Origin of the sequence: Vreelandella arcis, from assembly GCF_900103865.1 — a bacterium.
Taxonomy (GTDB): Bacteria; Pseudomonadota; Gammaproteobacteria; order Pseudomonadales; family Halomonadaceae; genus Vreelandella; species Vreelandella arcis.
Map to the genome: position 1 here is coordinate 283,786 of NZ_FNII01000001.1, position 57,553 is coordinate 341,338.

53 protein-coding genes and 1 tRNA gene (2 of these 54 running past the window's edge) are annotated in these 57,553 nt (G+C 54.8%); 35 read left to right on the top strand and 19 right to left on the bottom strand.

Features of this window, described 5'->3' with window-relative positions:
- On the top strand, window positions 1-678 hold the 3' portion of the coding sequence (gene serA, locus BLR97_RS01385) for a phosphoglycerate dehydrogenase (RefSeq protein WP_089701949.1). It extends 567 nt beyond the left edge of the window; the window shows 678 of its 1,245 coding nt (coding positions 568-1,245); its start codon lies off the left edge, out of view; its stop codon occupies window positions 676-678.
- 81 nt (window positions 679-759) lie between these two features.
- Here serA and BLR97_RS01390 read toward each other — a convergent pair whose 3' ends face one another.
- A complete protein-coding gene (locus BLR97_RS01390) occupies window positions 760-1,449 on the bottom strand; it encodes a pirin family protein (RefSeq protein WP_089701722.1) in 690 nt (229 codons plus the stop codon).
- A gap of 258 nt (window positions 1,450-1,707) precedes the next feature.
- Here BLR97_RS01390 and trhO point away from each other — a divergent pair, with 258 nt between their 5' ends.
- From trhO to ybiO, 4 genes are all read left to right on the top strand, one after another.
- Complete coding sequence (trhO, locus tag BLR97_RS01395) at window positions 1,708-2,661, top strand: oxygen-dependent tRNA uridine(34) hydroxylase TrhO (RefSeq protein WP_089701951.1); 954 nt, start codon at window positions 1,708-1,710, stop codon at window positions 2,659-2,661.
- 157 nt (window positions 2,662-2,818) lie between these two features.
- Window positions 2,819-3,643: an IclR family transcriptional regulator domain-containing protein gene (locus BLR97_RS01400; RefSeq protein ID WP_089701724.1), complete on the top strand. Its 825-nt coding sequence runs from the start codon at window positions 2,819-2,821 to the stop codon at window positions 3,641-3,643.
- The gene (locus tag BLR97_RS01405; RefSeq protein WP_089701726.1) at window positions 3,643-4,071 is read left to right on the top strand and encodes a YqaA family protein; all 429 of its coding nucleotides are present in this window, start codon (window positions 3,643-3,645) and stop codon (window positions 4,069-4,071) included. Before BLR97_RS01400 ends, BLR97_RS01405 begins: the two co-directional genes overlap by 1 nt.
- 230 nt (window positions 4,072-4,301) lie before the next feature.
- Window positions 4,302-6,698, top strand: a complete 2,397-nt coding sequence (gene ybiO / locus BLR97_RS01410) for a mechanosensitive channel protein (protein ID WP_089701728.1) — start codon at window positions 4,302-4,304, stop codon at window positions 6,696-6,698.
- A 76-nt stretch (window positions 6,699-6,774) separates the two neighbouring features.
- On the opposite strand, the gene BLR97_RS01415 is transcribed toward ybiO, so the two are convergent.
- Window positions 6,775-7,521 (bottom strand): SDR family oxidoreductase, encoded by a 747-nt coding sequence (locus BLR97_RS01415; RefSeq protein ID WP_089701730.1) that lies wholly within the window; start codon window positions 7,519-7,521, stop codon window positions 6,775-6,777.
- Between the two features lie 160 nt (window positions 7,522-7,681).
- Here BLR97_RS01415 and folK point away from each other — a divergent pair, with 160 nt between their 5' ends.
- Together folK and BLR97_RS01425 are read left to right on the top strand one after the other, a co-directional pair.
- The gene (folK, locus tag BLR97_RS01420) at window positions 7,682-8,113 is read left to right on the top strand and encodes a 2-amino-4-hydroxy-6-hydroxymethyldihydropteridine diphosphokinase (RefSeq protein ID WP_089701732.1); all 432 of its coding nucleotides are present in this window, start codon (window positions 7,682-7,684) and stop codon (window positions 8,111-8,113) included.
- A gap of 148 nt (window positions 8,114-8,261) precedes the next feature.
- Window positions 8,262-9,083, top strand: coding sequence for a flagellin N-terminal helical domain-containing protein (locus BLR97_RS01425; RefSeq protein WP_089701734.1), 822 nt, complete (start codon window positions 8,262-8,264; stop codon window positions 9,081-9,083).
- 4 nt (window positions 9,084-9,087) lie between these two features.
- Here the strand turns inward: BLR97_RS01425 and BLR97_RS01430 are convergent, their stop codons facing one another.
- Both BLR97_RS01430 and BLR97_RS01435 read right to left on the bottom strand, forming a co-directional pair.
- Window positions 9,088-10,647 (bottom strand): BCCT family transporter, encoded by a 1,560-nt coding sequence (locus BLR97_RS01430; RefSeq protein ID WP_089701736.1) that lies wholly within the window; start codon window positions 10,645-10,647, stop codon window positions 9,088-9,090.
- A gap of 209 nt (window positions 10,648-10,856) precedes the next feature.
- Window positions 10,857-11,609, bottom strand: a complete 753-nt coding sequence (locus BLR97_RS01435; RefSeq protein WP_089701738.1) for a DUF481 domain-containing protein — start codon at window positions 11,607-11,609, stop codon at window positions 10,857-10,859.
- A 122-nt stretch (window positions 11,610-11,731) separates the two neighbouring features.
- Here BLR97_RS01435 and BLR97_RS01440 point away from each other — a divergent pair, with 122 nt between their 5' ends.
- The 10 genes from BLR97_RS01440 to urtE all read left to right on the top strand — a co-directional run bounded on the left by BLR97_RS01440 (window position 11,732) and on the right by urtE (window position 23,544).
- The gene (locus tag BLR97_RS01440; protein ID WP_089701740.1) at window positions 11,732-13,426 is read left to right on the top strand and encodes an ATP-binding protein; all 1,695 of its coding nucleotides are present in this window, start codon (window positions 11,732-11,734) and stop codon (window positions 13,424-13,426) included.
- 57 nt (window positions 13,427-13,483) lie between these two features.
- The gene (locus tag BLR97_RS01445) at window positions 13,484-14,215 is read left to right on the top strand and encodes a response regulator (RefSeq protein ID WP_089701744.1); all 732 of its coding nucleotides are present in this window, start codon (window positions 13,484-13,486) and stop codon (window positions 14,213-14,215) included.
- A gap of 237 nt (window positions 14,216-14,452) precedes the next feature.
- Window positions 14,453-15,454, top strand: a complete 1,002-nt coding sequence (locus BLR97_RS01450; protein ID WP_089701746.1) for a Bug family tripartite tricarboxylate transporter substrate binding protein — start codon at window positions 14,453-14,455, stop codon at window positions 15,452-15,454.
- Entirely contained in the window at window positions 15,454-15,906 is a 453-nt protein-coding gene (locus BLR97_RS01455) for a tripartite tricarboxylate transporter TctB family protein (protein ID WP_089701749.1), read from the top strand. Before BLR97_RS01450 ends, BLR97_RS01455 begins: the two co-directional genes overlap by 1 nt.
- Window positions 15,906-17,432 carry a tripartite tricarboxylate transporter permease gene (locus BLR97_RS01460; RefSeq protein ID WP_089701752.1) on the top strand — a complete coding sequence of 509 codons (1,527 nt, stop codon included), beginning with the start codon at window positions 15,906-15,908 and terminating at the stop codon, window positions 17,430-17,432. The genes BLR97_RS01455 and BLR97_RS01460 overlap by 1 nt, the downstream gene beginning before the upstream one ends.
- A gap of 355 nt (window positions 17,433-17,787) precedes the next feature.
- The gene (gene urtA / locus BLR97_RS01465) at window positions 17,788-19,140 is read left to right on the top strand and encodes an urea ABC transporter substrate-binding protein (protein ID WP_089701754.1); all 1,353 of its coding nucleotides are present in this window, start codon (window positions 17,788-17,790) and stop codon (window positions 19,138-19,140) included.
- An 83-nt stretch (window positions 19,141-19,223) separates the two neighbouring features.
- A complete protein-coding gene (gene urtB, locus BLR97_RS01470; RefSeq protein WP_089701756.1) occupies window positions 19,224-20,840 on the top strand; it encodes an urea ABC transporter permease subunit UrtB in 1,617 nt (538 codons plus the stop codon).
- Between the two features lie 3 nt (window positions 20,841-20,843).
- Window positions 20,844-21,998: an urea ABC transporter permease subunit UrtC gene (urtC, locus tag BLR97_RS01475; RefSeq protein WP_089701758.1), complete on the top strand. Its 1,155-nt coding sequence runs from the start codon at window positions 20,844-20,846 to the stop codon at window positions 21,996-21,998.
- Window positions 21,995-22,831: an urea ABC transporter ATP-binding protein UrtD gene (urtD, locus tag BLR97_RS01480; RefSeq protein WP_089701760.1), complete on the top strand. Its 837-nt coding sequence runs from the start codon at window positions 21,995-21,997 to the stop codon at window positions 22,829-22,831. Before urtC ends, urtD begins: the two co-directional genes overlap by 4 nt.
- Window positions 22,831-23,544: an urea ABC transporter ATP-binding subunit UrtE gene (gene urtE, locus BLR97_RS01485; RefSeq protein ID WP_089701762.1), complete on the top strand. Its 714-nt coding sequence runs from the start codon at window positions 22,831-22,833 to the stop codon at window positions 23,542-23,544. The genes urtD and urtE overlap by 1 nt, the downstream gene beginning before the upstream one ends.
- A 93-nt stretch (window positions 23,545-23,637) precedes the next feature.
- Here the strand turns inward: urtE and BLR97_RS01490 are convergent, their stop codons facing one another.
- The 6 genes from BLR97_RS01490 to parS all read right to left on the bottom strand — a co-directional run bounded on the left by BLR97_RS01490 (window position 23,638) and on the right by parS (window position 28,583).
- Window positions 23,638-24,558, bottom strand: a complete 921-nt coding sequence (locus BLR97_RS01490; protein ID WP_089701764.1) for a metal ABC transporter permease — start codon at window positions 24,556-24,558, stop codon at window positions 23,638-23,640.
- A complete protein-coding gene (locus BLR97_RS01495; RefSeq protein WP_089701766.1) occupies window positions 24,555-25,661 on the bottom strand; it encodes a metal ABC transporter permease in 1,107 nt (368 codons plus the stop codon). The genes BLR97_RS01490 and BLR97_RS01495 overlap by 4 nt, the downstream gene beginning before the upstream one ends.
- A gap of 3 nt (window positions 25,662-25,664) precedes the next feature.
- A complete protein-coding gene (locus BLR97_RS01500; protein ID WP_089701768.1) occupies window positions 25,665-26,447 on the bottom strand; it encodes a metal ABC transporter ATP-binding protein in 783 nt (260 codons plus the stop codon).
- Between the two features lie 23 nt (window positions 26,448-26,470).
- On the bottom strand, window positions 26,471-27,439 hold the full coding sequence (locus BLR97_RS01505) for a metal ABC transporter solute-binding protein, Zn/Mn family (protein WP_089701770.1): 969 nt from the start codon (window positions 27,437-27,439) through the stop codon (window positions 26,471-26,473).
- Between the two features lie 242 nt (window positions 27,440-27,681).
- Window positions 27,682-28,137: an RES family NAD+ phosphorylase gene (locus tag BLR97_RS01510; protein WP_089701772.1), complete on the bottom strand. Its 456-nt coding sequence runs from the start codon at window positions 28,135-28,137 to the stop codon at window positions 27,682-27,684.
- Window positions 28,134-28,583, bottom strand: a complete 450-nt coding sequence (gene parS / locus BLR97_RS01515) for a type II RES/Xre toxin-antitoxin system antitoxin (protein WP_089701774.1) — start codon at window positions 28,581-28,583, stop codon at window positions 28,134-28,136. The genes BLR97_RS01510 and parS overlap by 4 nt, the downstream gene beginning before the upstream one ends.
- A 352-nt stretch (window positions 28,584-28,935) precedes the next feature.
- On the opposite strand from parS, the gene BLR97_RS01520 reads away from it, so the two are divergent.
- The 8 genes from BLR97_RS01520 to BLR97_RS01555 all read left to right on the top strand — a co-directional run bounded on the left by BLR97_RS01520 (window position 28,936) and on the right by BLR97_RS01555 (window position 36,387).
- Entirely contained in the window at window positions 28,936-29,820 is an 885-nt protein-coding gene (locus BLR97_RS01520) for an urease accessory protein UreD (RefSeq protein WP_089701776.1), read from the top strand.
- 15 nt (window positions 29,821-29,835) lie between these two features.
- Window positions 29,836-30,138 (top strand): urease subunit gamma, encoded by a 303-nt coding sequence (ureA, locus tag BLR97_RS01525; RefSeq protein WP_027337131.1) that lies wholly within the window; start codon window positions 29,836-29,838, stop codon window positions 30,136-30,138.
- Between the two features lie 23 nt (window positions 30,139-30,161).
- Window positions 30,162-30,482, top strand: coding sequence for an urease subunit beta (locus BLR97_RS01530; RefSeq protein ID WP_089701778.1), 321 nt, complete (start codon window positions 30,162-30,164; stop codon window positions 30,480-30,482).
- Window positions 30,479-32,182, top strand: a complete 1,704-nt coding sequence (gene ureC, locus BLR97_RS01535) for an urease subunit alpha (RefSeq protein WP_089701780.1) — start codon at window positions 30,479-30,481, stop codon at window positions 32,180-32,182. Before BLR97_RS01530 ends, ureC begins: the two co-directional genes overlap by 4 nt.
- A 207-nt stretch (window positions 32,183-32,389) precedes the next feature.
- Window positions 32,390-32,923 carry an urease accessory protein UreE gene (ureE, locus tag BLR97_RS01540; protein WP_089701782.1) on the top strand — a complete coding sequence of 178 codons (534 nt, stop codon included), beginning with the start codon at window positions 32,390-32,392 and terminating at the stop codon, window positions 32,921-32,923.
- Complete coding sequence (locus tag BLR97_RS01545) at window positions 32,913-33,656, top strand: urease accessory protein UreF (RefSeq protein WP_089701784.1); 744 nt, start codon at window positions 32,913-32,915, stop codon at window positions 33,654-33,656. The genes ureE and BLR97_RS01545 overlap by 11 nt, the downstream gene beginning before the upstream one ends.
- Before the next feature lie 42 nt (window positions 33,657-33,698).
- Entirely contained in the window at window positions 33,699-34,328 is a 630-nt protein-coding gene (gene ureG, locus BLR97_RS01550; RefSeq protein WP_089701786.1) for an urease accessory protein UreG, read from the top strand.
- 298 nt (window positions 34,329-34,626) lie between these two features.
- On the top strand, window positions 34,627-36,387 hold the full coding sequence (locus tag BLR97_RS01555) for a methyl-accepting chemotaxis protein (protein ID WP_089701788.1): 1,761 nt from the start codon (window positions 34,627-34,629) through the stop codon (window positions 36,385-36,387).
- A gap of 104 nt (window positions 36,388-36,491) precedes the next feature.
- Here the strand turns inward: BLR97_RS01555 and BLR97_RS01560 are convergent, their stop codons facing one another.
- Genes BLR97_RS01560 through BLR97_RS01570 form a run of 3 tightly spaced genes read right to left on the bottom strand, consistent with a single transcriptional unit; the run spans window position 36,492 to window position 39,271 of the window.
- Window positions 36,492-37,754 (bottom strand): TRAP transporter large permease, encoded by a 1,263-nt coding sequence (locus BLR97_RS01560; RefSeq protein WP_089701790.1) that lies wholly within the window; start codon window positions 37,752-37,754, stop codon window positions 36,492-36,494.
- Complete coding sequence (locus BLR97_RS01565; RefSeq protein WP_089701792.1) at window positions 37,751-38,275, bottom strand: TRAP transporter small permease; 525 nt, start codon at window positions 38,273-38,275, stop codon at window positions 37,751-37,753. The genes BLR97_RS01560 and BLR97_RS01565 overlap by 4 nt, the downstream gene beginning before the upstream one ends.
- Complete coding sequence (locus BLR97_RS01570) at window positions 38,276-39,271, bottom strand: TRAP transporter substrate-binding protein (protein WP_089701795.1); 996 nt, start codon at window positions 39,269-39,271, stop codon at window positions 38,276-38,278.
- 157 nt (window positions 39,272-39,428) lie between these two features.
- Between BLR97_RS01570 and BLR97_RS01575 the strand changes: the two genes are divergently transcribed.
- Window positions 39,429-39,505 (top strand) — tRNA-Arg (locus tag BLR97_RS01575).
- A 974-nt stretch (window positions 39,506-40,479) separates the two neighbouring features.
- Here the strand turns inward: BLR97_RS01575 and BLR97_RS01585 are convergent.
- Window positions 40,480-41,958 (bottom strand): LA2681 family HEPN domain-containing protein, encoded by a 1,479-nt coding sequence (locus tag BLR97_RS01585; RefSeq protein ID WP_139172871.1) that lies wholly within the window; start codon window positions 41,956-41,958, stop codon window positions 40,480-40,482.
- 116 nt (window positions 41,959-42,074) lie between these two features.
- Window positions 42,075-42,563: a hypothetical protein gene (locus BLR97_RS01590; protein WP_089701801.1), complete on the bottom strand. Its 489-nt coding sequence runs from the start codon at window positions 42,561-42,563 to the stop codon at window positions 42,075-42,077.
- 493 nt (window positions 42,564-43,056) lie between these two features.
- Here BLR97_RS01590 and BLR97_RS19685 point away from each other — a divergent pair, with 493 nt between their 5' ends.
- Window positions 43,057-43,398, top strand: a complete 342-nt coding sequence (locus BLR97_RS19685) for a tyrosine-type recombinase/integrase (RefSeq protein ID WP_244511100.1) — start codon at window positions 43,057-43,059, stop codon at window positions 43,396-43,398.
- 383 nt (window positions 43,399-43,781) lie between these two features.
- Here BLR97_RS19685 and BLR97_RS01600 read toward each other — a convergent pair whose 3' ends face one another.
- Both BLR97_RS01600 and BLR97_RS01605 read right to left on the bottom strand, forming a co-directional pair.
- Window positions 43,782-46,721, bottom strand: coding sequence for a DEAD/DEAH box helicase (locus BLR97_RS01600; protein ID WP_089701803.1), 2,940 nt, complete (start codon window positions 46,719-46,721; stop codon window positions 43,782-43,784).
- Between the two features lie 192 nt (window positions 46,722-46,913).
- Window positions 46,914-47,249 (bottom strand): hypothetical protein, encoded by a 336-nt coding sequence (locus BLR97_RS01605; RefSeq protein WP_089701805.1) that lies wholly within the window; start codon window positions 47,247-47,249, stop codon window positions 46,914-46,916.
- A gap of 49 nt (window positions 47,250-47,298) precedes the next feature.
- On the opposite strand from BLR97_RS01605, the gene BLR97_RS01610 reads away from it, so the two are divergent.
- Together BLR97_RS01610 and BLR97_RS01615 are read left to right on the top strand one after the other, a co-directional pair.
- Entirely contained in the window at window positions 47,299-47,511 is a 213-nt protein-coding gene (locus BLR97_RS01610; protein ID WP_089701807.1) for a restriction endonuclease subunit S domain-containing protein, read from the top strand.
- Complete coding sequence (locus BLR97_RS01615) at window positions 47,498-51,472, top strand: RNA-directed DNA polymerase (protein ID WP_089701808.1); 3,975 nt, start codon at window positions 47,498-47,500, stop codon at window positions 51,470-51,472. Before BLR97_RS01610 ends, BLR97_RS01615 begins: the two co-directional genes overlap by 14 nt.
- A 182-nt stretch (window positions 51,473-51,654) precedes the next feature.
- On the opposite strand, the gene BLR97_RS01620 is transcribed toward BLR97_RS01615, so the two are convergent.
- A complete protein-coding gene (locus tag BLR97_RS01620) occupies window positions 51,655-51,900 on the bottom strand; it encodes a helix-turn-helix domain-containing protein (protein WP_089701810.1) in 246 nt (81 codons plus the stop codon).
- Between the two features lie 154 nt (window positions 51,901-52,054).
- On the opposite strand from BLR97_RS01620, the gene BLR97_RS01625 reads away from it, so the two are divergent.
- The 6 genes from BLR97_RS01625 (at window position 52,055) to BLR97_RS01650 (ending at window position 55,868) form a co-directional block, all read left to right on the top strand.
- On the top strand, window positions 52,055-52,291 hold the full coding sequence (locus BLR97_RS01625) for a hypothetical protein (RefSeq protein ID WP_089701812.1): 237 nt from the start codon (window positions 52,055-52,057) through the stop codon (window positions 52,289-52,291).
- The gene (locus tag BLR97_RS01630) at window positions 52,284-53,447 is read left to right on the top strand and encodes a site-specific integrase (protein WP_089701814.1); all 1,164 of its coding nucleotides are present in this window, start codon (window positions 52,284-52,286) and stop codon (window positions 53,445-53,447) included. Before BLR97_RS01625 ends, BLR97_RS01630 begins: the two co-directional genes overlap by 8 nt.
- A gap of 9 nt (window positions 53,448-53,456) precedes the next feature.
- Complete coding sequence (locus BLR97_RS01635) at window positions 53,457-53,777, top strand: hypothetical protein (RefSeq protein ID WP_089701816.1); 321 nt, start codon at window positions 53,457-53,459, stop codon at window positions 53,775-53,777.
- Window positions 53,768-54,052 carry a hypothetical protein gene (locus BLR97_RS01640; protein WP_089701818.1) on the top strand — a complete coding sequence of 95 codons (285 nt, stop codon included), beginning with the start codon at window positions 53,768-53,770 and terminating at the stop codon, window positions 54,050-54,052. The genes BLR97_RS01635 and BLR97_RS01640 overlap by 10 nt, the downstream gene beginning before the upstream one ends.
- Before the next feature lie 176 nt (window positions 54,053-54,228).
- A complete protein-coding gene (locus BLR97_RS01645) occupies window positions 54,229-54,717 on the top strand; it encodes a hypothetical protein (protein ID WP_139172873.1) in 489 nt (162 codons plus the stop codon).
- Window positions 54,714-55,868, top strand: coding sequence for a GGDEF domain-containing protein (locus BLR97_RS01650; protein ID WP_089701822.1), 1,155 nt, complete (start codon window positions 54,714-54,716; stop codon window positions 55,866-55,868). The genes BLR97_RS01645 and BLR97_RS01650 overlap by 4 nt, the downstream gene beginning before the upstream one ends.
- Window positions 55,869-56,023: 155 nt before the next feature.
- On the opposite strand, the gene BLR97_RS01655 is transcribed toward BLR97_RS01650, so the two are convergent.
- Window positions 56,024-57,553, bottom strand: the 3' end of a protein-coding gene (locus tag BLR97_RS01655; protein WP_139172875.1) for a site-specific integrase. 1,848 nt of this gene lie beyond the right edge of the window; the window shows 1,530 of its 3,378 coding nt (coding positions 1,849-3,378); its start codon lies beyond the right edge, outside the window; the stop codon is at window positions 56,024-56,026.

Genomic DNA, 57,553 nt, shown 5'->3' on the forward strand with positions numbered 1-57,553 from the left:
AACGCCAACCAAGTCGGTAGTCTTGAAGAGTTACTTGGCCGCTCTGACGTCATCAGCCTGCACGTGCCCGATTTGGCGTCCACTCGCTGGATGGTCGGCGAGAAAGAGATCGCTGCCATGAAGCCAGGGGCGATCTTCATCAATGCTTCCCGCGGCAGCGTGGTGAAAATCGAGCCGTTAGCCGAGGCGATTAAAGCCGGCAAGCTCAACGGGGCGGCGATTGACGTATTCCCCGTCGAGCCCAAGGGCAATAGCGAAGAGTTCGAAAGCCCGTTGCGCGGTCTGGAAAACGTAATTCTGACGCCGCACATCGGCGGCTCTACCCTGGAAGCCCAGGAAAATATCGGCATCGAAGTGTCCGAAAAGCTGATCACCTATTCGGACAACGGCACCACGGTGACTTCGGTCAACTTTCCCGAAGTGGCGCTGCCGGCGCATCCAGACAAGCATCGCTTGCTGCATATCCACGACAACGTGCCCGGCGTGCTCTCGCAGATTAACCGCGTGCTTTCCGAAAACGGCATCAACATCTCGGCGCAGTTCCTGCAAACCAACGATAAAGTGGGTTATGTCGTGATCGACGTCGACAAGGCCTACGGCCCTCAGGCGCTGGAAGCCTTGAAGAAGGTAGAACACACGCTGAAGATTCGCGTGCTGTATTCAGCGCATAACAGCTAAATCCGCACACTAGGTTAATCGTGAAACAAAAACGGCCCCATCGTGGGGCCGTTTTGCACTGCGTGGAATATCCCTGTCGGTTTAGGCCAAGTCGAATAGCAGCACTTCGCCTGCCTCTTTGCCAGTGAGGTTAATGGTCTCTTCCGGCGTAAATGCCGCGGCGTCGCCTGCGCTCAGTGTCTCGCCGTTAACCTCCATGGTGCCATTGACCACGTGCAGCCAGCCATAACGCGAAGGCGGCGCTGCCACTTGTTCGTCAGGGCTAAACAGACCCGCGTAGAGGTTAACGTCCTGATTGATGCTTACGGAGCCTTCGCGGCCCGCTTGAGAGGCCACTAGGCGCCACTGGCCCTGGCGCTCGGCGATTGGAAAATTCTTTTGCTCGTAGCTGGGAGTAATGCCGCGCTGGGCAGGCTCGATCCAGATCTGCAGGAAGTGCAGGCTGTTTTCCTTGGAGTGGTTGAACTCACTGTGCAGCACCCCGGTGCCCGCTGACATGCGCTGCACGTCGCCTGGGCGCATGACCTCGCCGTTGCCCATGTTGTCCTTGTGCTCCATTTCACCTTCCAGCACGTAGGAAATAATCTCCATATCCCGGTGGGGGTGGGCGCCAAAGCCGTGGCCGCCGGATACGCGGTCTTCATTGATCACGCGCAGCGCGCGAAAGCCCATGTGGTTAGGGTCCATGTAATTGGCAAACGAAAACGTATGGTAAGAGCGCAGCCAGCCGTGGTCGGCGTAGCCGCGCTCGAGGGCACGGCGAATCTTCATGTAATGCTCCCGAGTGTTAGCGAACGAAAATAGCGGTAATGAACGATACCGCTCAATATACGCTGGGCAGCGGTGGTATGGGGGTGAAGGTTTCTCAATGATTAAATCGAATAAATCGACGTATCGGGTTCGTCGCATCGTGACTTGAATCAAATTACCACCTTGCGTGGTACGCGCTTTGCGACAAACTTTTTGCTAAAATATGGCCGCTTATTAACCTGGTCCGCCTTTTACGGGGGCGACTACCTGGAGTTTGTTATGTCAGTACCCACCTCTTCGCCGCGCATTGTGGTCGCGGCGCTATATAAGTTCGTCACCCTGAACGACTTTGAAGCCCTGCGCGAGCCGCTGCGCCAGACCATGCTGGATAACGGCGTGAAAGGCACCTTGCTGCTGGCCAAAGAGGGTATCAACGGCACGGTAGCGGGCACCCGCGAGGGCATTGATGGGCTGCTCGCCTGGCTGACCGCCGACCCCCGCCTCGCCGATATCGACCATAAAGAGTCGTTCTGCGACGAGCCGCCGTTTTACCGTACCAAGGTGAAGCTGAAAAAAGAGATCGTCACGCTGGGGGTGCCGGACATCGACCCCAACGACACCGTGGGCACTTACGTCGAGCCGGAAAGCTGGAATGACATCATTGCCGACCCGGAAGTGCTGGTGATCGACACCCGCAATGACTATGAAGTGGAAATCGGCAGCTTTGAAGGCGCGGTCGACCCCAAAACCACCACCTTCCGCGAATTCCCGGAGTACGTGCGCGAGCATTACGACCCTGAAAAGCATAAAAAAGTGGCAATGTTCTGCACCGGCGGCATCCGCTGCGAAAAAGCTTCCAGCTTTATGCTTAAGGAAGGTTTTGACGAGGTCTATCACCTCAAAGGTGGCGTGCTGAATTACCTGGAGAAAGTCCCCGAAGAGCAGTCGCTGTGGCGCGGCGAGTGCTTCGTGTTCGATAACCGCGTCACGGTGCGTCACGATTTAAGCGAAGGCGAATTTGAGCAGTGCCATGCCTGCCGTCGGCCGATTTCCGCCGATGACATGGCGTCTTCTGCCTATGAACCAGGCATCAGTTGCCCGCACTGCATCGACACACTGCCCGAGAAAACCCGCGCCGCTGCACGCGAGCGTCAACGCCAGATTGACTTAGCCAAAGCTCGCGGTGAGCCCCATCCGCTGGGCCGCGATATGCGCAAAGCAGCGTCAAGTTAGCGCCTTTTTTGAGCTCATGCGCGGATGGAATTCGTTTCCGCAAACGCGACAGGCGGTGCCTAAGCGCGTTATCCTGCTGCCATTTACGCCTCCATAAGCGTCGTCTTGAAAAGCATTTTTGGGAGCGTCTTTAGGAGCGTCATGAGGAGAAAGTGCGGTGAGTGACGTAAAGCGCAGGGGTGTCGGTCGTCCAGCCAGTACGGCTAAAGCAGGCGGCGGACATAGCCAGTCGTTGGTGCGTGGTTTAAATCTGTTGGAATACTTAGCCAGTAGTCCCGAGGGCTTGGCGCTATCCTCGTTGGCTGAAATGGCCGATCTTGCACCTTCAACGACCCACCGTTTGCTGCAGGCGCTGCAAAGCCAAGGCTTTGTGAGCCAAGAGAACGAGCAAGGCCTGTGGCGTATCGACGTCAAAACCTTCCGCATCGGCAATAGCTTTCTTGAGGCCCGCGACGTGGTGGCCACCAGCCGTCCCTTCCTGCGTCGGCTAACGGCCGAGACAGGAGAAACCGCCAACCTGGGCATCCGCGACGCCGACACGGCGGTGTTTCTTGCTCAGCACGAGTCGCCGCAGATGATGCGCATGATTACTCGGCTCGGCTCGCGGGCCCCATTGCACGCCTCAGGTGTGGGCAAGGCCTTGTTGGCGTGGATGCCCGACGATGACCGCGCCCAGTTGTTAGCGCGGGGCGAACTGGCCCGGGTAACCGAGAACACCCTTTACCAGCCCGCTAGCCTGCTCAGTGAGATTCAGCGTATCCGCGATCAAGGCTTTGCCTGTGATCGTGAAGAACACGCCATTGGCTTGCACTGCGTGGCGGCCTGCGTCAACGACGAATACGGCAAGCCCCTGGCGGCCATTTCGGTCTCGGGCCCCGTAGCGCGCATCCCCGAACCGCGGCTTTTAGAGCTGGGCGCGCTGGTTCGTCGCGTGGCCGATGAAATTACCCTGCAACTGGGTGGGCAGCTTAGCTCGCCCTGATGTTCAGTCTTTTTTGGGTGGCGCTGCTTAGCGCCACGTTGTTGCCCGGCGGGTCGGAAATATGGCTAGCGCGGCAATGGTGCCTGGATCAACCGGCCTTGGCCTTATGGGGCGTCGCCACCGTCGGCAACACCTTGGGTAGCTTGGTTAATGTGGCGTTGGGCCGCTATGCACGGCGTTTTCAGGATCGTCGCTGGTTCCCGGCATCCGGCAAGCAACTGGCTCGTGCAGAGCGCTGGTATCACCGCGCTGGCGAAGCCAGTCTGCTGCTTTCCTGGCTGCCGGTTATCGGTGACCCGCTTACTGTGATGGCCGGGGTGCTGCGCTTGCCTTGGTGGCGCGCACTTGCGTGGATACTGGTGGCGAAGGGCGCGCGCTACGCGCTGATACTCAGCTTGGCGCAGTCCTGGCTAGGCCCTTATTGCTGAGGGCAGTGGTTTATCCGTGCTGTTTGGCGCTGGCCCGATGGCCGCGATAAGTTAATGGTTGTATAAAATTGTTATATAACAAACCGGCCTTGCCTTCCTTTTTACCTCGTCATGTTAGGCTAAGTACCTTATACAATGCTTGCATGTCGATACGCGTTGATTGCCGGTTGCATTAATACGTGCCGTTATTTGATCGACAAGACGACTCACCATAGAACGGAGATTACGGTGTGACGCCACTACGTTTATTACCCTGGCTCGGCGTTTGGCTGTTAACGCTGGTTGCGTTGTTTGCCGCGCCTGCGTTCGCGCAAAGCAGCGCTGAAACTGACGGGGCTCAAGCAGCTGAGCCGCAAACATATGAATCCCTGGCGAATTTGCTGGAAAATGAGCAGAGTCGCCAGGAACTCATCGATTTGCTACGCAGCCAAGCCTCGGAGGTTTCCGAGTCGGCTACGGCCAACTCAGAACTTTCCCAAGAGGCTGCGCAAGGCAGCGATATTACCCCTACAGACGTGTCGCTGCCTCGCCAACTGGCCGAATTAACGAGCCAGGTCGTCAATGACGTAGGTGGCCAGTTCGAGCAAGTTGCATCGTTGATGAGCGACTTGTTTACCGGTCGAGGTGAGAGCACCTTTGATATGCCGGCGTTCGTCACCGCAGCGATTAACTTGGGTATCGTGATTGCTGCCACGTTTGCGATGTTTATTGTGTTTCGCCGCGTGGCCAAGCCGCTGTTCACTAAAATAAGCGGTTGGTCACAGCATGGAGCGGGCATGACGCCCGTGCTGCGCTTGATTGTCTGTGTGGCCGTTGCAGCGGTGGTCGATGTGATTCTGGTGGCACTTGCCTACGTCGGCGGTAATCTTGTCGCAACCTTTGCGGTGGGCGAATCGGGTGATCTTTCCACCCGTGCCTCGCTGTTCCTGAATGCTTTCTTAATCATCGAACTGTTAAAAGCCGGCGTGCGGATGCTGTTTTCCTCGCGTTATGAGGGGCTGCGTCTATTGCCGCTGTCGGCCCCCGAAGCGTCGTATTGGAACCGCTGGCTAGCGCGTTTGGTCGGCTTGATCGGCTACGGTTTGATGGTGGTTGTGCCGCTGGTCAATTTCTACTTGTCGGCGGCGTTAGGTCAGGCGTTAGGTACCCTGATCATGCTGTTCGCATTTATTTATGCTGTGGCGGTGGTGCTGAAAAACCGCGTGCGGCTGCGCGACAATTTGTACACCATGGGCGCTCGCTCAACGTTGACCGCGAGCCGGGTATCGCTACAGCTATTCGCGCGCACTTGGCATCTTTTTGCGCTGTTCTACTTCTTAATGGTCTTTGTGCTAACGCTGGTTCGCCCGGGCGATGCGTTGCCGTTTGTGTTATTTGCCACGCTGAAAACCCTGGCGGCGGTGGTCGTGGGGCTATTGGTCTCGACGTTTATCACCCAAACCATTGGCCGTCGCATTCAGCTGTCACCTGAAATGCGTCGCAAATTGCCGATGCTGGAGAAGCGCCTGAACCGCTACGTGCCCAATGCGCTGCGTATCTTGCGCACGGTGATCGTGGTGGCGGTAATCATGGTGGTGCTGGATGCCTGGGGCGCCTTTGACTTGGCCGCCTGGTACGCCTCTGAAGCTGGGGCTGGCTTGGTAAGCAAGTTAATCGGCGTCGCTATCATCCTGATCGTGGCGATCGGCGCATGGCTGGGGCTGGCCAGCTTGATCGAGCACAAGCTCAATCCGGATACCGGGGTGGGCGAGCCTACCGCCCGGGCCAAAACCCTGCTTAGCCTGTTCCGCAACGCCTTGGCCATTGCCATGGTGACCATGACCGGCATGATTGTACTCTCGGAGATCGGCATCAATATCGGCCCGCTGATTGCCGGTGCCGGTGTACTTGGCCTGGCGATTGGTTTTGGCTCGCAAAAGTTGGTGCAGGATGTCATCACCGGCGTCTTCATCCAGGTGGAAAACGCCATGAATACCGGCGACGTTGTCACCGTGGGTGGCGTCACCGGTACCGCCGAAAAACTCAGTATTCGTTCGGTGGGCATTCGCGACCTAAGCGGCACCTACCATATCGTGCCGTTCTCGAGTGTCGATACGGTGTCCAACTACATGCGTGAGTTTGGTAATCACGTGGGCGAGTACGGTATCGCTTACCATGAAAGCATCGACGAAGCGATCGAGCAGCTCAAGGTCGCCTTTGAGGATCTCAAAGCGAGCGAAGAACACGGCCACAAGCTGCTGGAAGATCTTACCGTTGCAGGGGTGGTAGCGCTTGCGGATAGCTCGGTGAATATCCGCGTGGTGATCAAGACCACGCCGGGCGACCAGTGGGCCGTAGGCCGCGCCTACAACCGTTTCGTCAAGCTGCGCTTCGATGAAGCCGGTATCGAAATACCTTTCCCGCATACCACGCTCTACTTCGGCGAAAACAAGGAAGGCAGCGCGCCACCGGCCAACGTACGCGTTATCGAGTCTACCGCCGAGCAGAAAGCCGAGGACGCTGCGCCCAAGGGAGACGCGAGCGAGAAGCAACAGGACACGGCAAGCCACGAGGATGTGCAGCAAGCGTCGGATTCGGATCATCTCAAGCCCGATCAGGATGACGTTGACGCCCCTGAAGGTCGCTAAAAGCGGCATTATGAAAAACAAAGGGGCTGCCTTCGGGCAGCCCCTTTTGCATGGGGAGCACTCGCTTGGGCGTTGCTTAGCCGGGATAATTTTCTGAATGACGGCCCACAAGATTGATCGATTCGCCGCCGTCGACAAACAGGATTTGCCCAGCAACAAAATCGTTGCTGAGCAGATAATGTAAGGCCTGCACCAAGTGATCGGGTTTGCCTTGATGGTTGACGGGAATGCCGTCGATTCGCCAGTCAATGTAGTCGCTGGTGCGCTGAGACGCAGGCAGCACGACACCGGGGGCAATGCCGTTGACTCGGATGCGCGGGGCAAATTCCAACGCCGCCATGCGGGTCATTTCCGCCAGGCTCTTTTTGGACAACAAATAGGCCGCGTACGGGTATTGGTGATAGGCCACTTTGTTATCGATGATGTTGATGACTTGGCCCGTGTCGACTGCATTGGCAAAGTGCCGGGTTAACAGCAGAGGGGTAAACAGATTCACCCGGAACTGGGTTTCCAACATGGCGAGATCGGTTTCGGCAAGCGGCGCGGGTTCGTAGGCCGATGCGCTGTTGAGCAAAACGCTCACGTTGGGAAAGCGTTGGCTTACCTGCTCAATCAACTGACCAACATCGTCTTGCAGAAAGTCGCAGGCAAACAGCTCACACGCTCGACCCTGAGCGCGGATGCCCTCGGCGACCAGCTCTGCTTCATCGCGGGAGCGGTTAACGTGTAGCGCGATATCATAGCCCGCAGCGGCCAACGATTCCGCAAAATGACGCCCAAGCCGGGTGGCGCCGCCGGTAACCAATGCTGCCGGTGTGCTCATTGAACGATCCTCATCGTGATAGGGTGCTTGGATTGTATAGAATGACAACGACTGTCTGCGTGAGGGCAGCGTTTGTCAATAAATTGTACAGCACTTGCACAAAAGGATCGGGGCGCTAGGCTAGAGCGAACTCCGGCGCTTCGTTCAAGGATAGATAGCCATGCCTTTGCCACGTTTATATCCTCAACCGACTACCTCGCTGCACGAATGCGTGATTTCGCTGGGGTCAAACATTGACCCCGAGCGACACGCAGCCGAGGCGCTGAACATACTTAGCCGGGAATGCGAGCTGGTGAGTCGCTCCCGTGAGATCATCACCACACCAGTGGGTTACCAGGAGCAGCCGAATTTTCTCAATGCGGCGCTGCTGGTGCGTACGCGCCTAGACATGAGCGACTTTCGCGACTACCTAAAGGGCGTTGAAGATCGGCTGGGGCGGGTGCGAGGGCCGATTAAATCCGGACCGCGTACCATGGATCTCGACATAGTCGCCTGGGACGGTGAACTGGTCGACGAAGGGTATCTCCAGCAAGATTACGTCCGCGTGCCGGTGGATGAACTACTTGCAGCGACCGGACGGGATTCCTCCTAACCGCCTGCCTGCCTGCCGTTTCACGGGATCCTCAGCGCTGTTCTCAACTTAAAACTTGATTATTTTGGGTTTTGGCCGATAAGTAATTATCTGCCCAGCGGGCTATTTCAAACGCCTCCGCTTGAAGGCAGCCCTATGAGGAATCCCCGTGATCAGCCTTGCGACCAACCTGACGTCGTTACTGGTGATAAACAATCTGCGCGAAAGCCAGCAGTCGATGCAAACGGCTATGCAGCGGTTGTCGTCCGGCCTGCGTATTAATAGCGCCAAAGATGATCCGGCAGGGCAGGCGATTGCCAATCGAATGGGCGCGCAGATTCGTGGTATGAACCAGGCGATCCGCAACACCAATGATGGCATCTCCATGGTGCAAACGGCGGAAGGCTCGCTCGACCAAATTAACGACAACCTGCAGCGCATCCGTGAGCTGAGTGTCCAAGCGGCTAACGGCACCAATTCCTCTAATGACCTTGTCTCTATTCAAGCCGAGATTGATCAGCGGTTAGAAGAAATTGACCGCGTTGCAGTGCAGAGTAACTTCAACGGCATTGGGCTAATCAACAGCGATAAATCGCTCAATATTCAGGTGGGCGCTAATGCTGGCGACAGCATTGCGGTGCGTTTTGACGCCATGAATTTACAGGCATTGGGTCTTGAGGGCTTGAGCGTATTGGACGATGGCACTGGGTCGGTAAAACCCATCGATATTATGGATGAGGCGATTAAGCGGTTGGATCGCCAGCGCAGCTATTTAGGCGCGGTGCAGAATCGCTTCGAAAGCGTTATTGATGGCCTCAATAACAACATTATTAACACCTCCGCCGCCCAGTCGCGTATTCAGGACGCCGATTACGCGAAGGAAGTTTCCAACCTTGTTCGCGCGCAAATCCTCCAGCAGGCAGGCATCGCGATGTTGGCCCAGGCCAATCAGCAGCCACAGCTGATTCTGCGGCTGCTGGAAGGACGCTAAGTGACTACTTGATAATGCCCTGATCCCGGGCCATGGCATACGCTGCCTTAGGCCCGTTCCAAAGCGTGGGCAGCAGGATCAACGAGACCGGAATAGCGGTAATCACGATAAACTGCTGTAGGGCGCTTATTTGGCCGGCGCCCATGTTCAGTAGGACGGCTGCCATCAGCGCCATGGCGATACCCCAGAACGCGCGAACGTACGGGCTGGGGTCATCGTGACCGGCACCTACCACGGCAATCGCGTAGCTCATCGAGTCACCGGTGGTGGCCACGAAAATGGTGGTTAACAATAAAATCGCAAAGGCCATCCAGATCCCGCCGGGCAGCGCCTGGGCCACGGTTAATGTCGCGACGTCAAACTGAAAGTTATTGAGCGCTTCGGTCAGTTCAATGGCACCGGTCAACTGGTAATAAATCCCCGAGCCACCCAGCAGAGTAAACCAAACCGAGGTGGCGATTGGCGCCAGCACGGCAACGGCGACAATCATCTGGCGAATGGTGCGGCCGCGTGAAATGCGCGCCACAAAAATCGCCATCAACGGCGCGTAGCCGATAAACCAGGCAAAGAAGAACACCGTCCACCACTGCATCCACCAATCGGGCGCGGTGTCCGCCGTGGTGGTGGCCATGGTGAAGAACTCGCTCACGTAGGTGCCCATACCGGCCATATAGCTGTTGGCGAGAAACAGGGTCGGGCCGAAAATAAAGATCACCGCGCCAATCGTTAGAGCGAGTAAGACGTTAAACCGACTGAGTAATTGAATGCCTTTGTGGATGCCGCTCATGGACGACAGCACATAGATGCTGCCCAGCGCCGCGAGAATGATCAACTGGCCGGTATAGCCCTCCGGCAAGCCAAACAGTTCGTGCAAACCAAAGCTGACCTGGGTCGCGAGAAAGCCGATCGGGCCCACTGTGCCGGCCACCAGGGCAATAACGCAGCACGCATCAATCACGCTGCCTAACGGCCCACGCAGAAGGCGCTCGCCGAGCACTGGGTAGAGCAGTGTGCGGGGCTGAAGCGGTTGGCCTTTCACGTAGTGGGCATGGGCCAGCACAATCGCCGACAAAGAACCTAGCACTGCCCAGGCTAAAAAGCCCCAGTGATTAAACGACTGGGCCAGTGCATTGGCGACGGCCTCGGGGGTGCCCGCTTCGCTGTCGAATGCGGGTGGTGTGACCACGAAATGATAGACCGGCTCGCCGGCGGCAAAAAACACCCCGCCACCGGCCAGTAAGGTGCACAAAATAATCGACAGCCATTTGAAGGTGCTCATCTCGGGCGCGTCGAGGTTGCCGATTTTGGCATTGGCGGCGGGCGTAAAGGCCAAGCCAGTGGCGATGAAGAAAGTTGCGAGCAATAGCAGTTGAAAGTAAGTGCCGAACACCCGCGCCGTCCAGGCGAAGCCGGTGCTGATGCTGTTGGCCACGAGGTCAACGTCGTAAAACGATAGACCAATAAAGGCCACAATAAAGCCGATGCTGAGCAACAGTACGATAGGGTCGCCGAGGGCGCGCGCGCCGCTTTGGCGCGGTACCGCGTCTTGAGTTGATTGTGTCATGAGGATCCGTTTGGGGTTGGGCTAAGGTCTACCAAAAATAGCAGCCCGCCACGTTGCAAAGTGAGCGCAAAAAAAAGCGCCATTCTTGGAATGGCGCTAGGACAGGAAACTGGGTCTATTGTAACGTTTTCATAGACCAACGTCTAATCAGGGCATTAGCTATTGGATGATGAGCGCAGGCTCACCGTGGGCAAGGGCGTTAAGCGGCGCTACCAGTGGTACAGCACAGAGGCGCTAGTGGTGGTGTCGCTGTTTTTTTCAGCGTCTTGGGGCGGCTCGGAGTTGTGTTTGAGCTCATGGGAGAGACGCAGTGACAGCTTGGCGTTGAGCGGCGCAGTTAATGCCGTCAGCGAGCGGGAAGTCACGTTTTGGCGGGTATATTCCAGCGACACCTCCTGACGAATATCGGCATAGTCGGAAAACGACCAGTGATAATCAAACGCCGTGTAGGCGACCCCTAGCTGTTCGTCGCCATGTTCGCGCAGTCGGTCATCGCGGTAACCAGGCCCCGCTTCTAGCGATAGCGTGTGGCGGTCATTGTCCAATAGCTGCCGGCCGTAGCCACCAATCGCGGTGAGCTGTTGATCGTAGCCGGCAAAGCGATCCTTCTCCCAGCGCGCAAAGCCAAACAAATAGTGGGGACCGCTAAAGTCGTACCTTTCGCGGCCTGCGATGAGGTATTGTTCGGTGCTGGTATCGCCCTCTTTACTCACGTGGCGCACGTCACTACGCAGTGAGTGGGTGACGTTGCCGGTTAGCCACTGCAACCGCGCTTTGCTAATTAGCGTTTCACTGTTGGTATTGCCGGTTAGTCGGTTATAGCCGAATTCTATGTCGCCGCTGAACATAGGTGTGTCCTCGGCAGGCGGCGGCGGGGCGTAAAAGGGGCTGGCGACGGCAGGCGCGGCCCATAGGGCACCGATAACGATGGCGCCCCTGACTGGCCATTCTTTCGCTAGCATACCGTTCTCCATGATTGGATTGCGCAAGTCCGAGTGGCGGCCAAGCACTCTCAAGCGGCGAAGTTTAACGCCCTCTGCGTCTGCGTGCCATAATGGGCTCGTTACCGCTTGTGAGTACCGCTATGCCCACCCCTCGCCCCAAAACGTTAGCCGAACTGCAGCGCTGGCGCCGCCTCCGAACACGGCGGCGCTGGTACAAGCGCAGTTTTCGCCTTCAGGTCATGGTGCTGGTGGGGCTGCTGCTGGCGGGCATGCTACTGGCCCAGGGTACTTACCTGAATTACCGTAAAGCTGAAATTATCAGCATGCAAATGGGCGAGCGGGCCTTGGCAGTGGCCAAGACCGTGGCTTCAATGCCCGAGCTCATTGACGCCTTTGACGACGATAATCCCGCCAGCGTCATTCAGCCGCTTGCCGAGCGCGTGCGCCGTGAAACCGGCGCGCGTTACGTGGTGGTGGGCAATACGTTGGGCGTGCGCTATTCCCATCCAGTCGCAGAGCGCATTGGACTCACCATGGTGGGTGGGGATAACGCGCGGGCGCTTCAAGACGGTGAATCGTATGTGTCCGAGGCGACCGGTACCTTGGGCTCCGCGATGCGTGGCAAAACGCCGGTGCGCGATGAGGCAGGCAACATCATCGGCATTGTCTCAGTCGGGTTTATGCTGGATCGCGTCGCGATGGATATCGCGCGTTATAACAGCCTGGGTTGGACGTTAGTCGCGTTGATGATCGTGCTGGGATTTGCCGGCGCCTACTGGCTGTCGCAGCACCTCAAAAAGGTCATTTTAGGCCTGGAACCCTATGAAATTGCCCGGCTGGCCATGGAGAAGGAGGCCATCCTACAATCGATTCACGAGGGTATTCTGGCGGTTAACCGTGAAGGCCATATTACCTTGGTCAATCAGCAAGCGCGGCGCTTCCTTAATTTGGACGATGAACACGTGCTGCTGGGCCAGCCCATCCGCGAGGTCGTGCCTAATTCACGGTTACTGGAGGTGCTCCGCCGGGGCGAGCAGGAGTTCGATCAGGCAATGTGGTTAGGCGATCATCCGGTGGTAGTGAACCGAGTGCCGATTTTGCACGAGGGCGAGATTGAGGGGGCGGTGGCCACCTTCCGCAGCCGTCGGGAGATTGTCGATCTTTCTCATGCGCTGACCCAGGCCAGCCGCGATGTGGATATGCTGCGAGCCCAGGCGCACGAGTTTTCCAATAAGCTGTATACCATTTCAGGTTTACTACAGCTCAAGCGCGTCGATGAAGCGTTGGCGCTGATTCACCAAGAAACCGAGCGCGCTCAGGCGCAGATGAGCTTTTTGATGCGCAGCGTGGCCGATACGGTGCTCAGCGGCACGCTTATGGGCAAACTGACCCGTGCCCGCGAGCTGGGGGTGACGCTGGAAATCGACGAGCAAAGTTCGCTCTCCTGCCAGCTAACACCGACGGGCCAAGAGGTTATGATGAGCGTGGTGGGCAACCTGCTGGATAACGCCTGCTACGCCGCTTTGCACGGGCAGAACGACCCGCCGCGCGTGCGGTTGTTTTTCACCGATTTAGGCGAGCAGTTGCTCATTGAGGTCGAAGATAACGGGCCCGGTGTGGCCCCTGAGCATGTTGAGTCGATTTTCAGCGAAGGCTTCTCAACTAAAGCCGGCCAGCATCAGGGTATTGGCCTGGCGCTGGTGGCGCGGCTATGTCGACAGCATGGCGGCACCGTCACGTTGGAAGACAGTGAGTTGGGGGGAGCCTGCTTTATTGCCGTGTTGAACCGTTCGCTGTGCGCCAACGTAGACGCGTCATCGCCCGTGGTAAACTAACGCTCCGCTGATTCACTAACATTAACAATGACGATTGTCGCGGTAAAAGGGAGCGCTATGTCGGCGAACGAGTACGGTATTTTGGTAGTGGAAGACGATTTTCGCATTGCCGATATCCACCGCGCTTTTATTGAGCAGAGCGAGGGATTTAATGTGGTCGCGGTTGCCCGCAACGGTGCAGAAGCGCGCGAGCAAATGGCGCTCCATGCATCCCACATTCAGTTGGTATTGCTGGATGCTTACCTGCCCGATGTAGAAGGGCTGGAACTGCTCTGGGCGCTGCGTCGCGATTACGTTCAGGTGGATATTGTCATGGTAACGGCCGCCCGCGAAGTGGACACCATCAGCGAGGCGCTGCGTGGGGGCGTGTTCGACTACCTTATCAAACCCATCGAAGCCAGTCGTATGCAGCAAATGCTGGCGCGTTTTCGCCGTGAGCGGGCAGCGCTGGCGTGCCGTAATGAAATGAATCAGGCCGAGCTTGACCAAGTGTTGGCCCGCTCGCAGCCAGCGGAAACCACGACGGCCAGCGGGCGCAGCCTGCCGAAAGGCATTGACCGTCTGACATTACGTTCGGTGGCAGAAGCGCTCAAGCAATCCCACCAGCCGCTGGCCGCCACTCAGGTGGCGCGGGCTATGGGGGCAAGCCGTTCCACGGCGCGGCGCTATTTAGAATATTTGGTATCGGTGCAAGTGGTCGACGCGGAATTGGGCTACGGTGATATAGGTAGGCCCGAACGACGTTATCGTTTGCGGACGGATACCAACGGCTGGCTGGAAGGCCTTTGAGGCGCTTTAAAACCCCGATAAAACCCTTGAAACAGTGCTCGAAAAGCCCTTGAGAACGCCGCCGTGAACACAATGAACAAAATGCCCAAAATGCTCTTTTTGTGCTTTATGTTCACAAGCTTGTCGCTAGGGTCTGCCTTCTTCTAACGTTCGCAGCGTGAAGCACGATGCATCACCACAATACGCATCATCACAACACGCATCACTACAAAAACAGATTGAAACGTGGAGAACGCTATGACTCTCAAGCCTTCCTTGAAGTACGTAACCCTGCTGGCCCTTCCGCTAGCTGCCGCTGCCACCTTTTCCAGCACCGCCGCTGCTTTCGAACCCGAAGGTAAGGTTGAGTGTATTGCGCCGTCCGACCCAGGCGGCGGTTGGGACTTTACCTGCCGCAGCGTGGGTAACGTCATGCAGGAGCTCGATTTAGTACCCGGTAATGTGCAGACCATCAATATGGCCGGTGCCGGCGGTGGTGTGGCGTATGCGCATACCGTGAGCAAGCGCGCCGGTGACGACCATCTGCTGGTGGCAGCGTCCACCGCTACCACCACGCGCCTGGCTCAAGGGCAGTTCCCGGGGTTGACCGCTGATCAGGTCAACTGGGTCGGTGCGTTGGGCGCGGATTACGGCATTATCGCCGTGGCCGATGACTCCGAGATCGAAGACCTCAACGATCTGATGGATTCGCTCAAAGAAGACCCGCGCAGCGTTAAGTTTGCCGGCGGTAGTGCCAAAGGCGGTTGGGATCATCTGAAAGTGTTGATTGCCGCTCAGGCAGCTGACGTCGAGAATCTTCCGCGCATTGCGTACCTGTCGTACAACAATGGCGGCGAAGCACTGACTCAGGTGATCGGTGGGCACGTTGATGCCTTCACCGGCGATATCACCGAAGCGCAAGGGTTTATGGAATCCGGCGACCTGCGCGTCCTGGCCGTGCTCTCCGAGGAGCGTCTGCCCGGCGATCTGTCTGACATCCCCACCGCCCGTGAGCAGGGCATCGACGCACTGGGCCCCAACTGGCGCGGTTTTTACATGCCGGCGGATATCTCCGAAGAGGCTGAGACGTATTGGACCGATGCCATGGACACCATCTACCAGAGCGAAGAATGGAAGAATGTCATGAAACAGAACGGCTTGATGCCTTTCCACATGACCGCCGGTGAGTTCGAAGACTTCGTTCACAACCAGATCGATGACATCGAGCAGCTTTCTAAAGATATTGGATTGATTCAGTAATGACTTTCAACGACCGCATCTTTGGGGTCTTGATGATCGTCCTGGCCGTCGCGTACGGCTGGGGCGCCACTCAGTTCCCGGAGCCGTTTGGTGGGGCCGAGGCCGTCGGCCCCGACACTTTTCCCAAGTTGTTGGCCGTGGTACTGATCATTTCCAGCCTGTATATGATCGTTCGGCCTGATCCTGACCATGCCTGGCCCTGGAGCCGTACGGGTATCGAGCTGATTATCGCTGTCGTGGTGTTGATTCTCTACGCCATGCTGCTTCAGCCGCTGGGTTTTATTATCAGCACCACGCTTGCCGTGGGAACGCTTTGCTGGCGCATGGGCTCGCGCCCGGCCAACGCCTATATCACCGGGGCCGTCTCCGGGGTGGTGGTGTACTTCCTGTTTAGCTTTGCGCTGGATCTCGCCTTGCCGCTGGGTCTGCTGTCATTCCTGGAGGTGAACTGATGGAAACTCTAGGTTACCTGATGGATGGTTTCGGCGTTGCGCTGCAGCCCCATAACCTGATGTTTGCCCTATTGGGGGCTTTTCTCGGCACCTTGATCGGCGCCTTGCCTGGGTTAGGCCCGGCCAACGGCGTGGCTATTTTGATCCCGTTGGCGTTCAGCCTGGGGCTCGCCCCGGAAACCGCCCTGATCATGCTGACCTCGGTGTATGCCGGTGCCATGTACGGCGGGCGTATTTCGTCGATATTGCTCAATATTCCCGGCGATGAACCGGCCATGATGACCTGTCTCGACGGCTACCCAATGGCCCAGAAGGGCAAGGCGGCCGAAGCGCTGGCTATCTCTGCCATCGCTTCCTTCATCGGTAGTCTGGTGGCCACCGTGGGCTTGATTTTGCTGGCACCGCTGCTGGCTAAATTCGCCCTGACGTTCGGCCCGGCGGAATATTTCGCGCTCTTCTTGCTAGCGTTTGCCACCTTGGGCGGCATCACCGGCAAGAACCCCATCAAAACGGTGGTCGCCGCCTGTATCGGCCTGATGATCGCCACGGTTGGGATCGACAATACCGGGGTGCAGCGCTACACCTTTGGCGTGCTTGAGCTCTTTGAAGGCGTAGACTTCATTATCGCTATCGTCGGTCTGTTTGCCATTTCCGAGCTGATGTTCTTCATCGAGGAGCGAGCCGGTGGCGGCAAGGAGAAGATGAAGGTCAACAAGCTCACGCTTACCTGGCGGGAAATCCGCGAGATTCTGCCCTCGAGCCTGCGTGGCGGGGTGCTGGGTTTCATCGCGGGTGTCTTGCCGGGCGCTGGCGCGTCGCTGGGTAGCTTTATCGGCTACACCCTGGAGAAGAAGGTCGTCGGCAAGAAGGGCTATTTCGGCAAGGGTGACCCACGCGGTGTGGCCGGCCCCGAGGCGGGCAACAACGGCGCCTCCAGCGGTGCGCTGGTGCCCATGCTGACCCTGGGCGTGCCGGGTAGCGGTACCACAGCGGTGCTGTTGGCGCTGTTGATCTCGCTCAACATCACCCCGGGGCCGTTGATGTTTACCCAGAACGCCGACATCGTTTGGGGCGTCATTGCGGCGCTGTTGATCGGTAACTTCTTGTTGCTGATCCTCAACATCCCGCTGGTGGGCATCTTCGTCAAGCTGCTTTCCGTGCCACCGATGTTCCTGTTGCCGATCGTCACCATGATCGCCTTCGTGGGTATCTACTCAATCAGTAACACCACCTTCGACCTCTACTTCATGGTGGCTTTCGGGGTGGGCGGTTACATACTGCGCAAGCTGGAGATTCCGCTGGTGCCGGTGATTCTTGGCCTGTTGTTAGGGCCCGAGATGGAGAAAAACCTGCGCCATGCCATGGATATCTCCGATGGAGACTGGATGATTCTGTGGGACAGCGGCTTGGCCATTGGCCTGTGGGTCTTCGCGGGGCTAGGCTTGATCTTGCCGTATATCATCGGCCCCCTGCTGCGCCGTCGGATGCAAAATCCGATTGAAGAAGGCACACCAGGAAGCGATTGATATATAACGCGTTCAATCCTGAAAAACGGGGCGTCGACGAAAGTCGGCGCCCTGTTTTTTTGTATGAGTAATGTGCCTGAAAGCGCCACTGCGCGTTGGTGGTGCGCTCAACGGCGTGGATGCATGGTGAGGGTGCAGTCGCAGGATGGATTTGCGCCTTTTTAGTGCATTTGGATGATTTTAGGCTTTTTAGAATTATTTTAAGTAACTGATTGTGCGTTCTTAAGTTGGTTATGTGTCAATTTGGCGCAGCCTTTGCAAATACTCCTTGCTAGTGGACGTGTACCAGCGCTTAGCGCTTGGCATACGAGGCCAATAAACGAGCCCCCAGCATAAGGGGTGCAAGGAGATTCAAGTGACCACTTTCCTACGCAAGACACACCCAAACACCGCTCGACTTTTCACCAGCGCCTTACTTAGCGCCGCCGGGATGGGGGCCAGCGCTCAAGCCATCGCCCAGGAAGAGGATCCGATCAAGGTCGGTATCCTGCACTCCCTCTCCGGCACCATGGCGATCAGTGAGACCGTCCTCAAAGATACCGTCGAGATGCTCATCGAACAGCAGAACGAAGCCGGTGGTTTGCTGGGTCGCGAGCTAGAGGCCGTCGTGGTAGACCCTGCTTCCGACTGGCCGCTGTTTGCCGAGCGCGCTCGTGAACTGCTCGACCAAGAGGAAGTCGACGTGATTTTCGGTAACTGGACCTCGGTTTCGCGTAAATCCGTGCTGCCGGTTGTAGAGGAGCTAAACGGCTTGCTGTTCTACCCGGTGCAGTATGAAGGCGAAGAGTCCTCGGAAAACGTCTTCTATACCGGCGCGGCACCTAACCAGCAAGCCATTCCTGCGGTTGAGTATCTGATCAATCAAGTGGGTATCGAGCGCTTCGCCCTGGTGGGTACCGATTACGTTTACCCGCGCACCACCAATCGCATCCTCGAAGCCTTCCTCAAAGATGAGCATGGCATTGCCGACGAGGACATCATGGTCAACTATACGCCGTTCGGTCACTCGGATTGGCAGAACATCGTGGCCGAAATACGTCGCTTCGGCGAAGAGGGCAAACCCACCGCGGTGATCTCAACGGTGAACGGCGACGCCAACGTGCCGTTTTATACCGAGCTTTCCAACCAGGGCATCGACGCGGCCGATATTCCGGTTATTGCTTTCTCGGTGGGCGAACAAGAGCTTACTGGTATCGATACCGGCCCGCTGGTTGGCCACCTGGCCGCCTGGAACTACTTCATGAGCGTTGATACGGACGCCAACTACGACTTTATCGACGCCTGGATTGAGTACACCGGCGACGATATGGCGGTCACCAACGATCCCATGGAAGCGCACTACATTGGCTTCAATATGTGGGCCGAAGCGGTGCGCAAAGCGGGCACTACCGACGTCGATACGGTCAAAGACGCGATTATCGGCGTGACGGTACCCAACCTTTCCGGCGGCTATGCGGCGATGATGCCCAATCACCACATCACCAAGCCGGTGCTAATTGGCGAGATTCAGGACAACGGCCAATTCGATATCGTCTGGCAAACGCCGTCTACCGTGGCGGGCGATGCCTGGTCGGACTACCTGCCGGGTTCGCGTGACCTGATTGCCGATTGGCGCAAGCCCATGGAGTGCGGCAACTTTAACGTCGTTAACGGCTCGTGCGGTGGCAGCACCGCAGCAGAAGAAGCCGAAGCGGCACTTGCAGAATAACACTACTACCTTGCTGCGCCGTTAAGCGCGGTGCGGCAAGGAGCACGCTATCTTCCCTTTTCTGATCACCAAAGGAAGAACCCATGAGGCGTTTCCTTTCCCTAACGCTGATGTGCCTCCTGCTGCTAGGTATTACTGTCACCGCGCAGGCACAAACAGACAACGAGAACAGCACCAATGATGATGCGGCCGCGCTCGAATTGCTAGAAGCGCTGGACGTTGAGTCTTACGCCGCCAAAGGCGAAGCGATCACCGCTATTTTGCAAAGTGACGACGAGCGCGCCCGTGATTGGCTTCAGGCTCTGCTTGATGGTCGCTTACAGCGCACCGACGACGGTCGCTTTGTGCTGGTGCTCGAGAACCGTGGCCGCGACTGGCCGGTGGCCGATGTACTGACCGGCGAGGCGCTGGGTGAGATGTCTCGCCGCGAGCTGGATCGTATCGGCATCAATAACAACCTGCGCAATCAGCTGCGTAGCGCCATTGCGGTGGTGGATCTCTACTCGCCCAGCGTTGAGCGTCGACTCACCTCGGCAGAGCGCCTACTAGGCGAAGTCGATGCTGATTTAGTACCGACCCTGAATGACTTGATCGAGCAGGAAGAGGACGACCAGGTGCGCTATCGCCTGACCCAGGCCGTGGCGATTTATCGCGCTGAAGAAGGCGAAATGGCCGGCGTTGAAGCCCTGGATGGTAGCCTGCACCCGCGCTCACGGGTGGCGTTAAGCCGAGCAGCCAATAGCGACGACCCGGTGGTTGCCAACGCGGCGGCGGCGTCCCTTGCGGGCATCGAGCAGCAGCTCAAAATCAACCGCGGCCTGGAAACGCTGTATTTTGGTTTAAGCCTGGGCTCGGTGCTGGTGCTCGCAGCGATTGGTCTGGCAATCACCTTTGGTGTCATGGGCGTGATCAATATGGCTCACGGCGAGCTGATTATGCTGGGTGCCTATACCACTTGGGCGATGCAGCAACTGTTGCCCGGCCAGCCGGGTTTAGCGCTGGTTCTGTCGATTCCTGCCGGCTTTATGGTGTCGGCGCTGGCGGGGATTGCTATCGAGCGCGGCGTGATCCAGTTCCTCAAAGGCCGCCCGCTTGAAACCCTGCTGGCGACCTTTGGCGTTAGTCTGATTCTGCAACAGCTGGTGCGTACGGTGATTTCACCGCAAAACCGTACCGTGATCACCCCGGAATGGATGAGTGGTTCGCTGGTGGTCAACGACGCGCTGTCGCTCACGCTCAACCGGATGTTCGTGCTGGGTTTTGCGCTGGTGGTGTTTGCGGGCCTGATGCTGATTATGCGCCGTACCCGACTAGGGCTTGAGGTGCGCGCCGTGACCCAAAATCGCGCCATGGCGCGTTCAATGGGCATTCGCGCTACCCGCGTGGATATTATGACTTTTGCGCTGGGCTCCGGCGTGGCCGGTCTTGCCGGTGTCGCGCTATCCCAGCTCACCAACGTCGGGCCCAACCTGGGCCAGAACTACATCATCGATTCTTTCATGGTGGTGGTGTTCGGCGGCGTGGGTAATCTATGGGGCACGCTGGTCGCCGGCCTCTCGCTTGGGGTCATCAACCAGGTGCTGGAACCCTGGGCAGGCGCGGTGCTGGCCAAAATCATTGTGCTGGTATTTATCATCCTGTTCATTCAGAAACGCCCGCGTGGACTCTTCCCGCAGAAGGGCCGGGCTGCGGAGGGCTAAGCGATGTCATTAACGACGCAATCATCAGCCAATTTTTGGCTAACACGCCCGTTTAGCGAACGTTCTACCCAGATCTTTTTAGTCGTGCTGCTAGCCACGCTGGCGTTGGTCACGCTGCTACACGTAGCGGTACCGGCGGGTAATCCGCTGCATATCGGGGCCTATACGGTCAATCTGTTCGGTAAGTACCTAAGCTACGCGCTGCTGGCTGTCGCGGTGGATTTGGTGTGGGGCTATCTGGGCATTTTAAGCCTGGGACACGGCGCCTTTTTCGCCATTGGCGGCTACGCCATGGGCATGTATTTGATGCGCCAAATTGGTGATCGGGGCACCTATGGCGATCCAGTGCTACCCGATTTTATGGTCTTTCTCAGTTGGGACAGCCTTCCGTGGTTCTGGCACGGCTTTGATATGGCCTGGTTTGCCTTTGCCATGGTGCTACTGGCGCCGGGGCTGCTGGCGCTGGTGTTTGGTTTTCTGGCCTTCCGTTCGCGAGTCACCGGGGTGTATCTGTCGATTATTACCCAGGCGCTGACCTTTGCGCTGATGTTGGCCTTTTTCCGCAATGAGATGGGCTTTGGCGGTAATAATGGTCTCACCGACTTCCGCGAGATACTTGGCTTTGATTTACGCACCGACGCCACTCGCTTGGGGCTTTTCCTGGCCACCGGGATTGCCCTGGCGCTGGGGTTTATTCTCTGCCGCGCGATTGTGACCAGCAAGCTTGGCCGGGTGAGCGTGGCCACCCGGGACGCAGAAGCACGCACGCGCTTTCTTGGCTACCGGGTCGAGCGCTTCCAGCTATTTGTGTTTGTGGTTTCGGCCATGCTGGCGGGCTTGGCGGGAGCGCTCTACGTGCCCCAGGTGGGGATTATCAACCCCAGCGAGTTCTCGCCGATTTTCTCCATTGAGATTGTGCTCTGGGTCGCCCTGGGCGGTCGCGCGACGCTGTATGGCGCGGTCATTGGTGCCATTTTGGTCAATTACGCCAAAACTATCTTTACCGGTGTAATGCCCGACGCCTGGCTGTTCGCCCTGGGCGGGCTGTTCGTCTTTGTCACGGTGTTCCTGCCCAAGGGAGTCGCCGGGCTGCTGGAACATCTCAAGCGTCGCCGACACGATCCAACACCGACGCCGGATAAGGAGGCAACGGCATGAGTTTTTTCCAATCGCTCACCGAACGCGACCGTGTATTCGACTTTATGACGCCCCAGGCATCCAAGGTGGACGTTCGCCACGGCCCTATTCTTTACATGGAAGATGTCACCGTGAGCTTCGATGGCTTTAAAGCCATCAATAATCTCAACCTGACCATCGATGACGGCGAGCTACGCTGCATTATCGGCCCTAACGGGGCGGGTAAAACCACTATGATGGATATCATCACCGGCAAAACCCGTCCCAACAGCGGCAGCGTGTGGTTTGGTAGCCGCCATAACCTGCTGAATATGAACGAGCCCGATATTGCCAGCTTAGGTATTGGCCGCAAGTTTCAAAAGCCTACGGTATTTGAAGCGCTGTCGGTGTTTGAAAACCTGGAACTGGCCATGGCGGCGGACAAGCGGATCTTACCTACGCTCACCGCGCGTATGACCGGCGAGATCAAAGACCGCATCGACGAAGTGCTGGAAACCATCGGCCTGACAACGCTTCGCCATCAGCCTGCAGGGATTCTCTCTCACGGTCAGAAACAGTGGCTGGAAATCGGCATGTTGCTAATGCAGCGCCCACGCCTATTGCTAGTAGATGAGCCGGTGGCGGGCATGACAGAGCAGGAGATGGAGCGCACCGCCGAGCTGCTCACCGGGCTGGCCGGTAAGCAGTCGGTGGTCGTGGTGGAACACGATATGGGCTTTGTACGTTCGATTGCCCGCCAAGTGACGGTGTTGCACCAGGGGAGCGTTCTGTCCGAGGGCACGATGGATCAAGTCTCCAGCGACCCCAAAGTGGTTGAGGTGTATTTGGGTGCTGACGACGAGGAGGCCGCCTGATGCTTGCGATTGAAAAGCTCAACCAGTTCTACGGTGAAAGTCACACCCTCTGGGATTTGGATCTTGAGGTGCCTGCGGGCCAATGCACCTGTGTGATGGGGCGTAATGGCGTGGGTAAAACCACGCTACTAAAAGCGGTGATGGGCGAAGTGGCGGTGAAAAGCGGTGCACTGCGCTACACAAGTACTGATTCAAGCGGCGAGATCGAGCTAACCCAAAAAGCCGTGGAAGCGCGATCCCGACTGGGGATAGGTTATGTGCCCCAGGGGCGGCAGATATTTCCGCTGCTAACCGTGGAGGAAAATCTACGCACCGGCCTGGCTGCTCGCCGAGACGGTGTGAGAAAAATCCCCGAGCGGGTCTATGAGTTATTCCCGGTGCTTGAAGAGATGAAAAACCGTCGCGGTGGCGATCTCTCCGGCGGGCAACAGCAGCAGCTGGCCATTGGCCGTGCGCTGGTGATCGAACCCAAACTGCTGATTTTGGACGAGCCAGGTGAGGGTATTCAGCCCAATATCGTCGCTCAAATCGGCCAAGTGATCCGTCAGTTGATCAACGAGGATGGCCTTACGGTGCTACTGGTAGAGCAGAAGCTGCCCTTTGCCCGTAAATACGCCGATCGCTTTGTGATCATGGATCGCGGTCGCCCGGTGGCCAAAGGTGAGATCAGCGAGCTCTCCAATGAGCTGATCAAGCAGCATCTGACGGTTTAAGTTATCCACACCCGGTTACCGCCTGCCCGGCCAAGCGGTTGCCGAAAGGCGGTCGTTTTTTTGTGTACGAGCGGTAATTCCAAAAGCTGGGTTTCAAACGCTGGGCGGCGGCTCCACCGGCGCCTGGCGTGCCCGTTGGCGTTTGACCAGTTGGGTAATCACGCCGTAGCGTGGCCCTGCCAGAAAGGCGAGCATCAGGAATACGCCGGTCATGACGGCCATCATGCCGCCAATGGAGACATTGAGAAACACGGCGAGGTAGTAGCCGGAAATACTCGAGGCGATAGAAATTAGCGCACCGATGATAAACATCATCCACAGCCGGTCGGTCAGCAAATAGGCGGCGGAGGCGGGAACAATGGCAAAGGCGATAAACAGCACCGCGCCTACCGCATCAAAGGCCGCCACGGCAGTGGAACTAGTTAGCATCAGCAGCACATAGAAAAGAATCGAGGGCATAAAGCCGAACGTTTTGGCCAGCGCCGGATCGAAGGTGGCCAGCTTCAGCTCCTTATAAAAGAGTCCGATAAACGCGTAGTTGAGCACCGTCATCACGCTCATCGATACCAGCGCCTGGGGGATGGGCAGGCCGAAGATGTCGAGTGTATCCAGCCAGACAAAACCGATCTCACCGAGCAGCACAGTATGCGTGTCGATATGCACATCATTGGCATAAATATTCAACAGCAGCACGCCGATAGAGAACAGCGCCGGGAAAACCAGGCCGATAGCGGTATCCTGCTTGACCCGTTTGGTGCTCGCTAAGGCTTCGGTGAGCAGGACGGTTAACAGCCCGGTGAGGGCGGCCCCAATCAGTTGTACCGGCCCGCTCTGTTGCTTGGTCAGCAGCCAGACGATGACGATGCCAAACACAATCGAATGGCTGATTGCGTCGGATAACATGCTGTTGCCGCGCAGCACTAAAAAGGTACCCACCGCCGAGGAGGCGATGCCTACCATCGCGCCCACTAGCATAATGGGCAGGGCAGTTGTGGTCAGTAGCTCGGCCATCATGATGCTAATTCCTCAAAGGCCGCGACCACTCTTCTAGCCTCCGCCTGGCCCTGTGCCGTTAGCCCCCAGCCGTCGTCGCCTGGGGTGGTGCCGCGCGGAGAGCGGGATAGGTAGCCTTGCTGCTTAAGCTTGTTGAGCATCCTGCGTGAACCGAGTGTTGAGGGGGCGCATGAGGGATCAGCCGAGTGTTTATATAGCGCATAAAGTAGCTGCTGTTTCTGCAGCGCTGACTTCTGGCGATAGTGCTTTATCACACCCCACAGCAGGCCACGGCCGGGCGCCAATGCCAACGATATAAGCACAATGACGGTTGCGGTAAGGACAATCAGCGGGCCGGTTGCCAGGCCGCGCGATAGGGTGCTGATGGTCGCCCCTGACACGCCACTGACAATGCCGACGCCTGCGGCAATGGTGAGCATGCCGCCCAGGTGGCGGCTCCACTGTCGCGCGGCGGCCGCGGGTGCCACGATCATGGCGGCCATCAAAATCACACCGACCATCTGCAGGCCGACGACGACCGCTAGCGCCACCATAGCGGTGAGCGATGCTTCAATCACTGTGATAGGCATGCCGAGCGTGCGGGCGTACTCCGCATCAAAGGTGACCAGCTTGGCCTGTTTCCAGAAGACGGCAAGCAGTACCAGCGTGACCAGCGTAATGCTGCCCATCACCCATAAGTCGGAGCGCAGCGTCGCGGCGGCCTGGCCGAAAAGAAAGGCCTCAAGACCGCCCTGGGAGGCGTTATTGGTACTCTGGATATAGGTGAGCAGAACGATACCCACGGCAAAAAAGATACTCAGGCAGGCGCCCAGGGCTGCGTCAGTTTTCAGGCGGCTTAAGCGCGTCAGCACCAGCATAATCAGCGCGGCGGCGGAGCCGGTGATCAGTGAACCCATAATAATCCCGCCAATATCCCGGCTGCCGGTGATGATAAAGCTTAAACAGATGCCGGGAAGGGCTGCGTGGGAAATCGCGTCTCCCAGCAGGCTTTGGCGACGCAGCACCGCAAAACAGCCCAGCGGGCCGCTGATCAGCCCCAGCAGCGAGGCGCCAATGACTACATTCTGAAAGGTGTAGTCAGATAAAAGCTCAAGCCACACCATGGGTTACTTCACCTTTGAGGCGGAAAACATTAACGATTCATTATCATTAAGTAGCGCGATTTGGCCGCCGTAAGCCTGGCGCAGGTGATCGATCTTGAACACCTCCTCGGCCTTGCCGCTGGCGATGACTCGCACGTTGAGTAGCAGTAGCCAGTCAAAGTAGGTGCGCACCGTTTGCAGATCGTGGTGTACCACGATCAGCGTCTTACCAGCGTCGCGCAGGCGGCGCAGGATATCGATAATGGCCCGCTCGGTGGTGGCATCGACGCCAGCCATGGGTTCATCAAGAAAATACACATCGGCTTGCTGCACCAGCGCACGGGCCAAAAATACGCGCTGCTGCTGACCACCTGAGAGCTGGCTAATCTGGCGCTCAGCCAAGGCACTCATACCGACCATCTCAAGGGCTTCCTGCGCCTCGTGGCGCTCTTTTTGCCCCGGTCTTTTGAGCCAACCTAAACGCCCGTAAAGCCCCATGGTGACCACATCCAGCGCAGTGGTGGGAAAATCCCAGTCAACGCTTGAGCGCTGGGGCACGTAGCCCACCCGTTTACGCTGCGTGGCGTAGGGTCGTCCATGCACCATCACCTCGCCTGACAACGACGGCACCAGCCCAAGCAGGCTTTTGATCAACGTGCTCTTGCCCGCCCCGTTAGGGCCGACAATGCCCGCCATGACACCGGCGGGGATATCCAGATCGATATCCCATAGCACGGGCTGGTTATGGTAGCTCACCGTCAGGTTTTTAATGCTCAGTGCGGTGTCTGTAGGGTTGAATATCGCCATGGATGCACTGCCTTATCGAATGCTTATTGAGCGAGTTGCCACTCGCTGGCCCAGTCATCCAGTGCCTTTGGCAGCGGGGCCAGCGAACCGCCTAGCGCCTCGACAATGTGCTGGGTGTTACGGTAGATCATGCCCATATAGGTACCATCTACCGTGCCTTCATCGCCCATGGCGTCGGAATAAAGCTGGCCGCCGATGGTCACATCATGGCCTTGCTGCCTTGCGGCATCGATCACTGCCTGAATGGTGCGCGGGTTGATCGTGCTCTCGATAAATACCGCGGGTACGTTATGTGCAACAACGCTATCCGCCATGCTGCGAATATCGGCGATCCCGGTTTCGGTTTCGGTACTGATGCCCTGAATCCCTTCCACTTCAATGTTATAGGCGCGGCCATAGTAGCTGAAAGCGTCGTGGGCGGTGACGAGAATACGCTGCTCTTCGGGGATGCTGGCAATGCTCTCTTTAACCCACTCATGCAAGGCTAGCAACTGAGCCTGATAACGCTCGGTATTGATTTCAATCGTCGTGGCGCACTCAGGGCGTGCTTCGTTAAATGCATCGCTCAGGGTGGGCAGTGTTTGGGCCCATAAAGAGACATCCATCCACAGGTGAGGGTCTACTCCGTAGACATCCTGAGCGGTGATCAACGACGCCGGATCAATGGAAGCGGGCGCCACAGCAAGCGTGGGTGTTCGTGCCGAGAAATTCTCCAGCACACTCCCCAGTTGTCCTTCCAATGAGTAGCCTGAATAGAGAATGTGTTCGGCGCCCCGCAGCAAGGCCACGTCGCTAGCGCTTGCCTGATAGAGATGGGGGTCTACGCCGGGGCCCATCATGGCTTCCACATTAACGCATTCGCCGCCTACTTCCTGCGCTACATCGGCAATCATCCCAATCGTTGCCACCACGTTTAAGGGCGTTTCATCGGCAGTTGCCAATGCACTAAAAGGCAGCGTTCCCAATAGAATCACGGCATATTTTGTTGCCATTATTTAGCTCCAGACTCGTCATGAGGTAGATGGGTTGGAATTGCTTTGTGTAAACTGATTGTCTTGCGGAAAGAAGTATAGCCTTGGCTAAGTTTGTGGCGCTATTCATGAAATGTCAAGCGGATAAAAGACGCTGAGGTGGGCTGAAAAGGGTATCTGAGTATTGCGGGAATAAACGTAAGACGGGCTACTAACGCGCCTTTGGAATCTGCTAAGAACGGTTTAAGTTATCCACACCCGGTTCAAAGTCTTGGATCGGGTTGAAATGGCAGTGCCTCGACTGTCGCGACGATTTGATCGAGTAAGGGGTGTGCCGGGTTGAGCATGTAGTTGAGCTCTCTCGGCACCACCACGCTCGGCACTGCCAGTGCCAGACTTTGGCCTGAGGCCAGCCAGCCATCGCCCAGTTCAGCGGTCTCTGCGGGCGCTGGTGCTTCCTGCCAGTTTTCTTCTGCGCCAACGCTTAGAATGCTGTCGGCTGGCAGCGTTAGGCGCATCAGCGCATACGCATTGAGCAGCCGATAGCTTTCCAGATTAACCATAATTTCCAGTAGTGCCAGCGACTCGGAGCTTGCCACATACACACAGGCATTCCCTGGGCTGTTCCAGCGCCCACCGTAAAGCCGTGCGCCCTCACCATCAAACGCAATGTCCTCAAATTTGCGTTTAACCAGCCGATAGGCGGTGACCTCGCTCATGCCGAGACCCCGTGCTCCAGCCGTCCGATCAGGTTCAACACCGTTTGATACTCTGCCGAAGTGGCACTCATTTCGATAGGCCGACGACCACCTAACCCCATGTTAGGTTTGAGCAGCCAGGCGCGGGCGCCCTCGGTGTCGCCCTCGAACAGATCCAGTGCCGCCTTGAAAAGCTCGGCGAAGCGATACAGTCGATCGCTTTCCACCATCTTGAAGCGGCCTGATTTGGCGCGTCGGCTCAGCGTGGCAGAGGGAATATCCACGTAGCGCGCCAGTGCCTTCTGCTCGATACCGGACACCTTGGCAAGCCTTGGATAGACCTGGTACTCAACGCCTTGATGCAGCAGCTCATGCAGCTTGCGGCCTCGGGCAGGCAAGCCGATCTGCTGCCAGAACCCGGATGCCAGGGCTTTTGGGGGCTGATATTGAGTGAAGGGGATATCCATGGCGATTCCCTCATTTGATAATTACGAGATGTATCAAATGGTATGCAGGGCGCACTGTCACTCGTCAAGTACTTCGCTTAGTAGAGCCGCCCCACGGTGCGTCTGATCTGATTTCGCCGTTTTGATGAGCGCTTATTGATTTTTGCCAACTGCGGTGATGGTCAATATGGGCGCGCCATTTTGGTGCTTATAAGGCTCTAGTTGTCCTTTCTTGGTGCAATAAATCCTGGTTAACCACCTTAAACAAACGCTTGGATCCTCTTGTCATCGGCGTGCCGACGCTTTTCACCATTTTGGCGCATAAATTGCAGTGGTTAGTAAAAGGCTGACTGTAAGGACGCGATAGCACCCCATGATTCTATGCGATATCGCCAACCCCCCGATTGCTTCTGGCCACCGCTTTGATCAGGAACGCCACTGGGCGGCGTCGCTGGCATTGCGGTTTGCGCCACGCAGCGGCGCGACGCGTTTGCTCCACGCCCGCCATCAGGGGCCGCTACGCGTGCAGCGGCCTTTTTACCCGGAGGGCCGCGACCAAGCATGCCACCTGTATTTATTACACCCGCCGGGCGGGCTGGTGAGTGGCGATGCGCTCACTATTAGCGCCCATGTAGGGCGCGGTGCTCATGCGCTGCTCACGACCCCTGCCGCCAATAAACTCTACAAAGCCGACAGCCAGGGTGTCGCCTGGACGCAGCAGACCCGGTTAAGTGTGGAAGATGGCGGTACCCTTGAGTGGCTGCCCCAGGAAACCATCGCCTTTGATGGCTCTAGGGGCCAGCAGCGCACCCAGATTGATCTTCACGGCAGCGCCCGCTGCTTGGGCTGGGAAGTGATGGCGCTAGGGCGCCCAGCCAGCGACTTGCCCTATGTTTCCGGGCGCATTGAACAACACTTTCGCCTCACCCTGGACGGCAAGCCGCTTTGGTTGGAGCGCCAGCCGTTGGATCCGACACATCCACGATTTACCGGGCGCTGGGGCCAAGGTGGCGCGACGGTTCATGCGACGCTCTGGGCAGTGGGGCTTGCCGACGCGCCTGCGGCTATTGAGGCCCTGCGAGAAGTACTGCCGGATAACCCGCGTTGGGCGGTTACCGTGCGCCACGGCGTACTGCTGCTGCGCTATTTAGGCAACTCGCGTAACGAAGCCTGGGGGCTATGCGAACAGGCCTGGCAGTTACTGCGCCCTCGTTGGATCGAGCGCGAGGCCCACACACCGCGTATTTGGCTGACCTGATTTCAAGGAGACACCATGGAACTCACCCCAAGAGACAAAGACAAGCTGCTGCTGTTTTCTGCGGCGCAACTGGCCGAGCGGCGTAAAGCGCGTGGCCTGAAGCTCAACTACCCCGAAGCCGTGGCGCTGATCAGCTTTGAGATTATGGAAGGCGCCCGCGATGGCCGCAGCGTGGCCGATTTGATGAGCTTTGGTCGCGAGATTCTCAGCCGCGATGACGTGATGGAAGGTGTGGCCGAGATGGTCGACGAGGTGCAGGTGGAAGCCACCTTCCCCGACGGCACCAAACTCGTGACCGTTCACACCCCCATTAACTAGTTATCAGCAACCAGGAGACCGCCATGATTCCCGGTGAGTATCAGTTACAAGAGGGTGATATTGAGCTTTGCGCGGGGCGCGAGCGAATTAGCGTCGACGTGGCCAATACTGGTGACCGACCCATTCAGATCGGCTCCCACTACCACTTTGCCGAAGCCAACCCGGCGCTGGTGTTTGATCGCGACAAAACTCGTGGCTATCGCTTAGATGTAGCCGCAGGAACCGCGATCCGCTTTGAGCCCGGCCAAACCCGCGAAGTGACGCTGATTCCTTACGTCGGTAAGCGTGAAATTTACGGCTTCCGTGGCGATGTCATGGGTGCGCTAGAAGGAGACGCAAAATGAAAATCTCACGGCAAGCCTACGCCGATATGTACGGCCCCACAGTTGGCGACCGAGTGCGCCTGGGCGATACCGAGCTATGGATCGAAGTCGAACAGGACGCCACCCACTACGGTGACGAGGTGAAGTTCGGCGGCGGCAAGGTGATCCGCGACGGCATGGGCCAAAGTCAGCGGCTGGATAACAGCGTGATGGACACGGTGATCACCAACGCACTGATTTTAGACTGGTGGGGCATCGTCAAAGCCGACGTGGGGATTCAAAAAGGCCGCATCGCCGCGATTGGCAAAGCGGGCAACCCGGATACCCAGCCGGACGTCGAGATCGTGATTGGCCCGGGCACCGAAATCATTGCCGGCGAGGGCAAGATTCTCACCGCCGGCGCGCTGGATGCCCATATCCATTTCGTCTGCCCGCAGCTGGTCGAAGAAGCACTGATGAGCGGCATTACCACCATGCTGGGCGGCGGTACCGGCCCGGCGACCGGCACCAACGCCACCACCTGCACCCCGGGTGAGTGGCACATCGGCAAGATGCTTCAGGCGGTGGACGACATGCCGATGAACATCGGCTTTCTCGGCAAGGGCAACGCCAGCCTGCCCGAGGCGCTGGAAGCGCAACTGGAAGCCGGGGCCATGGGCCTCAAGCTGCACGAAGATTGGGGGACGACACCGGCGTCGATCAACAACTGCCTCAACGTGGCGGATGCTTATGACGTTCAGGTGGCTATCCACACCGACACGCTGAACGAATCGGGCTTTGTGGAGGACACCCTGGCGGCGTTCAACGAGCGATGTATTCACACCTATCACACTGAAGGGGCGGGCGGCGGCCACGCGCCGGACATCCTCACTGCCTGCTCGAAAGCCTATGTGCTGCCGTCCTCCACCAATCCGACGCGGCCCTACACGGTCAACACCATCGACGAGCACCTGGATATGCTGATGGTGTGTCATCACCTCGACCCCAATATTCCCGAGGACGTGGCGTTTGCCGACTCGCGCATTCGCCGCGAGACCATCGCCGCCGAGGATATCCTCCACGATCTGGGCGTGATCTCGATGATCGCCTCCGACTCCCAGGCCATGGGCCGCGTAGGCGAAGTGGTCTGCCGCACCTGGCAAACGGCGCATAAAATGAAGGTGCAACGCGGCCTGCTGCCCGAAGATGAAGCCCTGGGCGCCGATAACTTCCGCGCCAAGCGCTATATCGCCAAGTACACCATTAACCCGGCGATCACCCACGGCATTGCCCACGAAGTGGGCTCGGTAGAAGTCGGCAAGCTGGCCGATCTGGTGCTCTGGAAACCGGCCTTCTTTGGCACCAAACCGGCGATGATAATCAAGGGCGGCATGATCGCTGCCGCACCCATGGGCGACCCCAACGCGTCCATCCCCACGCCACAGCCGGTGCATTACCGTTATATGTTCGGCGCCTTGGGCCGGGCGGCCAGCCAAACCCGGCTGAGCTTTGTCAGCCAGGCAGCGCTGGATGCCGACGTGAAACAGAAGTTCGGGCTCAACAGTACGCTTTCGGCCTGCAAGAACGTACGCGGCGTGCGCAAGCAGGACATGAAACTCAACGAAGCATGCCCCGACTTGACGGTGGATCCGCAAACCTACGAAGTACGTTGCGATGGCGAAATTTTAACCTGCGAGCCCGCCACCGAGCTGCCGCTGGCCCAGCGTTATCATTTGTTTTAATTGAGGCTATTCCACTTAGGTAGAGGTGACGGGGGTAGGCCGTAGAGAGGGTCTTTTGCCATGGCCGGAAAATGTTCCATACATTTCCAGCATTTCCGCCATCCATGGCGGTCAGATGGCAAAAGTAGCGTACAGGGAGGTATTCACAGCGCCCTCTCGTAGGCCTACCCACGGCACAGCCGCATAGATAGCGAAAGGACGATAGCAATGCTGAAACTAGTAGAACGGCTGGGGCCAGTGCAGGCGAGCGCCGCCAGCGATACCCTCACGCTACCCTTTGAGCTGCGCATTCGCGGGCGCTTGAAAACCCAAAGCGATAGCGGCCGCGAACTGGGGCTGTTTCTGGATCGGGGCCCGGTGCTGCGTAGCGGCGAAGGCCTGAAAGCCGAAAGCGGCGAGGTCGTTCGCGTCTGCGCCGCCGTCGAACCGGTGGTCACCGCGCGAGTAAGTGCTGGCTTACCGCTGGCGCGGCTCGCCTACCACCTGGGTAATCGCCACGTGCAGCTGGCGCTGGGTGAAGATGACAAGGGCGGCTGGGTGCGCTTCCCGCCGGACCACGTGTTGGAAGAGCTTGCCGCGCTGCTAGGCGCCGAACTGGAGCATCACGACGCCACCTTCGATCCGGAGCCAGGCGCTTATAACCAAGTGGGCGGCGGGCATTCTCATTCGCACGGCCATGCTCACAGCCACGACCACGCCCATTCGCACGACCATTCGCATGAGCACCACCATGCCCACTGATTTAAATGCACTAGAAAGCCAGAGCGACGAGCTAGCGCTACTGGGGCTGATGCAGTTGGTGAGCCCAGCATTGCCCATCGGCGCTTTTGCCTTTTCTCAAGGGCTGGAAAGCGCCTTTGAGCTGGATTGGGTGCGCGATGAGGCCAGCCTCGCCGAGTGGCTAAGCGGCGTACTGGAAGATGGTCTGACGCGTTGCGAGCTACCGGTGCTGGCGCGCCTGCACGATGCGTTTGGCCAGGCCGACAGCGAAGCGGGTCGTGACTCAATCGCCACGTGGGATGAATGGTTAGCCGCCACTCGGGAAACCGCTGAGCTGGCCGCCGAAGATAGCCGCTTGGGTGCCTCGCTTAAGCGCCTGTTGGGCAGCCTGGACTTATTACCCAGCGAGGAGCTGCATCCAAGTGAGGACTCACTACCGCCCTTGTTGCCGGCTAATGCGGGCTATGTAACGCTGTTTGCCTACACGGCCCACGCCCGCGGCGTGTCTGTTCGCCAAACCCTGCTGGGCTTTGCCTGGGCATGGCTGGAGAACCAACTGGCGGTGGCCTGCAAAGCTTTACCGTTGGGCCACACCGCCGCCCAGCGCGTAATCGAGCAATTGCGCCCCGCGCTAGTCACCGCTGTTGATCAGGCACTAACGCTGGATGATGACGAGCTAGGCCCGGTACTGCCCGGTCTGGCCCTGGCCAGTGCGCTACACGAAACCCAGTATTCGCGCCTGTTTAGAAGTTAACTAGCTTAGAAGTTAATCAGTTTATCGATTGAGGAGAAATTTATGACTCACTGTTTACGCGTTGGCGTGGGTGGCCCGGTTGGTTCCGGCAAAACCGCACTGCTCAAGCAGCTATGTTTGGCGCTGCGGGATTACTACGACATTGCCGTGGTCACCAACGACATCTACACCCGCGAAGACGCCGATTTTTTGCTTAAGCACGACGCTCTACCGGCTGATCGTATTCTGGGTGTCGAGACTGGCGGCTGCCCGCATACCGCGATCCGTGAAGATGCCTCCATGAACCTGGCGGCGATCGACGAACTGCAAGAGCGTCACCCCAAGCTAGAGCTGGTGATGGTGGAGTCGGGCGGCGACAACCTCTCGGCGACCTTCAGCCCCGAGCTTTCCGACCTGACGCTCTACGTCATCGACGTTTCGGCAGGCGACAAAATCCCCCGTAAAGGCGGGCCGGGCATCACCAAATCAGATCTACTGATTATCAATAAGATCGATATTGCCGAGCAGGTGCATGCGTCGCTGGACGTGATGGAGCGCGACTCTAAGAAAATGCGCGGCGAGCGGCCTTTTGTTTTTACCAATCTGTATGACGGGGTAGGGCTTGAGGAGATTATCCGCTTTATTCTTGATAAAGGGATGTTGGACGAGCGCCGCACGGCGATCGCGGGCTAACCCAAGGTGAGGCAATAAAAAAGTCGCCCCGACCAGGCGGTTGAAAGGTCGAGGCGACTGAACAAGGTGGTTGGCATCGAGCCTAAAACGGGCCATCCCTGGCCACCACGAGTACACAATGGACTGCAGCGCTTTTCAGAACCTTAACGTATGTTATGAAGTTCTTGATATCACTCTAAATAATCAAAAAAACGCAAAAAATAGTGCTAGATAGTTAAAGTTTAAATACCGTTTGTCGATAACAGCGTAATGATAACTCTAATATTTTCACACACAATAACGCTGGAAATTGCTCACGATGACTACCTCTGATTCTCCCGGTCGCTGGGCCTTGGGCTTGCAAACCAAGGTACTGATGCTGGTATTACTCCCCCTTTTATTGGTCACGGTCTCCCTGGTGGGATTTAAGGCCTATAGCAACATCCAAGACTCTCGCGACACGCTAGCGGAACAGCGCGAGCAGTTAATTGAAGAGCGCCGGAAGGCGGTGCGTGACGTGGTGCAAATGGCAAGGACTGCCATCGAGCCGATTTACGAAGACGCCAGCGTCAACGATGAGGAGGCCAAGCAGCAGGTAGCCGAGCTGGTACGCTCCATGCGCTTTGAAGACAACAACTACATATTTATCTACGACTATGACGGTAACAATATCGTGACGGCACCCGCGCCGGAGCGTGAAGGTACCAATATGATCGATGCGCAAACTCCCGATGGCACCTATCTGATTCGCGAGATTATTAAGGTCGCCCAGAGTGGCGGGGGCTTCTATAACTATGTATGGGAATACCCAGGTACTGACGATTATGAACCCAAGCACTCTTATGTTGACCGCCTTGAAAAGTGGGACTGGTTAATTGGCGCCGGTGTGTACGTGACCGATGTCGACGAGTCGATGGCCGAGCTGGAAGCCGCCGCAGCTGCCGATTTGCGCCAAGGGATTTTGTTTGCCTCTCTGTTGGGGCTGGTATTGTTTATCGTGATTGCGTTGGTGGCATATGTCTTTGTGCGTCGCACCGTCGGGCCGATTAAGCGCACGGCGTCGGCTATGAACGATATCGCGCAAGGGCGCGGCGACTTAACCCGCCGTCTCTCGGTGGAAAGCAACGACGAGATTGGCGATCTGGCGGTGCAGTTCAACGCCTTTGTAGAGCGGATGCAGGACACTCTGCGTGACGTGCGCAACAGCACTACCAGCGTTTACGATTCTGCTGGGGAAATCTCCCGCAGTAGCGAAGAATTGTCTACGCGAACCGAGCAGGCCGCCGCCAACCTTCAGGAAACCTCCGCCTCCATGGAGGAAATTACTTCGACGGTTAACCACAGTGCTGATAACGCCCAGCAGGCCAATCAGTTGGTGCAGTCCACCGCCGAAGTGGCTCACAAGGGTGAGGAGTCCATGGGGCAGGTCGAACGCACCATGCAGGATATCAATCAGTCGGCCAGTCGCATCAGCGACATCATCACCATGATTGATTCCATCGCCTTCCAAACCAATATTCTGGCGCTTAATGCCTCGGTGGAAGCCGCTCGGGCGGGCGAGCACGGCCGCGGGTTTGCCGTAGTGGCGGAGGAAGTGCGTACGCTGGCGAGCCGCTCCAGCGATGCGTCTAAGGAAATTCGCACCCTGATCGACGCCTCGGTGCAGCATACCAACTCCGGCGCGGAGCTGGTTCGCGATGCTGGCGCCACAATGCGCGAGATTGTCGAGAGCGTTGCCAAGGTGACCGATGTGATTGGTGAGATTACCGCCGGCGCTAAAGAACAAAGCAGCGGCATTGGTCAGATCAATACCGCCGTGGCCGAGATGGACACCATGACTCAGCAAAACGCCGCGATGGTGCAGGAGTCGACCACCGCTGCCGCCGACATGCGCCGCCATGCAGAGCACCTTAGCGAGTTGATCAACTCCTTCGTGCTGGGTGACGGTGAGCCCTCGCGCCGCAATCAAGCGCTGCCCGCTGCGGCGTCAGCGCCTGCTAATCCGGCGCTAAAACGCCCTGAGCCCTCCTCCAAGCCGACGGCGGCCACATCGACCGGCGACGACTGGGAAGAATTTTAGACCCACTGTGCAATTAAACCTGCAAAAAGAAGGGGCTTGCCAATCGGCAAGCCCCTTTTTTTATGTCAGCCTTTCCTACCTCAGTGTCATCAGCGTTACTCGACTTAACCACCCGACCAACCGAGCAGCATAGGCACGTAAACCACCAGCAGCAGCACGCCAATTAACCCCAGCAAATACGGAACGATAGCCTGGGTGATACGTTCCAGCGGCAGCTGCGTCACTGAGGAAGCCACGTAGAGGTTGATTGCCACCGGCGGGGTGATCATGCCGATGGACAGCCCGACCACGATAATCAAGCCAAAGTGGATCGGGTCAATGCCCAGTTGAAGCGCTAGCGGAAGCAGAACGGGGGTCAAAATAATCAACGCGCTGGCGGTTTCGATGAACACCCCGGTGAGCAGAATGACCGCCACTATCAGCAGCATGATCACGTACGGGTCGGTGGACAGCGACAGCACCGACTGGGCAATCGCGCCCGGTACCTGCCAACTGGAGAGCGTCCAGCTAAGCACCGCCGACATGGCAATAACTAGCATAATTACCGACGTGGTCATCGCCGAGCGAATCAGCAGCCGGTAGACATCGCCCAGGGCTAAATCGCGATATACCAACAGCGACACCATAATGGCGTAGTTCACCGCCACCACTGCCGCTTCAGACGGCGTGAAGATGCCCGAGAATATCCCGCCGAGGATAATCACTGGCGTCATCAACCCCCAACTGGCGTCTTTAAAGGTACGCAGAATTACCGGCCAAGCTAGCGGGGTTCCCTTGGGATACTGACGTCGATACGCCTGGGTAATGGCAATCGCCATCAGCCCCAGTCCCATCGCCAACCCTGGTAAAAAGCCGTTTAAAAATAGCTTAGACACTGATTGTTGAGCAATCACCGCGTAGATAATCATCGGAACCGAGGGCGGAATCACCACACCGATAGTACCGCTAGCAGCGATGAGACTAGCGGCCGAGGCGGGGTCGTAGCCTTTGCGCCTGAGTTCGGGCACCAGGCTTGAACCCACAGCGGCGGTAGTGGCCGCCCCCGAGCCGGAAATTGCGGCAAAGAACATCCCCGCCATAATCGACACCAGCGATAGCCCGCCGCGCATAAAACCCACTAAGGAATCGGCAAAGCTCACCAGCTTTTCGCTTACCTTGCCCTGGGCCATTAAATCCCCGGCGAGAATAAACATCGGAATGGCAACCAGGGCGAAGGAGTTGATGCCCTGGAACATTTGCTGGGGCACCACCATCAGCGGCACGCCCGCCTGATGCAGCGCGAACAGCGTACTGGCGCCAATCGCAAAGGCGATGGGCACGCTGATCAGCATAAACAGGAAAAACAGCCCAAACAGCAGCAGCGTCATAGCGGCTCCTCCTGGGCTTGGGTCGTCTTGCCGTTAACCAGCAGCTCAATGATATCGACCAGCGAGTACCACGCTATGATGGCGGCACAAATGGGCATGACGGCGTAGACGTAGGTCATCGAAAGTCGCAGCGAGGCGGATTTCTGAAAGCTTTGCACCTGCATATAGCGGTAGCCGATAAAGATCAGCGCGATCATAAACGCCAGCACGATCAGCAGGGCGGTAATTCGCGCGGCTTGGCGCAGGCGACCGGGTAGGGCATCTACAGCGAACGTTACGGCGATGTGCCGCCCGCGCTGAAACGCCAGCGTGCCGGCCAAAAAGGTGATCCACACCAACAGAAAGCGGGCGACCTCTTCGGTCCAACCCACGGCGGTGAATAGAACCCGGGAGACAATCTGTAGGGTAATCACACCAATCAGCGCTGCCATGCTCACAAAGACCACGGGCTGGATGATGGCATCCAGCCCGTGCTCAATTCGCCGCAGCAGCTTTAACAGCGGTTGAGTCGAGGTGGTCACTTACTTGAGCGCCTCCTGAATGCGCGGTAGGTACTCGCTAAACTGCTCGCCATATTCCTCGTAAACCGGCTGTACGGCTTTTTGGAAAGCCTCGATATCCGGCGACTCGTTAATTTCCATACCGGCTTCGCGCAGCTCGGCTAGCTGCTCGGCTTCCATATCGGCATTGACCTGGCGCTCATGGGCAGCCGCCTCACGTGCGGCTTCCACCATCACCTCTTGCGCGTCCTCCGGTAGTTGGCTCCAAACGGAAGACCCCATGACAAAAATCGCCGGCGCGTACGTGTGGCGCGAGAGCGTCATGTAGTTCTGGGTTTCGTCCAGGTTGAACGAGTGGATCACGTTGACCGGGTTTTCCTGGCCGTCGATGGTGCCCTGCTGCATGGCAGTGAGCGCTTCGGTCCAGGCCATGGGAATGGCGTTGGCACCCAGGGCGCGGAACGTATCGGTGTACACCGGGTTTTCCATCACGCGAATGCGCAGACCATCGATATCCTCCGGCGCGTTGACCGGGCGCTCGCTGTTGGTCAGGTTGCGGAAGCCACGTTCGGCGTAGGCAAGGCCTTTCAGGTTAACTTCGGACAGCTTGTCCAGCAGCTCCTGGCCGATGGGGCCATCGAGCACCTCGTAAGCGGCTTCAGGCGAGGGAAACAAGAACGGCAGTTCAAATACCGCCATTTCTTCGACAAAATTAGCCACCGGCCCGTTGGTGATCACGCCCATATCCACGGTGCCGATCTGCATGCCTTCCAGCAGCGTGCGTTCGTCACCCAGGGTGGCGTTGGGGTAGATCTCGATATCCACCTTGCCGTCGGTGCGCTCTTCGACCAGTTCTTCAAATTTGGTGGCGGCAATGTGGAAACCATCTTGCTCGTTGACCACGTGGGCCAGGCGCAGGGTAACGGGGTCCATATCAGCAAAATCAGCGGCGTTCGCGGCGCTCACCAGCGCCAGTGAGACGCCCAATGCCAGCGTGCTACGTGCAAATGTTTTCATTTTATTGTGTTCCCTGAATTTCAAAGGTAGAGAGCTAACATGCAAAAGTGCACTTAAAGCATGCACTAAGGAGTGGAAAAGGGTCAATTGAGTCACGGGCTAAAACCGCTTCGCGGCTGGACACAGCGCACCCGCACCGGTACGATACGCCCCCAATGCGCCCGTAGCTCAGTTGGATAGAGTATCGGCCTCCGAAGCCGAGGGTCGCAGGTTCGAATCCTGCCGGGCGCGCCAAAATATCAAGGGCTTACGCTAATGCGTAGGCCCTTATTTTTTGTCTGTGACCACCCTGTGACCAAATCGTGGCCACAATCTCTTAATTACCTTATTAATACACTTGTTCGGTTATGACCTTTGGCTTTTACTTGCCACAAGAATGGTCACACGCTTTATTGGCGCATCCCAACCCATTACGCTAATGTTGATTGGCCTTTAATCGTTGGCGTTGCAATAAGGCGCTATCAAATAGCATATCCAGGGAGGTTGAAGAGGTGGCTAGTGGAATCGCGACGGCAGCGTCGTCACGAAACTGATGACAGACCGAGCTATTGTCATCGAGATATTGCCACCAGTGCAAAATGTCCTGTTTAGCCTTTTGCATTACCTGAGCGGCAGGCAGTCGATCCGATTTGGATTGATTGGCTTTTCAGTGGCAGGTATGTCTGGCGCTGACTCACTAGTTGGCGAACCTGCTGTTTATCACGATGACTTTCCTGTCACTGCATGGCAAGATGCAATGTACAGGTATAGTAGGAGTACGCCGTCGCAGTTGGAAATTGAGCAGCCGTTATGCCAAAGCTTAGGTAAGCAGTAATCAGCCAATATTTTTACCTTACCAGTTTCCTGCACGTTTGATGTTGGGTGTATCTGAAAACTTCATCTATCGGCCGAGGCTGTGTGAAAACTGTTAAGCCGTCCAGAAGTTGACGTCCGTACGCGAAATCTGGAGAAATTTCGCAATGAAGATGACTCAAATTTAGCGAGGGAGCGCGATTTTTGATCTTTTTTTGGCCGGACCGAGACTCCTCAAGCGTTTTCACACAGCCTCGGCCAAAAGCGGACGTTCAGCGTGGGCTGATATCACGCCAAGCTTACCGAGCAAATTTTTATGGCGGCTTTTGTGCGGCCTTTGCACAAAAGGTGGCAGCGAAAAATTGTCCGGTGAAGCCATTTTTTATGCGTTTCTCTCTAAATGAAACAATTAACTTTTACTCATAAAAGCGTTCAATTGGCGAAGATTGTATTGGAAAGGATAGCTTTTCATTGTCTATATCTCTTGTTTCCTCTTCCCTATGCATAGCAAGAGACAAGTATACTAGGGCTTCTCTTGCCATCGACATGATTCGTAAAGTTTTTAACTGAAAATCATCAATGCTTATATAGGAATAAATATCAGTACTTTTAGTGGGAGCTTCATAATCTTTCAAGCTCAAATACCTATGCTCGATACGATTCCTTAAACCAGCTAAGTCTTTCGCTTCTGGCAAAGCCACATCATCAAAGTCGTCATCAAAAAGATCTTTAGATAAGTAGTAAAGCCCACGTAGAGGCCAATTTTTACTTCCCGCAAAGCAAGAGTTAATTTCGATTTTTTTATTTTTCCTTTGTCCCCAGATTTTTCTAAAACTTACTGTCCTTGTTTCCAATCCAATACTGTAATAATCGTTCAAGAAAAGTGCGATTTTATCAAAAATCGAATATGCCAAACGAAAAGCTAGCTTTAACTGTTCAATTCTATAGCCAAACTGAGCCCCATCAAATCCGTCCATCAGAAGGACACCTTTGTCTGAAATATGCTGGCTATAATAATCAAGCGATTCAAAGAGCATATAACGTGCAGTAACATACTCTTGCTTAATAATATTGAAATAATTTGGGAACCGAGCTTCCTCATCAATGCTATACGTGTGACTTGGAAGATGGAGGATATCTTGAGCAGAAACAGAAAGTTTTGTCACATCGTTCAGTGGCGATAAAAAAAGGCCATTATCTAAACACCATGTGCGATATTCTACCTCGGTTTTGGCATCTCCAAGTGGCCATTGGTTTAGGTCGAATTCAAATCTATACTCGATTCTTTCTAGGTGCTTTTCAGCGCTAAAATAATTTACCCTAAAACATTCTTCGGCTTCAGGATGCAATCCACTATCCCAAAGCGCATCTTTTGAAATTGCCCCCTTGAGTTCATCAAGAGCATGAGCAACCACAACGCTCGCATTTCCATAGTCATAAAGGGCACGAGCATAATCTGCAAGCCCGACGCCTTTATTCCCAAGAGCCATAGCAAAATTAGGGATTAAATTAAGTGCGCAATCCCAAGCTTTAATTGCTTCTATAAATCTTCCAAATTGATTCAGACTATTTCCAAGGTTTGTATAGATTTTACATTGCAATATAGAATCTAAACTAGAAAATTTTGAATCAGAGACTGCTCTTCGTAAATGCAATATTTCTATAACTTTTTCACTCTGTTGCCAACTCCAAGTATATTCAGGCTCATGAGATTTTAAAGCAGCTAGTGAGCTATAAATGTTTGCCTTATAGAAAAAAACTATAGGTCTTAGATGAGTGTCTTCAGACTCTATCATAGAGTCACACTTTTCTATCAATGTAGTCAGAGCAGATACATTGTTGCTCTCAGCCGCCGAATCTATCTCTGCACCAAGAATATCTAACTTACTGCTCATCTGAGTCACCATAAACGATATTAGTTTTCCTGATCATTAATTGCTTAACCCGTCCATGACGTAGACTCATAACGCCGCCAATGCGGGTTGTCGCGTGCTTGGCCTTGTTATAGTTTTCATATTCGCGGGATCATTCTTAAAGCTTTAAGCCGCTCATTATTGGCTGCTTCGCTACCAATGAATGTGATTGTGATAAAGGCTGATACTGCTGGTCCAGAGTGGATTTTTTTTATCCTTTCTTTAGCAGCATACACATGCTTTAGACGAGAATAAACATCCTCCCACCAGTCTCGCCCATGCTTTTTAATAAGGCTGTCCTTTATATTATACATTCTTTTCTTACTATTATAGCTTTCATCTGAACCAATGAGACTGTCCCATATCATTCGTTTCTGCAAATCACTGGGCAGCCAATTTTGGCCTTCAAGTTGTATGATTACATCCGGGTGTAAGTAGAGTTTACACTCGCGAATCATCCTGTAAACCCACAACGGCTGTGCCTCTTTATAAGCTTGGGCTCTTTGGGATCGCGATAACCCTTGAACATGATCCTTCCATGTTTCCAGTTCATCTATTTCGCTTAACTTCCTGGATAATTCTTCCATGACTCACTTTCTTATAACAGGTACTAGACTGCCCACCCTATGATTGGGTGAACGTGCCGTCGCGTTTATTCTGCAAATACAGCATATAAAAGGCCTCTAATGTATTGAAAGACATAATTACTTATTTTTATTAGGCTGCATATCTAAAATTTGCGCGCCTACTGCCTTTCCAGGATGGCCGCTTTGGGTCGAGCCCTGACCGTAAATTAACCTTAGCACATGACGAGCGTGAATTGAGCCATTCTTTTACCATCCACCCGATGGAGGATCATGCCATGAACGTTTCGACTGAAATGTCCTTTACACCTTGGGATAAAGGCAAGTTGGTTGGCCAGAAGAAACCTCTACGTCTCAGAGATATCTGGGCCATCCGTGTTCGGCTACAACTTGCGTAAAAGACGAGAGACCTTGCCCTTTTCAATTTAGCCATTGATAGCAAATTACGGGTCTGCGACATTGTCAATTTACGAGTACGGGATATAGCCCATGGTGCGTGCATATCCCCCCGAGCCATTGTCGGCCTGTCCAGTTAGAAATTACCGAGCAAACTCGCATCGCTTTTATCGACCGGATACAGCTTGCTAAGCTCCGAAGCGAAGACTTCCTATTTCCCAGCCGAATCAATAGCGCAAAGCATCTCTCAACGCGCCAATATGCCCGTATTGTCAAAGCATGGGTCACCGAAATAGGTTTAGATGCGTCAGTGTATGGCACGCACACGATGCGCAGCACCAAAGCGTCACTGATATACCGTCGCACGAAAAACTTAAGGGCAGTGCAACTGCTCCTGGGTCACTCGAAGCTGGAAAGCACCGTCAGGTATCTAGGGATATAGGTAGATGACGCGCTGGAAATGGCAGAACAGACAGAAGTTTGATGAGGATAAACGACGGCCTATCTCGGGCCGTCGTTTTCCGGCTAGAGGCGGTCTTCTAGGCGATACTGATGTAACGCATCAAACAGCGGCGCAGCCTTGCTGCGTCCTTCTGCTTTGATTGGTTATGCTCTGGCTTGGCACGCTCTTAGTCACTTTTAATGCAGCAACTTTTTTCGCGACAGCCATCTGAGCCATTTTTCTCTGGGACTCTCCAAATTGACCGTTAATCTTGTTTACGGCATGCACAAAACTTGTAGTGGAAAAAGCGAAGTAGATATCGGAAACACGACTTACGGCATTTCACCAACGAAATCAGTTGTAATTCCGTTGGTGTAAATAAATTAAGGACTAACGATAACCTTGATGTCCGAGCCAGAGATGCTCTTGATATACGAGTAGCTCGTTCCCAAGACTGCAAGCTGCTCCTGCGACACCTTCCTTGCTGATATCGCAGGTTGCACGATCACAAATTTGAAGGTCAGCTCGTGGTCGTGGCATTTGTTGCGAAGTATCTCCAGCTGCTGAGGCGTGCCTTTCAGGATTCTATCGAAGTCATTGAGCAATGATTTCTGGTAGCGATCCATCAGTCGGTTGAAGAACTTATCAGCGGTGTGGACCCATTTTACCGATCTCGACGCCTGACCGCATACCTCGTATACGTCGGCAACGCGCGCCCCGGGTGCGGCCACGCCATTAGTCATCGGACAGAATTTGCAGTGGTAGAGGTCAATGTAGATGACGTCCTTGCTTTCTCGAATTGCCACTAGATCAGCGATTTCGCCTTTACCGTCATCGTTGAAGACGATTGAGTAGTCATCAGCGATCTTTGCAAAGGTAAAGCCTTGTACAGAGTCCTCACGTCTCTCCGGACGCATGGACTCTTGATGAATTTTCGTCGTTCCCCAATTCCAAGGTTCAAGCAAGCTGACAGGCAGTTTGACATCCATACTGTTGAGCGAGTAATGACGGTAGTTGCCCTGCACCATGGAGCCGTCGACCTTGAGTAATACAAGTGGTTCTGCATCTAGATAGGAATCTAGGGGCATTTCGTGTGGACAAAGAATCTTCGCACCCGGGCAGGAGGTCTTGTATCCGTCCTCCAGCAAATCGATAGCGATGGAAGTAAGGCGACGCTCCCCACCATCGTTACCTGCGATCAAGACGGGGATATACAACGTCCGTGCGCCACTGTAATGGGGTTTACCAAGCTCGACATCGAGAAAGTTGAACGTCTCTCCCCGAAAATACAGCGAGATCCTTTGCTCGTTTTCAATCGCGATCGACTCAGGCCAGTCGGCGTAAAACAGGCCTTCTGGCCAGCAGCCCTTGATTTGGTCAACACGCATAACATTTTTGAGTACATCAGCAGGGTCGATGGTGTTGTCATTGAGTTTGACCGACATGCGCTTGCACCACTCGATCCAGTAGTTGATCGGAGAGGAATTCATCTCCCAAATCTTGCCTTTGTGCGAGCAGCCCACGGTAGTTCGTTCTCCACCCCAAAAACCGGTAGCGAAGATGTTGGATTTTGTAGCATTGCCCTTTTCGATGTCGCTGATTACTTGATTTATATCGCGTCCCACATGCATCGTGAAGCGTAGGTCTTTCCGGGCGCGTGAAAGGCCGACGTTCTGCAGCTTCATCAGCTGAATGTCGTGGAGTGTACGGAAGGTCGGCTCACCATTGATGCGACGTGAGTCTCTGGCAACAAGATTGAGAAAGCGAGTTGCCTGAGTATCGTCACCTGAGGTGTGAACAAAGAGGGTTTCCTGCATCTCGTTGTAGAAAGCGATATACAGATTCCAGTTGGTATCAATAATTTCTTCGGTCTGAGCCCACCCAACCAAAGTCTCTCGCCGGGTCACGGCAATGACTGTATCGGACTGATCGTTGATCGAAATGTACTGCAGTGTTTCCCTGCGCCCATTCAGGCCTTGCGCACGCTGTGGAGTCCAGTCTTTAGGGGAGACGCGATATGCTACAGCGCTAATTTTGGGATTCGGGTTCAGTCCAAAAATCACCTGGGCATCATCACCGTCGGCAAACTGCTCGTTAAAGTCCGCCTTCGCAATTTCCCGGCTGACTTTTTGCTCACTCACATCGCGAATGACTGCCCCCCAGTCAGCACTCTCTTTGTAAAGGGCTGCCATTTGGTGGTCGGTCTTCTGGTTAGCGATGTTGGCCACAAACTTGGCATCACCCAGAGCCGCATCTACCCTAGTCAGCCGACCAATGAACTGAAGTGTTACGGCAGGGCTTTGGTGTTGATCGTGAATGGCGGCAATTTTAAGCTCGGGCAGATCGAAGCCTTCGCCAAGCATATCTACACAGACGATGATCCGGTGTTTTTTCTTGACGATATCTGCCATCACTCTGGCTTGGTTTGGCACCTTGCTATGAATCAGAACTGGCGTCAGGTCAAGATACTGCTTGTAAATCTCAAACAAGTCTGTAGCCCGCTTGTGCGACTTGGCCCGAACTATCATCAAATGGTTATAACCTGTCTTGAGGTCAGCCCGGAGCAACTCAACAGCCTTATCTGCGATGGCCTGGTCCGACAGCTTGAGGTTATACTCCCGTACCGGATGGAATTCGATACCCTTGAAATAGCCATCAAGCTGCGCATCCCGGAGCGGGTAGTTGTAGATGATCTTGCCAGTCAAAGCCAAACCATCTTCCCGGAATGGCGTCGCAGTGAACTGAATGCAAGGTTTGCCCCTAAAGGCTATTTTGATTCGGTTCCAACTGGCTGCCACGACATGGTGAGCCTCATCAATCATCAAGTGGCTGCACATGTTCACTAACGAATCCAAAGCGGTATTTTCGAATAGCAACAATGCCTGGGGAGTGGCCACAATGATGTTGGCAGTGGCCAATTCAGCAACCTGCGCCTCCGACAGCTTCGAATCAATGGCAGCAATAATAGGATTGCGCGCCGTGTCCGATACTGCCCCGACTGTACGCAGCGTTTTCATCTCAGCGCATTTGTTCACCAGTTGAGTTCTGAGGGCGTCTGACGGTACCAGGATCAGTGTACGACTCATTTTCGCGGCAATGATCAGCGCGAGCATTGTGTCGGTTTTCCCTGTGCCGGTGGGCATGACCACGGTAGCCGTAGCGGCGGGCTCGACCACCAGATGACCAAGGGTCGCGTAAAGTGCGGCTAGCTGTGGCTTTCGTAGACCAGACGTATTGGTCTTAGGGTCGTCCAATCTAAAATTGAATAGATGGTTTTGCCAGCTTTGGTAAACATCCGAATGCGTTATTACTAAGTCGTCCATGGCGATTACCTGAGAACAGAAAGGATTTCTTTGCTAGGTGGCGCAATGCCCCTTGCACATGACTTTACCTGCGTAGGCATAAGAACAAGACCAGTCGAGCCCGGACGCGGGATTGTTGAACTTATATGTCCGCTTCTGCCGAGATGTCCGCTCAGGTCGTCAGTTGTCGCTTTGCAACAATGCATGGTGCGACTATCTATCTGCTGTCTTGCTATCTTGATCACGGAAATAGTCATCGGTAGCCACTAGGCCCAAGATGCCATCTGCTTTCATTACCTCAGCACAGCCATCTTCGCTGAATAAGTTTTGCACACGACGTTCCTGCTTAAAGTAAGCCAAGGTGCTGAAGAAACAGCTTTCACACAGATGCAATTCGTAACGCTCTCCATCGTGTTGAGACCCATAGCCCCACTGTGCTTGAAGTGTGGCAAATTCAAGCCCTTCATCCGCTACGCGGGTTGAGGAAAGGCATACATCACAAACCACATCGGTGACGGCATCAATTTCTACTTTTTCGATAACTTTCATTTTTCCCTCCCAAGGCCCATCACCTTAGTTTACGTCAGCCTAGCACGGGATGCTTAAGTCGGCTGAGTATCGTAAGCTTGAGCTTTCAACGCCCACCCCGCTTGAAGAGCAGACAAGGATCGTCCAAAAAGTTGATGAACTTATGGCCCATTGCAACCAGCTCAAAGAACGCCTGAACCAAGATAGAGAAACCCACTGCCAGCTAGCGGGGGCGGTGGTGGGGCAAGGACTCTGCGAAGGAGACCGTGATGCCGGTTTTTGATAAAAGGTACGACAAGCTTGTTCTGAATGACGATTGCCTCACAGATCCACTGCTCATGGCGCTTGCGTGGAAGAAGGCCCATGACTATATCCGCACAGCGAACTGGTATGCAGATAACTTCGAGCTCGATGTGTCCTCCATCGACTTACCGAACCGCTGTAGTGAATGGGTTGAAGCCATTAAGAGTGAATTGGTATTCAGGCCCCTTGAACTCGTTCCTGCACCAAAAACCCATTCATGGGAGTTCGTTGATCACATCGACTCTGCGGGGGGCGCTGATTACAAGCTGATTTGGCAGCCCAAGAAATCAGGCGAGGAAGCTAAGAGAGCCGACAATAAACAGAAGGATGAGGATAAAGAATTCCTGAAGCTAAGACCTTTGGCCCACATAGGCATCCGTGAACAGACAATTATGACGCTCGTTATGATGTGCCTCGCGGACGAAGTGGAAACCAAGCAGGGTGACCCATCAACTGAATACAAGAAGGCCCATGAAAAAGGCGTTGTCAGCTACGGCAACCGACTCTATTGCCGATACGAAGCTGACAAAGCTGAACACAGCTACGGTGCAACTACCACTTACAGTAAGTATTTTACTGACTATCGTAAATTCCTCGAACGGCCTTATCACTTTGCTAGAAAAGTGCTGCAAGAAAAGTCAGAAGAGGAAGAGGTATATCTACTTGAGCTCGACTTATCTCAGTTTTTCGATCGTATCGACCGGCAGATACTGATAGACAAAATTAAGGAGCTGGCGCGAGAGCAAGGGTCTATTAAAGAAATCGATGAGGCGACTTTAGGTAACGTCCTTAGAGCTTTTAAAGATTGGGACTGGTCGTCATTGGCTAAAGCCACCTTCGGAGAAGTGTGCTTCTCCGAAGGTGTACCGATAGCCCCATTAGGATTGCCTCAAGGATTGGTTGCATCGGGCTTTCTAGCAAATATCTATATGGCTAATTTTGATGAGCATATGAAGGGCTTAATAGGAAATGTTATTAGTGATGAAGGTGACATAAGACTCGTTGATTACTGCCGCTATGTTGATGATATGCGCCTTGTACTGATAGGGCCTAATCGGGAAAAGCTGGAAGAAAAGATTTCAGTAGATAGCTTAAAAGCTAATAATCATTTGGACGTTATTAAGTTAGCAATAATAGACAATATAGAATCTGAGCTAAATTACCTGAACCTTGAGGCTAATAAAAAGAAAACTAAGGTTGAAATTTTCAGAGGTAAATCTATTGGTATCTCTCAGACGCTAGAAGATATTCAAACCAATGTGTCAGGCCCAGTATCACACGAGGATGTGGAGATTCATCTTGGACAACTGGAATCGCTACTCGCCTTATCGAGTGGAACCTCAGAGGATCAAAGCAACGGCTCAGGACGATTCAATCGGCTGGCTGCAATAGAAAAAGATATCTTTGATATTCGTGAAGACACACTTAAAAGATTCGCAGCAAACAAAATATCAAGACTTTTAAATAATATTCGTCATTTCACATCCCGTGAGATCGATGAAAACGGCCACACAATACCCGGAGAGTGGGACTACTTGCAGGAAAGACTCGGTCGGCGTTTGGTCGCCTGCTGGAGCCGCGACCCCGCACTGGCTTTATTGCTCAAGAAAGGTCTTGAGCTGTATCCAGGGACTAAACTGCTTGAGCCGGTATTAGAACAAATTGGTTACCTACAAAACCTACCCCACACTTCCTCCCTTGAGATATCTGAGCAACAAGCAATTAAGCAAGCCGCCATTGGAAATTATTGCCTCGCAGAAATTTTCAGGCATGCAGCTACTGTTATTCATCGGAAAGACAGACAGGCAATTCCAGCTCATGCCGATGTTGATGGTTTTTTTGAACGACTGCAAACTTCGGCGATAGCTATTACTAGCGTTACGAAAACCCTAAGCACCTCAAACGGTTCGGAAGAAGATGTAGCTTCTGCTTCATCTGAAAAGAGTAACTCTAAAAGGTTTGACTTTCTGGCTGCTCAAGCTCGATTCCTGTTGTTAGTGCGACTTGATACAACACTCGAAACTAGCTCTGGCTGTTCATTTCACGACTATATTTTTAAGCTTGCTAAAGGTTTCCGGAATATCACCCTCCCTAATGATTTGGTAACACGAGATATCTCAGCAGGGATCCTCATTGCCAGTCAGCTAATAGGAGATGCGAAGCCGCTTCTCCGAGCATCTGCAAGCTTGTTGGAGAAGCTGGAAGATGCGAAAAAGGTATTGGAGCTAATAGCCATTCAGGATGCAGAGCTGTTCCGTTCTCTTATTCTCCATGCCCGGCCTTTGAGGTATAAATGGCTTGATGAAATCGGGGTGCCTGAGCTGGTTGAAAAGCTCTATATCGGCATCCGACCGTCAGCCAAACCACTTGTAGAAATTAAATCTGCCACACCGCTATACAAACTTATCTCGCGACCGGACAACCCTTTTGATAATGAGATAATGGCGCTAAAACTGATGCAGGCGCTGCTTGATGAAAAGAAAAATGCCGACTTTCAAAAAGCCGAGCGGAGCGACGTTATCGACTTAGCAAAGACAAAAGTAATATTTGAAAAATTTTCAGCTCCACCTACCTACGAAGTTTTTGACTCTGCCCTGTTGATTGAGATCGAATTCAATTCGACACTTACAGAGGCTACAAAGCATTTATATTCTGAGCATGACGATACCTTTGTTCTTCAACGCATAGCTCTCTGTCTTCGTGCCGTACTAGCAGGCTCTGGTGATCCTACAGGTTTTGGGCAAACCATTTCACCGAAAACAGGTTACCGTGGCCTCAAGTCAACTCAGTACAAAAGGCAAATTGGCCTGCTGACCACGCCAGAGTCTTTAGCGGGTGAAGCCGCTCAGTTCTCCGGCTGGCTTACCACTTTGTTATCAAAAATGCTCAAGTGGCCCGGTATCCGTATTAATGACCATGGGTACCCTTGGCCGACTGAACTAACCGTTGAAAATGTTAGAACGTTAGTTGAAAAGCGGCTCGCCAAACTCAAAGAATGTTACTGCCAGCAATCCGGCATGCCAGGTCTTCCTGAGCTCATTTCACCCGATTGGAACCCCTCTAAAAGTAGCTTGGTTGTAGCCATGGTTCAAACGAAGATGCCACTACAAAAGAACTTTGTTGAGCATGGCCTATATTTAGACGCTCCCGAGTTTAGGGTAAAACATCGGAAACATCTGGCACGAGTTGCAAAACTCGTAACCAAGCATATCGAGGCCCAGCATATTGAGAAGCCAACCAATGGTGAGCGGGAACAAAACATTGATCTAATCATATTACCTGAGTTGGCTGTTCATGAAGATGACATGGACATCCTGATTCACCTTTCCCGAAAAACCCATGCGATTGTTGTCGCGGGGCTTGGATTTATTAATCAGTCAAATGTGAAGGGCCCAAATAATTGTGCCGTCTGGGTAGTACCCAGAAAACACAATGGGAACAAGAACGAAATCCGAAGACTGCAGGGAAAGCACCACATGACTGCATCTGAAACAAAGATGAAAGTTCAACCGTGGCGCCCATATCAGCTCATGCTAGAGCTTGCACATCCAGCTTTTCCAACTGCCCCAGGCTTTACACTCACGGCTGCCATCTGTTTCGATTCCACAGATATAGCGCTGAGTGCAGACCTGCGTGACAAATCCCACGCTCTTATGATTCCGGCACTCAATCGTGATGTGAATACCTTTGATTCAATGGTTGAGGCGCTTCACTACCACATGTACCAGCATGTTGTTCTGGTAAATACCGGCGAATACGGTGGCTCCTACGCCATGGCACCCTATAACGAACGATACGATCGATTGATTGCACATTCGAGTGGCAATGACCAAGTGACAATTAATACCTTCAAGATGAATATGTTTGATTTTAGACGTGACGGCGTTGGCGTGAGCATGCAATCAGGTATTAAGCAGAAAGCCGCGCCAGCAGGGATTTAGGTCAAATTTAAAAATCTGTCCAATGAGACCGCCTCCCTATCAAACTTCAAATTATAAGCAGTTTGCCGATTCGTAGTAAGCTTCTCAATTGTTATCGGTTTCACGGGCTCGTTAAAGAAATTAGGCTTCTTTTCTTCAATTAGTTGAGATAAGTGGCATCTTAGTATGAACTACTCCATTGTTTATGCAGTTGGTTCAGACTTATCGGGTGTAGGGACGTATTCGATGATGTCTGCGACGTTGCATTCAAAATACTCGCAAAGCCGGTCTACGTTTTCAGTCCCGGTGTTATAGCCACGCTGATTAGCGATTTTTGATAGTGTCGTCCTATGGATACCTGTGGCTTGCGACACTTCATCAAGCGTAACCCGCCGGTTTTCTTGAAAACCTTTCTCTGCGAGCAGCTCTTTTAAGCGAAATCGAATCATGGCTGTGCCCTTTTTTAACTGACCGCATCCTAACAAATATTTCGTTCCCCCGCATCTTATGTTGAGCAGAAGCTACAAAAGTCGCTTGACAGCATCTTTCTGATGTCTATTATGTAGCGTGTAAGCTACATAAAGCCACTAAAGAGGACATAAGATGTCTATTCACTACTTAACAACGGGTGAGCTTGCTGAGCGTATCAAATACGATGCGCGCACCATTCGTGAGTGCTTAAAAGACGACGTGTTGCTGGAAGGTATTCACTACATCCGCCCATTTGGCGGCCGCAAGATTCTATATCTGTGGGAGCCCATCGAGCGTGATATGCAACTGCATTCGCAAGAGGAAAGCATCGGTGTACCGATGGCGGGAGGAGGTGTGTGTCATGGGTAAAATCGCCGCACGCCAAGAAACCGGCAAGCTCTACTTCGACTTCCGCTATTTAGGAAAACGTTGCCGCGAACAGACCTCTCTGGATAACACCGCTGCCAACCGTAAGAAGTTAGAGCGAATTCTGGAGAAGATCGAAGCGGAGATTACGCTGGGCTCGTTTGATTACGGGCGCTACTTCCCGGATAGCCCGCGAGCGAAGACGCTAAGCAAACGCGCGCTGACGGCCGTCGGGGGGTATCAGGCGACGCCATTGCTGAAGCAGTTTGCAGAGACGTGGTTTGCGGAGAAAGAAATCGAATGGCGTGAGTCGCAGATCGTCACAGTGCAGGGCTGTTTGGATCGCCATATCTTGCCAGCATTAGGGCATAAAGAGGTCGGCAGCATCACCCGTGCAGAAATTCTTGAGTTCCGGGCATCACTCGCCAAAGTTAACTCCCGGAGCGGCAAGAAGCTCTCTGCCAGTCGTATCAACCACATCATGACGCCATTGCGCATGATGCTGAATGAAGCCGCCGACCGCTACGAGTTTAGCTCACCATACCGCGGGATTAAATCGCTCAATGTGCCACGCACGGACGTGGAACCGTTCTCCCTGGAGGAAGTGCAGCGCATTATCGATAACGTACGTGACGATTACCGTCAGTACTACATCGTGCGCTTCTTTACCGGCATGCGTACGGGCGAAATCGACGGTCTGACGTGGGAGCATGTCGATTTTGCCCGTCGCCAAATCCTCGTTCATCAAGCGCTGGTACGCGGCCAGTTTGTCCCGACCAAAACCGATGGCTCCTTCCGTTCCATCGACATGTCTCAACCAGTCTTTGATGCGCTTAAGGCGCAATTTGCAGTGACGGGCAAAACAGGCCTGGTCTTTGCAACGCGTAAAGGCACCGCGCTATCGCACCATAACGTCACCAAGCGCATTTGGTATCCGTTGTTAACAGAGCTGGGGTTGAGCAAGCGTCGGCCGTATCAGACACGCCATACCGCCGCGACGCTGTGGCTTGCCGCGGGCGAGAGCCCAGAGTGGATCGCTCGGCAGATGGGTCATACCACCACCGAAATGCTCTTCCGTGTTTACTCACGCTTTGTACCCAACCTCACGCGTCAGGACGGCTCTGCCTTCGAACGCATGCTGAATCAAGAACGCGCTTAGGAGACGACGATGAAAAACCTGGATAATGTGGTGATGGCGCATACTGGTATCGAGCGCACGCTGCACGTGACCATGGCCGGTAAAAATCGCCGGCGTGTCGAGCGTCGTTTAGCGGAGTCTCTGGCAGCTGCAACGAACTTGGCGAAGGGAGATGCATTGGTCATGTGGCTTGGGACTGGCCATGAGGCCACCAACCTGGAGGCGCTTGCCACGTGGGTGAGTAACACCCTCAAGCAGTTGAACCTGGACGCGAACCGGCAAGCCATTCCGCACTTGCTCGCGGAGTTGGAGCGCACATTGTGGGCCTGGGAGGATCAAGCATGGCAGTAACACAGCAAGTATCACCCGATAAGGCTGGGCGTCAGTTTGAGGGCGAGCTGTATGTGGCTGGCGTCGAAGGCCCCGAGTGGTTGATGCAGCATCGTGTATGGTCGCTTTACTTGATTGGCCCCAAGGGTAACTACCGCTTCTTCCTCACCGACCGCCACTTAACGGCGCAAGGCGTGCCTAAAATGGGTCAGCATGTGCAAGTGACGACCACGTGGGCGCGATTTGCCAGCTGTAAGCTGTGCTTCATCAACGCTTACAAGATACGAAACGACTAGGACAAGGTCGAGGCTCAAGATCCAACTTATCCCCACCCCCTTTTAGCTGGGCAGTGGGGATAATTTTATAGGTATCAATGCCTGACTAGACGGCTTTGTCATAGACGCGGTATGTTATTCCAAATAAAAATTAAGGGACATCGGGGATGTTAAGCTCCATTCGGAAAATACTAATCATGGTTGCCTTTGCTGCCACTTCGTTTGCAGCATCCGCCCAAGAGGCATACGTAACCTCAAGCTCACTTTCGCCGTCAAAGGATGAGAGCCCTGTTCTCACACTGCACAGTGCCGAGGAACGCTGGTCCATCAGTCGTGCAGAGATTGAGCAATCACCGCTCTACGAGGTATCACTACAACACTTTGAAGGGCCCCAAGGGCGATTTGCGGGTGTCTGGCTGGACGATTTTCTCAAGGCCGAGAGCATTGATGACGTTGCGACGTTACGGTTCGTGGCTCACGATGACTACACGACCTTTTTAACGCCTGACGACCGTACAGCCAAACGCTATATGCTCGCCACAAGGCTGGACGGCGATACGCTGACCAGAGATGAGTTCGGCCCGACGATGTTACTCATTCCCGCCGATGCCGACGCCGTTGAGACGGGCACCGTGAGCATGACCTCATGGATTTGGTCGATTAAAGATATCTACGTTCAACAATGAACTGGCGCTCTAACCGGCCACTTGGCTGGCAGTTAGGACTTGGGTTCACCCTGTTGGCAGGCATTTGCGCTATCGCAACAGGTGTCTACCTGTACCAGGTACGCGAGCATCTTGGGTCAAACTACACGGCAGTCGTTGCCGATGTAATACGCCCGCAGTTGCATACTGTTCTGTTGCGTTCAGCATTGGAAGAGTTCCGCGAGCATCCGCAGGACAGCGAACTGATAGAGCGCTTCGACAACCTGCTTTGGCGTATCCCACAGCATATCGAAGGTGTTCAATTCGGACTCAGCAAAACCAGCTTCACAGCAGCCGATTATGAAGCGTCTTTACATCGCCTGGAGCGAGTGAGAGATAAGCTGCCTGGCCTGCGACAAGCGCTGGGAGAAACTGCCGCAGGTGCGCCGCCAGATGACCTGATTCAACAAGGCTTCGCCATTGAAAATGAAATGGCTCAAGCCTATAGCAGACTCAGTCATCTACTGCATGCTGAAGCCGCCAAGCAGCGGATTGTGATGGAGCGCTTGGCATTTGGCATTGCCCTTCTGATCCTTGTCATTCTTCTCCTGGTTGGCTGTCTTATGCTGGTATTGGTGCGCCTGCATCATCAGCATAAAAAAGTACTTAGGCTCAGCCTGATGGATGAGCTCACTGGGTTAGGCAACCGTCGTTACATGTTTAATTTCACCGAGCTCTTATTCGAACAGAGCCAGCGCAGTGGCCACCCCCTGAGCATGGCGCTTCTCGACCTTGATCACTTTAAGCGCGTGAATGACGATTTTGGCCACCCGGCAGGCGATCAAGTGCTTACAGTCGTTGCTGGCGCCCTGCTTAGCGAGGTTCGTAAGGCAGATGTGGTGGCTCGCCTTGGTGGTGAAGAGTTCTGCGTCCTCATGCCTGAAACCGATACTGAAAGTGCGCGTGAGGTCATTGAGCGGATACGTCAGCGAGTGGAGTCGTTATCTCCCCAAGAGTTTGGCGTGCCCGTTGCTGTGACGGTCAGCCTGGGACTAGCCACCGTCACTCGCGATGACGCATCCTTCGATCATCTCTATTTCCGTGCTGATCAGGCCCTCTATCAAGCCAAGATCAAGGGGCGCAACCGTGTTGCCGTAGACGGACCTATGGTTCAGGCGCCGGCAACTCCTTAGGCAGTGCAACAACCGTGGGCATAGGGATAGCTCTGGCGAAAAGCCTTGCAGCAAGTCCCTGGTACGGCCGATCGTGTCTTGTTTTTCCACTTCGCCACCTGGCAATGGTGGGGTACATAACCGTCCGTCCTCTTAGAATTTCAAGCGGAATATGCTCAGTCACCAGGCTCACCACCCAATCTTTCAGACTGGGCATGGCCATCAGGCATTGTTTCTCCGTCTTTCTGCATGTCGTCTCCCAGACCCAATACCAACTTCGTCATAAAGGCTGCAAAACGAACGGCTTCCCATAGTGGCTGTTGTCGATCTTTGTAGTGCCCCCGCGTTATTTTGAGATTGGCGTTCCCATACCAATGCCGCGTTTGGCCAGACGGTGAGGGCGTTGGCGTCAACTCAATGAGTTTGTGCGAAATGTCGGTCGCGTTGGACCAGTGGCGTTTGATGTCCTTTTCGTTGGCTTTTGCCTCGACCTCGACAACGAGATAAACACTTTGAAAGCAGCGCAATGGACGCAACAGTTCACGGACGTTGTTAATGGCGTCGGCATCGGGGAGCTCGATCTGCCCGGTGCTGCGCTGCATGTGATTGCGCAACGTCACCAGGCTTTTTTCTGCGGTCTCAGGCTGTGACTGGTGCCAGTCGAGCAGGCGGTGAAAAAACTGCCCGGCCTCTCTTAATACCGCAGGCTTAATAGGCGGTGCCATGCAGCGTTTAAGCTCTGGCATATAGATACGTTGCGAGGCCACGCGACGAGCACGGTCATGGCGATTGTCTTCGCGACTAAACTGCTGATTGGTGCGCCGTGTTTTACGCTGCATCAATGCTTCGCCATTCTCCATCCAGAGATACAGCTGTTCAGCGTCGAGCACAAACCGCTTGGCTGTTCGATGAATAGCGTCATCAAGCGCTACGCCTTGCACCTCTTGTTGTTCGACGAGTCGCAGGCTTTGATAGATCGTCGTGGCTTCGGGCCAGCCGAACGCAGCCCCCAGGGGGTTATCGAGAGGATTCTCGGATGGTGGTTGGTAAGATCGCCACTCTTGCTCCAACGGGTCATCTGCCAGATATGGCTGCCACTCATCCTGAAGATATTGGAGTAGCACACCGGCTTGCGTCTGTCCTTTGAGTCCGCGTCGGTTACGCCAACTGCTCAGCGCTGTTTTCGTCGGAAAATTCAGTAGCGCGAATTGTTGGTCGATACTGAGGGTGGGGTTAAAACGTTCACGCAAGTCTTGCCCAAGGATCCAGTCGAGAGAGTGAGTGTACGAGCTAAGCGTTTCATCGGGGCTGGCATGCCCTGCCCAAAGCGCGAGTTGCCAAAGCCGTTTTCGAGAGGGCCTGTCTTGAGGCGCAAGACCGGCTAACGCAGAAATGTCGGCCTTAGCGTTTGGCATTGCTATATTACGGCAGTCATCCAGTCGCCATACGTTGGGTAATATCTCGCCTGAATTACTCTCCAGTAGGCACATCAGCGTAAAAGTCACAAAGCTATGCCGCAGGTGGTGGTAGCGTAGTGAGTTATCGCCACTGACCGTTTTCAAAGCGGTTTGTATGGGATGAAAGAGGGCTTTATCTTCCAGCAGCAACCGCCCATTTCCGCTGCGGCAGAACAGCAGCTGTTTGGTAGTCTGTTGGGTGGTGATCTCACCTTGGCGACGTTGGACCCAATTGATCAGTTCCTGTCG

Coding starts and splice junctions, on each gene's coding strand:
- ureE (WP_089701782.1), top strand. CDS start 32,390: ATGCTGAAACTAGTAGAACGGCTGGGGCCAGTGCAGGCGAGCGCCGCC.
- BLR97_RS01585 (WP_139172871.1), bottom strand. CDS start 41,958: ATGAGCAGTAAGTTAGATATTCTTGGTGCAGAGATAGATTCGGCGGCT.
- BLR97_RS01620 (WP_089701810.1), bottom strand. CDS start 51,900: ATGATTCGATTTCGCTTAAAAGAGCTGCTCGCAGAGAAAGGTTTTCAA.
- parS (WP_089701774.1), bottom strand. CDS start 28,583: ATGGATATCCCCTTCACTCAATATCAGCCCCCAAAAGCCCTGGCATCC.
- BLR97_RS01460 (WP_089701752.1), top strand. CDS start 15,906: ATGGAAACTCTAGGTTACCTGATGGATGGTTTCGGCGTTGCGCTGCAG.
- ureA (WP_027337131.1), top strand. CDS start 29,836: ATGGAACTCACCCCAAGAGACAAAGACAAGCTGCTGCTGTTTTCTGCG.
- BLR97_RS01615 (WP_089701808.1), top strand. CDS start 47,498: ATGCCGGTTTTTGATAAAAGGTACGACAAGCTTGTTCTGAATGACGAT.
- BLR97_RS01590 (WP_089701801.1), bottom strand. CDS start 42,563: ATGGAAGAATTATCCAGGAAGTTAAGCGAAATAGATGAACTGGAAACA.
- BLR97_RS01430 (WP_089701736.1), bottom strand. CDS start 10,647: ATGACACAATCAACTCAAGACGCGGTACCGCGCCAAAGCGGCGCGCGC.
- urtE (WP_089701762.1), top strand. CDS start 22,831: ATGCTTGCGATTGAAAAGCTCAACCAGTTCTACGGTGAAAGTCACACC.
- BLR97_RS01520 (WP_089701776.1), top strand. CDS start 28,936: ATGATTCTATGCGATATCGCCAACCCCCCGATTGCTTCTGGCCACCGC.
- BLR97_RS01510 (WP_089701772.1), bottom strand. CDS start 28,137: ATGAGCGAGGTCACCGCCTATCGGCTGGTTAAACGCAAATTTGAGGAC.
- BLR97_RS01435 (WP_089701738.1), bottom strand. CDS start 11,609: ATGCTAGCGAAAGAATGGCCAGTCAGGGGCGCCATCGTTATCGGTGCC.
- BLR97_RS01455 (WP_089701749.1), top strand. CDS start 15,454: ATGACTTTCAACGACCGCATCTTTGGGGTCTTGATGATCGTCCTGGCC.
- ureG (WP_089701786.1), top strand. CDS start 33,699: ATGACTCACTGTTTACGCGTTGGCGTGGGTGGCCCGGTTGGTTCCGGC.
- BLR97_RS01570 (WP_089701795.1), bottom strand. CDS start 39,271: ATGAAAACATTTGCACGTAGCACGCTGGCATTGGGCGTCTCACTGGCG.
- urtB (WP_089701756.1), top strand. CDS start 19,224: ATGAGGCGTTTCCTTTCCCTAACGCTGATGTGCCTCCTGCTGCTAGGT.
- BLR97_RS01545 (WP_089701784.1), top strand. CDS start 32,913: ATGCCCACTGATTTAAATGCACTAGAAAGCCAGAGCGACGAGCTAGCG.
- urtD (WP_089701760.1), top strand. CDS start 21,995: ATGAGTTTTTTCCAATCGCTCACCGAACGCGACCGTGTATTCGACTTT.
- BLR97_RS01450 (WP_089701746.1), top strand. CDS start 14,453: ATGACTCTCAAGCCTTCCTTGAAGTACGTAACCCTGCTGGCCCTTCCG.
- BLR97_RS01495 (WP_089701766.1), bottom strand. CDS start 25,661: ATGGTGTGGCTTGAGCTTTTATCTGACTACACCTTTCAGAATGTAGTC.
- trhO (WP_089701951.1), top strand. CDS start 1,708: ATGTCAGTACCCACCTCTTCGCCGCGCATTGTGGTCGCGGCGCTATAT.
- BLR97_RS01650 (WP_089701822.1), top strand. CDS start 54,714: ATGAACTGGCGCTCTAACCGGCCACTTGGCTGGCAGTTAGGACTTGGG.
- BLR97_RS01415 (WP_089701730.1), bottom strand. CDS start 7,521: ATGAGCACACCGGCAGCATTGGTTACCGGCGGCGCCACCCGGCTTGGG.
- BLR97_RS01605 (WP_089701805.1), bottom strand. CDS start 47,249: ATGAAAGTTATCGAAAAAGTAGAAATTGATGCCGTCACCGATGTGGTT.
- BLR97_RS01610 (WP_089701807.1), top strand. CDS start 47,299: ATGCTTAAGTCGGCTGAGTATCGTAAGCTTGAGCTTTCAACGCCCACC.
- BLR97_RS01445 (WP_089701744.1), top strand. CDS start 13,484: ATGTCGGCGAACGAGTACGGTATTTTGGTAGTGGAAGACGATTTTCGC.
- BLR97_RS01390 (WP_089701722.1), bottom strand. CDS start 1,449: ATGAAGATTCGCCGTGCCCTCGAGCGCGGCTACGCCGACCACGGCTGG.
- BLR97_RS01530 (WP_089701778.1), top strand. CDS start 30,162: ATGATTCCCGGTGAGTATCAGTTACAAGAGGGTGATATTGAGCTTTGC.
- BLR97_RS01490 (WP_089701764.1), bottom strand. CDS start 24,558: ATGATGGCCGAGCTACTGACCACAACTGCCCTGCCCATTATGCTAGTG.
- BLR97_RS01505 (WP_089701770.1), bottom strand. CDS start 27,439: ATGGCAACAAAATATGCCGTGATTCTATTGGGAACGCTGCCTTTTAGT.
- BLR97_RS01560 (WP_089701790.1), bottom strand. CDS start 37,754: ATGACGCTGCTGCTGTTTGGGCTGTTTTTCCTGTTTATGCTGATCAGC.
- BLR97_RS01640 (WP_089701818.1), top strand. CDS start 53,768: ATGGCAGTAACACAGCAAGTATCACCCGATAAGGCTGGGCGTCAGTTT.
- BLR97_RS01405 (WP_089701726.1), top strand. CDS start 3,643: ATGTTCAGTCTTTTTTGGGTGGCGCTGCTTAGCGCCACGTTGTTGCCC.
- BLR97_RS01630 (WP_089701814.1), top strand. CDS start 52,284: ATGGGTAAAATCGCCGCACGCCAAGAAACCGGCAAGCTCTACTTCGAC.
- BLR97_RS01600 (WP_089701803.1), bottom strand. CDS start 46,721: ATGGACGACTTAGTAATAACGCATTCGGATGTTTACCAAAGCTGGCAA.
- BLR97_RS01625 (WP_089701812.1), top strand. CDS start 52,055: ATGTCTATTCACTACTTAACAACGGGTGAGCTTGCTGAGCGTATCAAA.
- BLR97_RS01645 (WP_139172873.1), top strand. CDS start 54,229: ATGGTTGCCTTTGCTGCCACTTCGTTTGCAGCATCCGCCCAAGAGGCA.
- ureC (WP_089701780.1), top strand. CDS start 30,479: ATGAAAATCTCACGGCAAGCCTACGCCGATATGTACGGCCCCACAGTT.
- BLR97_RS01440 (WP_089701740.1), top strand. CDS start 11,732: ATGCCCACCCCTCGCCCCAAAACGTTAGCCGAACTGCAGCGCTGGCGC.
- BLR97_RS01500 (WP_089701768.1), bottom strand. CDS start 26,447: ATGGCGATATTCAACCCTACAGACACCGCACTGAGCATTAAAAACCTG.
- BLR97_RS01555 (WP_089701788.1), top strand. CDS start 34,627: ATGACTACCTCTGATTCTCCCGGTCGCTGGGCCTTGGGCTTGCAAACC.
- BLR97_RS01635 (WP_089701816.1), top strand. CDS start 53,457: ATGAAAAACCTGGATAATGTGGTGATGGCGCATACTGGTATCGAGCGC.
- urtC (WP_089701758.1), top strand. CDS start 20,844: ATGTCATTAACGACGCAATCATCAGCCAATTTTTGGCTAACACGCCCG.
- folK (WP_089701732.1), top strand. CDS start 7,682: ATGCCTTTGCCACGTTTATATCCTCAACCGACTACCTCGCTGCACGAA.